Origin of the sequence: uncultured Oribacterium sp. (assembly GCF_902481605.1) — a bacterium.
Taxonomy (GTDB): domain Bacteria; phylum Bacillota; class Clostridia; order Lachnospirales; family Lachnospiraceae; genus Oribacterium; species Oribacterium sinus.
In genome coordinates this window covers 1-57,671 of sequence record NZ_CABSXI010000007.1, presented here as the reverse complement: position 1 = coordinate 57,671, position 57,671 = coordinate 1, and the positions used below count along the sequence as shown (strand labels likewise).

The 57,671-nt window shown below is 44.6% G+C and carries 43 protein-coding genes, 1 pseudogene and 1 riboswitch; of the genes and pseudogenes, 40 read left to right on the top strand and 4 right to left on the bottom strand.

Annotated features, from left to right (window positions below):
* Nucleotides 1–33: 33 nt before the first annotated feature.
* Nucleotides 34–663, bottom strand: a complete 630-nt coding sequence (locus tag RDQ32_RS02555; RefSeq protein WP_308579009.1) for a DUF1836 domain-containing protein — start codon at nucleotides 661–663, stop codon at nucleotides 34–36.
* Between the two features lie 155 nt (nucleotides 664–818).
* Here RDQ32_RS02555 and RDQ32_RS02550 point away from each other — a divergent pair, with 155 nt between their 5' ends.
* On the top strand, nucleotides 819–3,257 hold the full coding sequence (locus RDQ32_RS02550; protein ID WP_308579008.1) for a UvrD-helicase domain-containing protein: 2,439 nt from the start codon (nucleotides 819–821) through the stop codon (nucleotides 3,255–3,257).
* A 164-nt stretch (nucleotides 3,258–3,421) separates the two neighbouring features.
* Here the strand turns inward: RDQ32_RS02550 and RDQ32_RS02545 are convergent, their stop codons facing one another.
* On the bottom strand, nucleotides 3,422–3,931 hold the full coding sequence (locus RDQ32_RS02545; RefSeq protein WP_308579007.1) for a GNAT family N-acetyltransferase: 510 nt from the start codon (nucleotides 3,929–3,931) through the stop codon (nucleotides 3,422–3,424).
* 251 nt (nucleotides 3,932–4,182) lie between these two features.
* On the opposite strand from RDQ32_RS02545, the gene RDQ32_RS02540 reads away from it, so the two are divergent.
* From RDQ32_RS02540 to RDQ32_RS02390, 31 genes and pseudogenes are all read left to right on the top strand, one after another.
* Complete coding sequence (locus tag RDQ32_RS02540) at nucleotides 4,183–5,127, top strand: MurR/RpiR family transcriptional regulator (protein ID WP_007157480.1); 945 nt, start codon at nucleotides 4,183–4,185, stop codon at nucleotides 5,125–5,127.
* A 38-nt stretch (nucleotides 5,128–5,165) separates the two neighbouring features.
* Entirely contained in the window at nucleotides 5,166–6,161 is a 996-nt protein-coding gene (locus tag RDQ32_RS02535) for a dihydroxyacetone kinase subunit DhaK (RefSeq protein ID WP_308579006.1), read from the top strand.
* Nucleotides 6,162–6,238: 77 nt separating this feature from the next.
* On the top strand, nucleotides 6,239–6,883 hold the full coding sequence (gene dhaL / locus RDQ32_RS02530; protein WP_007157478.1) for a dihydroxyacetone kinase subunit DhaL: 645 nt from the start codon (nucleotides 6,239–6,241) through the stop codon (nucleotides 6,881–6,883).
* A complete protein-coding gene (gene pfkB / locus RDQ32_RS02525; RefSeq protein ID WP_308579005.1) occupies nucleotides 6,880–7,815 on the top strand; it encodes a 1-phosphofructokinase in 936 nt (311 codons plus the stop codon). The genes dhaL and pfkB overlap by 4 nt, the downstream gene beginning before the upstream one ends.
* 13 nt (nucleotides 7,816–7,828) lie before the next feature.
* Entirely contained in the window at nucleotides 7,829–8,683 is an 855-nt protein-coding gene (gene fba / locus RDQ32_RS02520; protein WP_183684718.1) for a class II fructose-1,6-bisphosphate aldolase, read from the top strand.
* A gap of 147 nt (nucleotides 8,684–8,830) precedes the next feature.
* Complete coding sequence (locus RDQ32_RS02515; protein WP_183684719.1) at nucleotides 8,831–9,832, top strand: substrate-binding domain-containing protein; 1,002 nt, start codon at nucleotides 8,831–8,833, stop codon at nucleotides 9,830–9,832.
* 68 nt (nucleotides 9,833–9,900) lie between these two features.
* Nucleotides 9,901–11,418 (top strand): sugar ABC transporter ATP-binding protein, encoded by a 1,518-nt coding sequence (locus RDQ32_RS02510; RefSeq protein ID WP_183684720.1) that lies wholly within the window; start codon nucleotides 9,901–9,903, stop codon nucleotides 11,416–11,418.
* A complete protein-coding gene (locus RDQ32_RS02505; protein ID WP_007157473.1) occupies nucleotides 11,411–12,370 on the top strand; it encodes an ABC transporter permease in 960 nt (319 codons plus the stop codon). The genes RDQ32_RS02510 and RDQ32_RS02505 overlap by 8 nt, the downstream gene beginning before the upstream one ends.
* Before the next feature lie 148 nt (nucleotides 12,371–12,518).
* Nucleotides 12,519–13,925 carry a cation:proton antiporter gene (locus RDQ32_RS02500; RefSeq protein ID WP_308579004.1) on the top strand — a complete coding sequence of 469 codons (1,407 nt, stop codon included), beginning with the start codon at nucleotides 12,519–12,521 and terminating at the stop codon, nucleotides 13,923–13,925.
* Between the two features lie 95 nt (nucleotides 13,926–14,020).
* On the top strand, nucleotides 14,021–14,746 hold the full coding sequence (locus RDQ32_RS02495) for an MgtC/SapB family protein (protein ID WP_308579003.1): 726 nt from the start codon (nucleotides 14,021–14,023) through the stop codon (nucleotides 14,744–14,746).
* Between the two features lie 162 nt (nucleotides 14,747–14,908).
* Entirely contained in the window at nucleotides 14,909–16,288 is a 1,380-nt protein-coding gene (locus tag RDQ32_RS02490; protein ID WP_308579002.1) for an ATP-binding protein, read from the top strand.
* 124 nt (nucleotides 16,289–16,412) lie between these two features.
* Nucleotides 16,413–17,063 carry a GntR family transcriptional regulator gene (locus RDQ32_RS02485; protein WP_183684725.1) on the top strand — a complete coding sequence of 217 codons (651 nt, stop codon included), beginning with the start codon at nucleotides 16,413–16,415 and terminating at the stop codon, nucleotides 17,061–17,063.
* Nucleotides 17,064–17,165: 102 nt separating this feature from the next.
* The gene (locus RDQ32_RS02480) at nucleotides 17,166–18,926 is read left to right on the top strand and encodes a glycerophosphodiester phosphodiesterase (protein ID WP_308579001.1); all 1,761 of its coding nucleotides are present in this window, start codon (nucleotides 17,166–17,168) and stop codon (nucleotides 18,924–18,926) included.
* Between the two features lie 823 nt (nucleotides 18,927–19,749).
* Nucleotides 19,750–21,048: a serine dehydratase subunit alpha family protein gene (locus RDQ32_RS02475; protein ID WP_040649180.1), complete on the top strand. Its 1,299-nt coding sequence runs from the start codon at nucleotides 19,750–19,752 to the stop codon at nucleotides 21,046–21,048.
* Between the two features lie 206 nt (nucleotides 21,049–21,254).
* Nucleotides 21,255–22,475: pseudogene (locus tag RDQ32_RS02470) on the top strand (dicarboxylate/amino acid:cation symporter).
* Nucleotides 22,476–23,005: 530 nt separating this feature from the next.
* Entirely contained in the window at nucleotides 23,006–23,695 is a 690-nt protein-coding gene (locus RDQ32_RS02465; protein ID WP_308579000.1) for a phosphoribosylaminoimidazolesuccinocarboxamide synthase, read from the top strand.
* Between the two features lie 135 nt (nucleotides 23,696–23,830).
* Nucleotides 23,831–24,310: a 5-(carboxyamino)imidazole ribonucleotide mutase gene (gene purE, locus RDQ32_RS02460; RefSeq protein ID WP_308578999.1), complete on the top strand. Its 480-nt coding sequence runs from the start codon at nucleotides 23,831–23,833 to the stop codon at nucleotides 24,308–24,310.
* Between the two features lie 10 nt (nucleotides 24,311–24,320).
* The gene (locus RDQ32_RS02455; protein ID WP_308578998.1) at nucleotides 24,321–25,610 is read left to right on the top strand and encodes an amidophosphoribosyltransferase; all 1,290 of its coding nucleotides are present in this window, start codon (nucleotides 24,321–24,323) and stop codon (nucleotides 25,608–25,610) included.
* Between the two features lie 19 nt (nucleotides 25,611–25,629).
* A complete protein-coding gene (purM, locus tag RDQ32_RS02450; RefSeq protein ID WP_308578997.1) occupies nucleotides 25,630–26,646 on the top strand; it encodes a phosphoribosylformylglycinamidine cyclo-ligase in 1,017 nt (338 codons plus the stop codon).
* Between the two features lie 123 nt (nucleotides 26,647–26,769).
* Complete coding sequence (locus tag RDQ32_RS02445) at nucleotides 26,770–30,441, top strand: phosphoribosylformylglycinamidine synthase (protein ID WP_308578996.1); 3,672 nt, start codon at nucleotides 26,770–26,772, stop codon at nucleotides 30,439–30,441.
* Nucleotides 30,438–31,040: a phosphoribosylglycinamide formyltransferase gene (purN, locus tag RDQ32_RS02440; protein WP_308578995.1), complete on the top strand. Its 603-nt coding sequence runs from the start codon at nucleotides 30,438–30,440 to the stop codon at nucleotides 31,038–31,040. The genes RDQ32_RS02445 and purN overlap by 4 nt, the downstream gene beginning before the upstream one ends.
* Nucleotides 31,037–32,554, top strand: coding sequence for a bifunctional phosphoribosylaminoimidazolecarboxamide formyltransferase/IMP cyclohydrolase (gene purH / locus RDQ32_RS02435; protein WP_308578994.1), 1,518 nt, complete (start codon nucleotides 31,037–31,039; stop codon nucleotides 32,552–32,554). Before purN ends, purH begins: the two co-directional genes overlap by 4 nt.
* Before the next feature lie 173 nt (nucleotides 32,555–32,727).
* Entirely contained in the window at nucleotides 32,728–33,972 is a 1,245-nt protein-coding gene (purD, locus tag RDQ32_RS02430; protein ID WP_308578993.1) for a phosphoribosylamine--glycine ligase, read from the top strand.
* A 103-nt stretch (nucleotides 33,973–34,075) separates the two neighbouring features.
* Nucleotides 34,076–35,539 (top strand): IMP dehydrogenase, encoded by a 1,464-nt coding sequence (guaB, locus tag RDQ32_RS02425; RefSeq protein ID WP_308578992.1) that lies wholly within the window; start codon nucleotides 34,076–34,078, stop codon nucleotides 35,537–35,539.
* 322 nt (nucleotides 35,540–35,861) lie between these two features.
* Entirely contained in the window at nucleotides 35,862–36,359 is a 498-nt protein-coding gene (locus tag RDQ32_RS02420) for a QueT transporter family protein (protein ID WP_308578991.1), read from the top strand.
* Nucleotides 36,360–36,483: 124 nt separating this feature from the next.
* A complete protein-coding gene (murC, locus tag RDQ32_RS02415; protein ID WP_308578990.1) occupies nucleotides 36,484–37,884 on the top strand; it encodes a UDP-N-acetylmuramate--L-alanine ligase in 1,401 nt (466 codons plus the stop codon).
* 363 nt (nucleotides 37,885–38,247) lie between these two features.
* A complete protein-coding gene (locus RDQ32_RS02410) occupies nucleotides 38,248–39,093 on the top strand; it encodes a DnaD domain protein (RefSeq protein WP_308578989.1) in 846 nt (281 codons plus the stop codon).
* 14 nt (nucleotides 39,094–39,107) lie between these two features.
* A complete protein-coding gene (locus RDQ32_RS02405) occupies nucleotides 39,108–40,064 on the top strand; it encodes an ATP-binding protein (protein ID WP_308578988.1) in 957 nt (318 codons plus the stop codon).
* A 756-nt stretch (nucleotides 40,065–40,820) separates the two neighbouring features.
* Entirely contained in the window at nucleotides 40,821–42,047 is a 1,227-nt protein-coding gene (locus RDQ32_RS02400) for a ribose-phosphate pyrophosphokinase (RefSeq protein ID WP_183684731.1), read from the top strand.
* Nucleotides 42,037–43,140 (top strand): acyltransferase, encoded by a 1,104-nt coding sequence (locus RDQ32_RS02395; protein WP_308578987.1) that lies wholly within the window; start codon nucleotides 42,037–42,039, stop codon nucleotides 43,138–43,140. Before RDQ32_RS02400 ends, RDQ32_RS02395 begins: the two co-directional genes overlap by 11 nt.
* 154 nt (nucleotides 43,141–43,294) lie before the next feature.
* Nucleotides 43,295–43,389, top strand: a riboswitch (TPP riboswitch).
* Between the two features lie 34 nt (nucleotides 43,390–43,423).
* The gene (locus RDQ32_RS02390) at nucleotides 43,424–43,975 is read left to right on the top strand and encodes an energy-coupled thiamine transporter ThiT (protein WP_183684733.1); all 552 of its coding nucleotides are present in this window, start codon (nucleotides 43,424–43,426) and stop codon (nucleotides 43,973–43,975) included.
* Nucleotides 43,976–44,394: 419 nt separating this feature from the next.
* On the opposite strand, the gene RDQ32_RS02385 is transcribed toward RDQ32_RS02390, so the two are convergent.
* Together RDQ32_RS02385 and RDQ32_RS02380 are read right to left on the bottom strand one after the other, a co-directional pair.
* Nucleotides 44,395–45,612 (bottom strand): cell wall-binding protein, encoded by a 1,218-nt coding sequence (locus RDQ32_RS02385; protein WP_308578986.1) that lies wholly within the window; start codon nucleotides 45,610–45,612, stop codon nucleotides 44,395–44,397.
* 138 nt (nucleotides 45,613–45,750) lie between these two features.
* Nucleotides 45,751–46,674, bottom strand: a complete 924-nt coding sequence (locus tag RDQ32_RS02380) for a class I SAM-dependent methyltransferase (RefSeq protein WP_308578985.1) — start codon at nucleotides 46,672–46,674, stop codon at nucleotides 45,751–45,753.
* A gap of 173 nt (nucleotides 46,675–46,847) precedes the next feature.
* On the opposite strand from RDQ32_RS02380, the gene RDQ32_RS02375 reads away from it, so the two are divergent.
* From RDQ32_RS02375 to RDQ32_RS02340, 8 genes are all read left to right on the top strand, one after another.
* Nucleotides 46,848–47,468 carry an RluA family pseudouridine synthase gene (locus RDQ32_RS02375; protein WP_007157445.1) on the top strand — a complete coding sequence of 207 codons (621 nt, stop codon included), beginning with the start codon at nucleotides 46,848–46,850 and terminating at the stop codon, nucleotides 47,466–47,468.
* A gap of 127 nt (nucleotides 47,469–47,595) precedes the next feature.
* Nucleotides 47,596–48,192, top strand: coding sequence for an RNHCP domain-containing protein (locus RDQ32_RS02370; protein WP_007157444.1), 597 nt, complete (start codon nucleotides 47,596–47,598; stop codon nucleotides 48,190–48,192).
* Nucleotides 48,193–48,366: 174 nt separating this feature from the next.
* The gene (locus tag RDQ32_RS02365; protein WP_308578983.1) at nucleotides 48,367–49,779 is read left to right on the top strand and encodes a 6-phosphofructokinase; all 1,413 of its coding nucleotides are present in this window, start codon (nucleotides 48,367–48,369) and stop codon (nucleotides 49,777–49,779) included.
* A 20-nt stretch (nucleotides 49,780–49,799) separates the two neighbouring features.
* On the top strand, nucleotides 49,800–50,807 hold the full coding sequence (locus RDQ32_RS02360; protein ID WP_308578982.1) for an aldo/keto reductase: 1,008 nt from the start codon (nucleotides 49,800–49,802) through the stop codon (nucleotides 50,805–50,807).
* Nucleotides 50,808–51,001: 194 nt separating this feature from the next.
* Entirely contained in the window at nucleotides 51,002–52,558 is a 1,557-nt protein-coding gene (gene cls / locus RDQ32_RS02355; RefSeq protein WP_308578981.1) for a cardiolipin synthase, read from the top strand.
* 124 nt (nucleotides 52,559–52,682) lie between these two features.
* Nucleotides 52,683–54,404: a zinc ribbon domain-containing protein gene (locus RDQ32_RS02350; protein WP_007157440.1), complete on the top strand. Its 1,722-nt coding sequence runs from the start codon at nucleotides 52,683–52,685 to the stop codon at nucleotides 54,402–54,404.
* Nucleotides 54,401–55,054: an ABC transporter ATP-binding protein gene (locus RDQ32_RS02345; protein WP_007157439.1), complete on the top strand. Its 654-nt coding sequence runs from the start codon at nucleotides 54,401–54,403 to the stop codon at nucleotides 55,052–55,054. Before RDQ32_RS02350 ends, RDQ32_RS02345 begins: the two co-directional genes overlap by 4 nt.
* A 53-nt stretch (nucleotides 55,055–55,107) precedes the next feature.
* Nucleotides 55,108–57,486 (top strand): ABC transporter permease, encoded by a 2,379-nt coding sequence (locus tag RDQ32_RS02340; protein WP_308578978.1) that lies wholly within the window; start codon nucleotides 55,108–55,110, stop codon nucleotides 57,484–57,486.
* Nucleotides 57,487–57,671 lie beyond the last annotated feature (185 nt).

The following is a 57,671-nucleotide window of genomic DNA, read 5'->3' as shown; positions in this document are numbered from 1 at the left end:
GAGTAGCAAAGCGCTTATATAGGCTTGTATCTTTTATTTCTTTTTCCTCTTCCTTTTCTTTTGGCTCTCCTCCATGCGGTCTACTATTTTTTCCATAAGTTGCTTTTTAAGGTAGACATCAAAGGCCAGGAGACTTAGGAAGGAAAAGCTTTGGAGCTGTTCCCGCTCCGATTCCTCCAAGTTGGCAAAGGCGGGGTCCTGTTCCGAAAAGGAGCTGTTGGCGGTTTGAAACTTTTTCCCTAAATCCTCCACTAAGCTTTGCATTTCTCCATTGGCAAAGGAGAAGATTTCTTCGTAAATATCCGTGAGTCTGGGTTTACTGTGAAAAGAAAAATAATTTTCCGCTAAGGGATCCACCACGGTACGGATGTCGGAAAGACTCAACATACTCTTATAATAGTAGATTAAAAGCAGAATCAGCATGTGATTCTTGTTGTAGCGCTTTCCAACAGGAGGAGGCAGAATCTTATTTTTGGCATAATTATTAATCATGGTCTTGGTAAGCGCTTTGTCCTCCGGATGACGCTTCATGGAGGCCAGATGTTCCTCCATAAATCCGGTTACCTGATCCATGTAAAGATCCAGAGAGGGCAGGCTTCCCGCATGCACATGATGTAAACTTTTAAGATATTCGGTTAATTCATTTAAATATTGTTCGTCCATAAAAACAAGTATAGCATAGCGAAGTAGAATTACAAGAATTTAGCAGTGGCTATAAGGGGAAAATGGTACTATCCTTAAGCAAGGTAGCTTAAAGTACGAAGGAAAAAATAAGAGAGTATAGGGTATATATGACCTAAGGAAAAGAAAGGAAAGCCATGGAGCTGAAAAATATATTAAACAAAGAACAGTATGAGGCCGCCACCCATGGAGAGGGGCCTCTCTTGATTTTGGCGGGGGCAGGCTCGGGAAAAACCAGAGTGTTGACCCACAGAATCGCCTACCTGATTTTGGAAAAGGGAGTTTCTCCCTATCAAATTCTGGCGATTACCTTTACCAATAAGGCGGCCCAGGAAATGCGGGACAGGGTGAATCAGCTTCTGCCGGAGCGGCAGGGAGAAATCTGGGTATCCACCTTCCACAGCATGTGTCTTCGGATTTTACGAAGGGAAATCGGAAATCTGGGCTATGACTCCGACTTTTCCATCTATGACACGGATGATCAGAAAACTGTGATGCGGCAGGTCTTTAAGGAATTGCAGATAGATAGCAAGATGCTGAAGGAAAGGTTGGTGCTTTCCGCCCTGTCCCAGGTGAAGAATCAGGGGCGAACCGTTTCCGACTATCTTTTGGAGGATCCGGAGGATTTTCTGGATGGGAAGATTCGTGCCTGCATCCGACTTTACGAAGAAAAGCTAAAGCAAAATAATGCCTTGGACTTTGACGACCTGCTTTTACGCTGTAAGGAGCTTTTTGAGAAGTTTCCGGCAGTTTTAGAGAAGTATCAGGAGCGTTTTCGTTATATTTTGGTGGACGAGTATCAGGATACCAATGATGTGCAGTTCCATTTGGTTTATCTCCTTGCTAAGAAGTATCAAAATATCTGCGTGGTGGGAGACGACGACCAGAGTATTTACCGTTTTCGGGGTGCCAATGTGGAAAATATCCTCTCCTTTGAATCTCATTTTCCAAACTGTAAGGTGGTAAAGCTGGAACAAAACTACCGCTCCACCGCTCCTATTCTGGACTTGGCTAATGTGGTCATTGCTGAAAACCAGCACAGAAAGCAAAAGAAGCTTTGGACTGCGGAGAAGGAGGGCTTGAAGGTCAGCTTTCAGGAATATGAAAGTGCCAAGGAAGAGGCGGCGGCTGTTATCCGAGGCATTCGGGATGCAGGCTGGAGCTATAAGGACCAGGCGGTGCTGTACCGCACCAACGCCCAGTCCCGTCTACTGGAGGAGCAGTGTATTCATTGGAATATTCCCTACCAGATTGTGGGGGGCGTGAACTTCTACCAAAGAAAGGAAATCAAGGATATCCTTTCCTATATGAAGATTTTGGTGAATAAAAAGGATGATGTGGCTCTTCGGAGAATCATCAATGTGCCAAAGAGGGGCATTGGCGAGGCCAGCCTTTTAAAATTGCAGCAGTATGGAGAAAGCCTTGGGGGCTTTTCTTTGGTGGAATCCCTTCCCTTTGCCAAGGCGGCAGGACTTTCCGGAAAAGCTTTAAGCATGGTGGGAAGCTTCCGGGAAATGCTGGAGAGCTGGAAGGATGTGGAATTAAGCGCCCTTATTGACCGCATTTTACAGGACACGGAATACGAAAAGGATCTTCAGGCAGAGGGGGCCATAGAGGCGGAAAGCCGTATGGAAAACATTCAGGAGTTACAGGGAAAGCTCCAATCCTATATCGAGGAAAATGGGGATGAGGGCAGTCTTTCCGCCTTTTTGGAAGAGGTGTCTCTCCTTTCCGACTTGGATAGAAGTGACTTAACGGAAGACAAAATCACCCTGATGACCTTACATGGAGCCAAAGGTCTGGAGTTTCCGGTGGTCTATCTGGTAGGCTTAAATGAAGGCCTCTTCCCCAGTGCCCAGTCCATGTTTACTCCCGAGGAACGGGAGGAAGAGCGAAGACTCTTTTATGTGGGAATCACCAGGGCGGAAAAGGAACTGTATTTAACCGCAGGAAGAGACCGGGTGGTCCATGGGCAGTATCAGTCCATGCTGGTCAGCTCCTTTGTGGATGATGTGCCGGAAGAGCATTTGGAGAAGAAGTATCTCTATCGGAAAAAGCCCAGTGAAGAAGATATTTTCATGGAAAAAACAGGCCGTTCCGGCTATAGCTCTTACTTACAGCAGGCGAATCAGTCTATCAAAGCTTATATGGGACAGTCAGGTTATGGGGATTCTGCTTCAAGTGGCTATGGAAGGGGAAGTTCCTACGGCTCTACTGGTGCCTATGGTTCTTCCGATTCCTACGGCTCCTCCGGTTCCTATGGCTCTACCGGTGCCTATGGTTCATCAGGGCGTTCATCCTCTAATCTATATGGCAGTGACGGATATTCTTCTTCCAAAAAGCCTTTGGATCTTCAAGCCTATCAGCAGGCCGGCATTATCCAAAAGGGCATTTCCGGCATGAGCTCCGGAAGCCTGGATTATCAGGTAGGAGACCGGGTCAGCCATATGAAATTTGGAGAGGGTGAAGTACTGGCCATAGAAGAGGATAAGAAGGACAAGCTGGTGACGGTGCTTTTTGACACCGCAGGACAGAAGAAGATGCTGGCAGGCTTTGCCAAGCTAAAAAAGCTGTAGTTTAGCAAAAAGAGGCTGTAAAAATCAAAATATAAATAGTCTTTTATGTAGTATAGGTCTGAAATAGGAGTAATCTGAGTTTATGCCCCGTTTCAGCCCTATATTGCATAGGAGATCTTTTTGATTTTAACAGCCTCTTTTTTCTTGTCTAAAATTTTATCTTATTATGTAAGGATATAAACCATATCCTCCCAGCTCTCTCCGCCCCAGGTGGAGGGGGATTTACCCAAGTGCTCATAGCCGAAACCGCTGTAGAAAGGAACAAAATGGGTATGGCAGGTGAGAAAAATCTTCTCCGTACCCCGCTCTTCCTCCATGTCGATATAGCGGTTCATAATCTGGCTGGCGAGCCCTTTTCCTTGATATTCCGGTCGAACCTCCAGACCTAAAAGAAAGCAATGCTTTGCTCCTTTTTCCTGTAAGGAGGCATTTTGAAAAAATTCATCTAAAAAGACTTCAGAACCGGAGTGAATACCGCTCATATAACCGGCAATCTTTTTATTCACTTGATCAAAGGCAATCAAAAAATCTTCCGGAGCTTGTTCTACCCTATCCTTTACTTCCTCATAGCTACAAGCTTCATTTTCCGAAAAACATATCTTTTCTATCGCTGCTAATTCTCGGATATCCTCTTCAGTAGCCGCCCGAAAAATATACCGCTCCTGCTTATACATAGGTCTCCTTTCTAAAATGATAAATTTTATTATTTTATATCATAGCAGAGATTCATAGGAAAGGCAAATAAGAGGGGAACTATTTCAAAGGATTCAAACACAGGCTTTGTAATTACTGTTTATGCTATAAGAGAATTTTATAATTGCTTTTATATTAGTTGATTATGTATAAGTTTTTGCTAAAAAATTGTCTGAATTCCTGAAAAATATATGTAAGATTGACATTCTTTGTGGAGTAGAATAAAGTTACTGTGAAACAAAAAATTAGTTTATTACAGATATATGAAACAAAAGTACATACGAAAGGAAGTGAGCGCTTCGTGCAACAATCTGTTATTCCGGAGATTAAATCATTATATCCTCAGATGAATGAAGCAATGCAAAAAATAGCAGATTATCTCATTGATACAGAAGATAAGAAGTGTGTGGAGAGAGCTAGTGAATTAGCTCGTAGGAGTGGAGTCAGTACAGCTTCTGTCAGTAGATTTGTAAAAATGATGGGGTACAAAGAATTCCGTGACTTTCGTCTAAAGATTGTGATGGAAAAGCAAGAGGAGAATAGGCAGGAGGAAAATGAACTAAATTATAATGGTGAGCCTATTACTGGGGATGCTCATTCTATCTGTAAAACTATTTTCTCAAAAAGTGTTAGAGAACTGGAAGAGACTTGGGGAATTCTGGACTTTGATACTATGCAGACAGTGGCAGATTTGATTCATGAGGCAAGAAGAATTGTAGTCATCGGCGTGGGTCGATCAAAAGTCACTATGGAGGCACTGTACTCTAGGCTTTATCGCATTGGATACCCGATTATGATGTTTAGTGATGCCCACGAGATTGTTAATATTACATCCATTATGGAAAAAAAAGATATTTTGATATGCGTGAGTAATTTTGGACAGAGTAAATCAGTGGTTGAGGGAGCAAGAAGAGCGAAAAAAAGAGGTATTCAAGTAGTGGGAATCAGTAGTATTAAAGAGTCTCCACTAGCTAAAATTTCGGATTACACCTTATTTAGTGCATATGATTATAATAATGCGCAGGATGGGAACCTATTTGATCCGTCCAGTGAGAATTTGGCACAGCTTGTTATTGTGGATTGTCTTTATATGCTCGTTGCTCATAAGAATAAAAGAAAAAATATCACTTACTTTAAGACATTTTCGAATGAGATTCATACAGAGCATATTAAATAATTAGTAAAATGTTTAGAGGAAAAAGAGTAGGAGGAAAAATGAATCGTTTACATAATACGCTGGAAAAAGCGGTAGAAGAAATGATTGATGGATATGTAGAAACCTACCCCAATCTTTTTGAACGGATAGAAGGACAAAAGGTTCTATTGTATAAAGATAGAAAGAATGGTGTATCTATTTTAATTGGAGCAGGGGCAGGTAATGAGCCTTGGCCGATTGGATATGTGGGAAAAGGACTGGCTGATGCTTGCGTTTTAGGGGATATTTTTACTGCACCGGCAGCAGGCAGTATTCTTAAAACGATTCGTGCGCTTTCTCATGATGAAGGAGTACTGTGCATTGCAACGAATCATGCTGGGGATGTTCTAAACTTTGAGTTGGTAAGTGAGCTTGCAGAACTTGAGGGAATTAAGACACGACAGATTTATGTTTCGGATGATGTGGATTCATCAGAAGAAAGAGAGGAGAGAAGGGGTATTGCCGGTGTTACATTGGTATTAAAAATACTCTCTGCAGCCAGAAATGCGGGACTTAGTTTAGAAGAACTAGTGTCTTTGGGAGAGAGAATAAATGATAATCTTTCCACGGCAAGCGTAACTACTTCTCCGGCTTTTGTTTTCGAAAATGGAAAACAAGCTTATGATTTACCGGATGGTTTTGTAGAGTACGGTATGGGATTTAACGGAGAATTAGGAAAAGAAAGAACAAATTTGCCAAGTGCGGATTCTTTAATAGAGAAGCTCATTGAACCTTTACTGATTGATTTGCAGCTAAAAGAAGGAGATGAGATTGCTGTTTTTCTGAATGTATTTCAGGCAACAACTACCTTGGAAGAATGCATCCTCTTATATAGCCTTCAGAATGCTTTGAAGAGGAAGAAAATAAAAGTATTTGATACTTTTGCGCAATCACTTTTCCCCACACAAGGAGCAGGGGGACTCTCTCTTAGCTTTTTGAAAATGCAAGAGGAATATAGAGGATTTTATAAAAAAGAAGCGTATTCGCCGTTGTTTTACAAAAGAGAAATGGAATGAACTTGGTGAGCATCATATACAGAGTTCAGGGTGTTCAAACTTAATGTGGAAGAAAAGATGTAGAAGGTGAAGACAGTATGAAGGAAGTTAGTGCTGATCAAGTAAAAAGAATGATGGAGAGGGTTGCTCAGAAAGTGGTGGAGTCAGAGCCGTACCTTACAGAGATTGACTTGAAAATAGGTGATGGAGACCATGGAACAGGTATGAAAAGAGGCTTTTTGGCTGTTCAGAAAATGTTGCTTGATTTGAAAGTTGATTCCTGTGAAGGGGTTTTTCGAGCAGTGGGTACTTGCCTTTTAGACACTATGGGCGGAGCTTCAGGCGTTTTATTTGGAACGGTTTTTATATCGGGAATTGTAAAAAGAGAGGAACGAAACAGTTTCAAATTAAGTGATTTTGCAGAGATTTTTTCTACTTCATTAACTTCACTAAAAAAGAGAGGGAAGGCTAAAGTAGGAGATAAGACAATGGTGGATGCTTTGGAACCGGCAGTTCTTGCTCTGGAAGAGGGGGCAAAGGAAGGATTGGATCTTATAGAGGGCTTTCAAAGAGCTGCTTTAGCTGCAGAAAAAGGGATGGAGTACACGAAAACGATAAAAGCACGTTTTGGAAGAGCAAAGTATTTTGGAGATAAGGCCATCGGGCTGCAGGATGCAGGAGCTACATCAGTGTACATTATTTTCCAAGCTATGTCTGATTTTTTAAAGGGGGAGAAAAATTGATTCTTACAGTTAGTTTAAACCCTTGTATTGATAGAACAATAGAGATTGAGAAGTTCCTTTATGGAGGAACAAATAAGGTTTTGAAAACAAGGGAAGATATTTCGGGAAAAGGAATTAATGTCAGTATAGCGTTACAAAATCTTGGTGTTAGCAATAAAGCGACCGGTTTTTCTTTTTCGGAAGATGAGGCCAGATTGAGACGCTTTTTTGAACGTATTCATTGTCCTTATCACTTTCACACAGTTCAAGGAAGTCTTCGTGTAAATGTAAAGATTTTCGACACAGAAAAGCGTGTAATGAGTGAGTTTAATGATAAGGGACAAGAAGTTACTGAAGCCGATGTGTCTGCTTTCTTCTCTTTGATGGAAAAAGAGTGGGAAGGGACGGATATCTTAGTTGTGGATGGCTCCGTACCACCAGGGGTTCCAAGGAGTATTTATAAGGAATTAATACTTTTAGCAAAGGAAAAAGGGATAAAAACAGTCTTAGATGCTACTGGAGATTTACTAGTTTTGGCATTAGAGGCACAGCCGTATTTTGTGAAACCGAATCGGGAAGAGTTGGAAGCTTTTTATGGAAAGGCATTTAAAGATACCAAAGAAATGATTAGCTTTGGCAAGAGCTTACTACAGAAAGGCATACATTATCTTTGTATTTCATTGGGAGAGGAGGGAGCTTTATTTCTCACAGCAGAAAAGTGCTATCAGGCAAAACCGGTAAAGATTCTTGTACAGGGAGTGCAGGGGGCTGGGGATTCCATGGTGGCAGGAGCTTGTTTGGCGATGAAGAAAGGCCTTTCGGATGAAGATATTTTTAGATATGCGGTAGCTTGTGCAACAGGATCTTTACTACATCCGGGTACTCAGTTGTGCGAAAAAGAAGATTTGGAAGCAATGTTACAAAAGGTTGAAATTATCAATTTAGAAGAATAGAAAGGGGAAAAATATGGCTTTGGTAAGTTCTAAGGAAATTTTGATGAAAGCGCAGCAAGAGGGCTATGCAGTCGGTGCTTTTAATGCGGAGAACATGGAGATGGTTCAGGCAATTGTAGCAGCGGCAGAGGAATTATCTTCTCCGGTAATTATTCAGACAACTCCGGGAAGCTTGCAATATGCAGATACAGATATGTTTTTTGGAATGGTAAACGCAGAAGCAAAAAAGGCGAAAGTGCCGGTGGCTTTACATCTGGATCATGGAAACAGTGCAGAGCTTTGTGCGAAAGCGATTTTATCCGGTTACACCTCTATCATGATTGATGGTTCTAAGCTGGCTTTTTCTGAAAATGTAGCTCTTACGAAGAAAGTGGTTGAGTTTGCACATGCTATGGGAGTGCCGGTTGAAGGAGAATTAGGAACGGTAGGAGGAAAAGAAGACACACATGAAGTAAAAGACAGTGAAAAGTCCTATACCGATCCTGAAGAAGCAAAGGAATTTGCAGAGCAAACAGGTGTGGATTTCCTTGCAGTTGGTATTGGAAATGCTCATGGATTTTATAAAGGAGTACCAAAGTTACGATTTGATATTTTGGAAAAAACCAAAAGTCTGGTAAGTATTCCTATTGTTCTACATGGTGCGTCAGGAATTCCTGATGAAGATGTAAAGAAATCAACAGGCCTTGGTATTTGCAAAGTGAACTTTGCAACCGAATTAAGAGATGCCTTTACCAAGGGGGTAAAAGAGTACCTTGAGAAGAATCCGGAAGTATTTGATCCAAAGAAATATAATGGAGCAGGTAGAGAAAAAGTTAAGGAACTTATTAAGCATAAGATGCATGTATTGAATAGTGTCCATAAGGCATAAAAACTTAGATAAGAATTTGGAATACGTGAAACAATGTTTTATTTTTCTCAATAATGGACAAATTTTAACTCGAATCAAAACGGGTAAGCAATCACGCAGACCTCGTTCTGAATATTTACTTACTTATCTTTAAAGGAGGAAAAAGTGATGAAAAAAGGTATTTCATTGGTACTCGCAGCTTTAATGGCTGTATCTCTTGTGGCTTGTGGAGGTGGCAGTGCTGCAAAGAGCACAACTGCTGCAGCATCAGAGCAAACAGAAAAACAGACAGAGAAAGCCGGAGAGACGGAGGCTAAGAAGGAAGAGACTAAAGGAGAAGCAAAGACCATCGGTGTAAGCTTACTGAACAGTACCCACGTGTTCTATAATAGTATCCAGACTGCTATGGAAGAGCAAGCAAAGGAATATGGATGGACTTTAGATGTACAAGATGCTGCAGGAGATGCAAATAAGCAGCTTGGTCAGGTACAGGATTTTATTACCAAGAAAGTAGATGCTATTGTTATTGCACCAACTAACTCTGCAGGATCCAAGTCTATGATTGAGCTTGCTGAAAAGGCTGGAATTCCGGTATTTACTATGGATATCGCTTCTGATGGAAAGCCGGTTACTCACGTTGCTACAGATAACAAGAAGGGTGGACAGCTTGCTGCTGAGTATGTGGTAAATAATATCCTTACCGAAAAAAAGGGTAATGCAGCAGTAATTACTTATTCTGAAATCGAAAGCTGTGTAGATAGAGAGACCGGATTTACAGATTATTTAAAGGAGAATGCTCCGGATATCAAAGTAGTTGATGTGCAGAACTATTCCGGTGACCAGCAGAAGGCTGCAGATGTAATGCAGAACATGCTTTTAAAGAATGATAATATCGATGTTGTTTTCTGTGTAGGAGATCCTGCAGCTATTGGTGCTCTTTCCTCTATCACAGCAGCCAATGCAGCAACCAAGATTATCGGTTATGACGGAAATCCAGAAGGTGTTGCAGAAATCAAGAAGGGTGGAAACTGGGTTGCAGATGTTGCACAGGACCCTGCAGGAATTGGTAAGACCACTCTTGAGGCTATTAAGAAGCATTTAGAGGGTGAGAAGGTAGATTCCGAGATTTTGATTGCGCCTTATATTATTGATGCAAAGAATGCAAAGTAATAAAAAGATAGGTTAAGAGGAAGGCGTCCCACTTTTTGGACGCCTTTTTCTATAATATGGAGCATATTATGATGGAAGAAAGAAAAGAGACTTTAGTAGAATTAAAGCATATTCATAAGGAATTTCCCGGCGTGAAAGTCTTAGAGGATATTTCTGTTGCTTTTTATCCTGGGGAAGTACATGTTCTTTTGGGAGAAAATGGTGCAGGAAAATCCACAATTATTAAAATCATTTCCGGTATTTATCAACCTGATAAAGGGGAAGTTTTGATAGAGGGACAGCCCGGGGCAAAAAATATTCGAGAAGCGCAGCAGAGAGGAATCAGTGTTATTCATCAAGAGCTTAGCGTTATTGAGGATTTAAAAGTTTATGAAAATGTTTTTCTGGGAAGAGAAGAGAAAAAATCCGGATTTTTAAACAAAGAAAAAATGATTGCGGAATGTAAAAGGATTTTGGATGAAATGGATGTGGCGATTGATCCACGCTCACCGGTATATAAGCTTAGTAATGGAGAAAAGCAAATGGTAGAGATTGCCAGAGCTGTTTCTCAGAATAGTAAGTTAGTAATTATGGATGAGCCTACCAGTTCGCTTTCTGACCACGAGGTACAGTCTCTTTTTCGAGTTATACGTCAATTAAAGAAAGATAATGTTGCAGTAATTTATATTTCTCATCGTCTAAAGGAAATTCTGGAGATGGGAGATATGCTTACCGTACTTCGAGATGGTATGAAGATTGCTACAGTACCGGTTTCAACAGTAACTGAACAGAAGATGGTAGAAATGATGGTGGGAAGAGAAATTTCCCAATTTTATTACAAAGCCAAAGCTCCGGAAAATAAAGAATTGGTTTTGGAGGTGAAGAACCTATGCTCTAAAAATCATTTTAAAAATGTTTCATTTCAACTATATAAAGGAGAAGTTCTTGGGGTAGCCGGACTTATCGGTGCAGGAAGAACTGAATTAATGAGGGCGATTTTTGGAGCTGATTCCTATGATAGTGGAGAGGTATTTTTGTATGGAGAAAGTTTAAAGGGATTACAGCCTAAGGAAATTATTAAAAAAGGTATGGGATTAATTCCCGAAGATAGAAGAGGCCAGGGACTTTTACTGGAAAAGACAGTTCGGGAAAATACCAGTTTGGCATCTTTAAAAGAGAATAGTCATAGTGGTTTTATTGATTTTTCGTGGGAAAAGCGAGAAGCAATTTCCTACATAGACAAGTTACGGATTAAGACTCCTTCAGATTCAGCAATCATTAAAAATCTTTCAGGAGGAAATCAACAGAAGGTAGTAATAGCAAAGTGGCTTTTAGCAAAGTCTAAGATTCTTATTATGGATGAGCCTACCAGGGGAATAGACGTTAATGCTAAAGCGGAAATATATGAGCTTATGAAGAATTTTGTCGAGGAAGGTGGCAGCATTATCCTCGTTTCTTCAGAATTACCAGAGGTATTAGGATGTTCTAATCGCATTATGGTAATGCGAGAGGGATATGTAACCGGTTTTCTGGATAGTGCAGAAGCGACAGAAGAAAATGTCATGCTTTTTGCCAGCAAAGGAAATGAGGAGGTTGTTTATGAATAAGAAAAATGGTGGTATATCAAAAGTCCTAAAAGGAGAAAATACCATGCTCCTTTTTGCGGTAGCGCTGTTTGCAGTGTGTCTTCTTTTTGTCCCTCGATTTGCGACAGGGGGAAATATCAAGAATATCTTGATTCAGATTTCAATCAATGCACTTATTGCCTGTGGCATGACCTTTACTATACTTTCAGATGGTATTGACCTTTCTGTTGGTTCGGTAGCGGCTATAGCAGGGGTAGCAGGAGCGTCTTTAATCAAAACTATGCCAAATGCATCTGTTCCGATGTCCATTCTGATTATATTACTAACTTCCTTAGTAATAGGTACTGTGTGTGGTGCTCTTAATGGATTTTGTATTGCAAAGTTGAATGTTCCTCCCTTTATTGCAACTATGGCGATGATGAATGTAGCAAGAGGTTTAGCCTATGTTTTTACAGATGCAAAGCCGGTTTTTGGCTTGCCGGAAAGTTTTGGATTTATCGGTTTAAGAGAACTTGGTATTATTCCTGTATCAGTTATTTTAATGGTTTTTATTATTTTTCTAAGTTATATTATTTTAACAAAGACTTGCTATGGAAGATATATTTATGCTGTAGGTAGTAATAAAGAGGTAGCTAAGCTGACGGGAATTAATGTAGATCAAGTCCGTTTTTCGGTCTATGTGATTTCCGGAATTCTTTCAGCATTAGCAGGGCTGGTGTTAGCCTCCAAGTTACAGAATGGACAGGCCACGGCAGCAGTAGGCTATGAGTTAAATGCCATTGCAGCAGTAGCAATGGGTGGTACTAGCATGTCCGGTGGACGAGGAGGAATTCCTCAGACAGTTATTGGTCTTATCGTTATCGGAATTATTAATAATGCGTTAAGTTTACTTGGGGTTTCGGCATATTGGCAGACGGTGGCAATGGGCGTTATTATTCTGATTGCAGTAGTCATTGATCAGGCTAGAAAATAATTCACTAAAGCGGCGGAATGAGTTTTAGAAGAATAAAAAAATAGGGGAAGTACTAAACGATGTGTTTTGGGCAAGTTTAGCACTTCCCTTTTTCATGTCGATTATTTACTATAGATTTAGAATATTTTCCAGGAAGGAGGACAATCCCATGGAAGGACAATCCATTATGCAAATATTTCAGGGGGGCTCCTCTGTGTCTGGGGTGATTATCCCCATAGCTTTAATGCTATTTTCCGGCTTTGCCTTAACCAGAGTAACTAAGAGGCTAAAGCTTCCCAACGTAACCGCCTATATTCTGGCGGGAATCCTGATTGGACCGTATTGTTTGAATCTTGTGAATCCGGATATTATTGAAGGCACAAGCTTTATTGCGGATATCGCCCTTGCCTTTATTGCTTTTGGAACCGGGGAATTTTTTACCTTTTCTACTTTAAAGAAAAATGGTCTGAAGGTATGTATCATTACCCTTTTTGAAGCCGCACTGGCTTCCCTCTTTGTTTTTGTGCTTTGTCTTTTTATTTTAAAATTGAATTTAAGTCTGTCTTTGGTTTTGGGAGCCCTAGCGGCAACCACCGCCTCCGCCTCCACGATTATGACCATCCGACAGTTCAATGCCAAGGGGGATTTTGTGAATACCCTTTTGCAGGTGGTAGCCTTGGACAATGTCTTTGGACTTGTGGCTTACAGCATGGCGATTTCCGTGGCGGTGGCGTTGCAATCCGGCGCCTTTAAGCTGAGCAGTATTCTCATGCCCATTGCTTTAAATCTGGCGGTGCTTCTTTTGGGAGCGCTTTTTGGGCTCTTTTTAAAGCTTTTAATGCCGAAGCAGCGTTCTACAGACAACCGTTTGATTATTACCATAGCCGTACTTTTCAGCTTTTGCGGTATCTGTGCCCTTTTGGATGTGTCTCCTCTTCTGGGCTGTATGTCCATGGGCATGATTTACATCAATATCACGGGAGACGACAAGCTTTTCAAACAGTTAAATTACTTTAATCCTCCCATTTTACTGCTGTTTTTCGTGCGTTCCGGCATGAACTTCAAGCTGGATGTGCTCTTACATTCGGGGGGAATAGGGGAAAATGTTCCTCTTCTTCTGGTGGGTATCAGCTATTTTTTGGTACGTATTTTGGGAAAATATCTGGGTGCCATTCTGGGTCCAACTTTGGTGGGAGAAAAGAAGGAAGTTCGTAAATATTTAGGACTGGCATTGGTGCCTCAGGCCGGGGTAGCCATCGGTCTTTCCGCATTGGGTGCCAGAATTTTGGGTGGAGAGCTGGGAAGAGCCTTGGAAACGGTAATTCTTGCTTCCAGCATTCTCTATGAACTCGTAGGCCCCGGTTGTGCTAAGCTGGCCTTGTATCTTTCCCATTCCTATGCGGTAAGTTTGGAGGATTTAACGGAATCCGTCGCTATAGAACCGGAGAAGAAGAAAAATGAGGTGGAGCTTTTGATCGAGCGAATCCAGGCCATTCAGAAGGAACTTCCTTCTCATGCTAAGAGACTGGCAGAAGAGGAAGAAGCCTTTACCGAGGCGGCGGAGGAGCAGTATTAGCTTGAAGCTTCTACTTAAGGGTTTATATAAGATAAAATGGATGAGTTTTACGCGCATTGATTACGGAATATTTCAATAGAACAGGAGGAAAAGCCATGTCAGAATGGATACTACAGGAAGCTTTTCAAAGTCTTAGGATAGAGCATGATATCAGTCTTTCTTCCGCCTTGCTTAGAATCTTACTTGCGGTTCTTCTCTCCTCCATCATTGGCTGTGAGCGAGCCAACAAAAGGCATTCCGCAGGTCTTCGTACCTTTATTTTGGCCTCTTTATCCAGCTGTTTGGCCATGATTTTGGATCTGCTATTTATGAACGAGGGAAATCTTCGTTTTCCTATGCTCTCTGCCTTTGCCATGATCAGCATTGCAAGCATCAGCCGAAAGGCGATTCTTTACAGCTCCCGAAATCAGGTGAAGGGATTAACCACATCCATCGCCCTTTGGTCCTGTATTCTCATCGGCCTCAGTGCTGGAGCGGGACTATACTTGATCAGTGTAGTAGCCTGCTTTATGCTTTATTGGATTCTGTCTTCTTTACCGGGCTTGGAAATGTATCTGAAAAATCGCTCCAACCACTTTGAAATTCATTTGGAGTTAAAGAGTCGGCAGTATTTACAGGACTTTGTCACCACCATCCGGAGGCTGGGACTTCGGATTGATGATATTGAATTAAATACTGCCTACCACGGCTCCGGCCTTAGCGTGTATTCCGTAACCTTTACCATAGACAGCAAGGAGCTGAAGAAGTTCAAAACCCACAAGGAGATTATCGAAGCCCTGTCCACCATTGACTACATTTATCATATTGAGGAAATGCGGTAGAACGTTGTAATTACTTCTTTATTTTACCTTTTATATAGTTGCTTTATTCCTATTTTTGCTGTTTTGCTCTTTATTCTGTTGTTTTCTTCTTAGCCTTTACATCTTAGAAAAGATATGATAATTTTTATTCGGACAAAACCGAATCGGAGGTGACCGAATAAAATGAAATTTATCGGAAGAGAGGAAGAAGTACGGAAAATCAAAGGCTTGTATCAGTCTCCCGGCATGGAAGTGCTTCTATTATACGGAAGAAGGCGTATTGGAAAAAGTGAGCTGATGAAACATTCCATGCAGTTCTTTGAGGGGAAGAGGATTTATTACGAGTGTAAACAGACTTCTGAAATGAACAATGTAGAAAGCCTGGCGACTTTACTTTCGGAAGAGTTTGGCTACCCGAAGATTTCCTTTTCCGGTCTGGAGGAAGTGCTGGATTTTCTTTTTAAAAAGGCGACGGAGGAGAATATTCTCTTGATTTTGGATGAATATTCTTATCTTAGTGATGTGCTGAAGGGCATGGACAGTGTTTTGCAGGCACTGATTGATAAATATCGAAACCGGAGCAAATTGAAATTGGCCTTGTGCGGTTCCTTTGTGGATACCATGCAGAAACTGATAGAAAAAGAGAATCCCTTATTTGGCCGTTTTGATTTGGTTTTAAAGCTGAAGCCCATGGATTACTATGATTCGGCACAGTTTTATCCCCATTTTTCCGATGAGGATAAGGTGAGGCTTTACAGTGTTTTTGGCGGAATTCCCTATTATAATCGTTTGATTCGGGAAGACAGGTCCGTAAAGGAAAATATTATAGAACTGATCGCATCCCCCGGTGCAAGACTGGAAAATGAGGTACTGATGTACCTTAAGTCGGAAATTGCGAAAATTGTGAATGCCAATGAAGTCTTTGAGGCTATGGCAAAGGGATTTTCCCGCTTTAACGATATCCTGTCTCAGTCCCATGTTTCCAGTGGCCCCAGCTTAGTGGATGTGTTGGACAAGCTGATTCGTATGGAGCTGGTGGAGAAGGCGGCGCCTATTAATGATGAAAATAACCGAAAGAAGTCCGGATATTATATCAGTGACCCCATGTCTTTGTTTTATTACCGATATATTTTCCGCTACAGCTCCCAGCTAAACGTGATGAATTCGGATATTTTCTATCAGCGATATATTCAGGAGGACTTTGAAAATGCCTATGTGCCGAAGCGTTTTGAGACGATAGGAAAACAATATTTGATTCGGCAGAATCGGGCAGGACTTATGGAGGAGCCCTTTGAGAAAATAGGCAGGTACTACTACGACATTCCGAAAGAAAGGCGAAACGGAGAGTTCGACATTGTCACCTACGATCCCAAGGGCTATATATTTTATGAAGTAAAGTTTCAAGATAAGCCTCTTAGCAAGGCGGAAATAGAAAAGGAGATAGCGCAGGTAAAGGAATGTGGCCTGCAATGCTATCGTTACGGCTTCCTTTCCAAAAGCGGATTTGAAGCAATTTCTCGGGATGATTTGGTTTTGATTTCCTTAGAAAGTCTGTATGTATAGTTTTCTATGGCAAGTTTTAAGATAAAAAATATTTTCTTCTCATCAGAGAAAATCACTTCGGAGGCTTTTTTAGCCTCCTTTTTTACGCTATACTAGGACAGTTCAAAGAAATGAAGGGAGAACTATGGAAAAAAGTCTGAAAGACCAAGTATATGAATCTATTCTGGAGGATATCTTCCAGGGCAATGTTTCTCCGGGAGATATTTTGAATGAGAAGGCACTACTGGAAAAATACCACTGTAGCAAGTCTCCGGTTCGAGAGGCGCTGATGGCACTTTGTGCGGACGGTATTTTAAAAAATATCCCCCGCTACGGCTATGAGGTGGTGCGCCTCAGTAAGGAAGATATCTACGATATGCTGGCTTTCCGCTTTGTCTTGGAGCGGGGAGTGCTTTTGGAGTGCGGAGCGGAGCTTAGGGAGGAAGATTTTCGGGACTTGGAGCAGATCAACAGTCAGTGCAGTGAAAATAATACGGACGCCATGACTCACTGGAAGCATAACATGGAATTTCACCTTCGTTTGATTGCCTGTGCCCACAATGACTATATTACGGAGCAGCTGGAAAAATGCATGACCAGACTAAAACGGGCCTACTCCCAGTACTATTGGAAGAAGGACAAGGAAATTCTTTTTTCCATGGATACGGAGCACCATGTGGACATTGTGTCGGCGCTACGAAATAAGGATGTAGAGAAGGCCATTCGCTATTTGGAGGAGGATATTCAGGACTTCGGAGAGTACTCCGCCTATCGTTTAAAGCTTCATTTTTCTTAAATCGATATCGGAAAGAAATTTGCGGTTTCTTTAACGAAAAGGAGATATATTGTAAAAATATTCATTTAAAGCATTTACCAAGCAAATTTTAGAAAGGAACTTATGGAAAAAAAAGAGGGCATGTGGAAACAGGTTTTTGGGACTTTGACATTTTGCAATCGCCATAAGTTCCTCTTTTTGTCTACCGCCATTTTTTTGCAGATTGCGACCTTTGTAGGGAAGGAGCTTTTGCAAATGCTTTTCCGTCTGGCTTTGGTGCTGGTGGACTTGCCCAATGTGGATCAGTACAATATTCGCTATTTCTTTACCAGCCCCAGAAGCCTCTTTATGGTTTTGCTTTTTGCTTTTCTTCTGGCCTTCTTTTTTTATGTGGAGGTCTTTACCCTGGTACAGGTGATTTTGGCGGCCAAGGAAGGGGTTAGGATTTCTTATCGAAAAATTCTTCGCACCTCTCTAATCCGACTGCGGGATTTCAGCTATGGCAATGTGCTGCTGTTCCTTCTTTATATTCTCTGCACCGTGCCGGTGGCGGGCTTTATTCTAAGCTCTTCCCTGACAGATTCCTTCCACATTCCGGATTTTATAACGGAAGAAGTGGGCAAAACAGTGGGAGGGCATATTGCTCTTTTCCTTCTGTTTTTCTTTTTCATGTACTTAAATATGCGTCTGGTTTATACTGTGCCTTTAATGGGCTTAAAGGCGCAGAAGTTTAACAAATCTGTGCGGGAAAGCTTTGCCTATACGAAAAAAGGCGGAATCAAATTGTTTCTGACTCTCTTTTTATATGAGTTTTTGCTGAGTTTGTTGGCCGCTCTTTTGCTCTATCTGGCGGCTTTTCTCTTTACCAGCCTGGATCCAAAGGGAGAACTGGGAATCTTTCATTTTCTTTTCTTCCTGCTCTTTCGTTTTACCCGATTTTTCTTTGGAATTTTATCAAAAATAGGCTTTCTTTCCCTCTTAGTAAATACTCTTCCGGTGGAAGGCTCCGAGGGGGAAAATGCTTTTCTTGCCGAGGAACAAAAGTATAGCAAAACCACCGTTTTCCTCCTACTGGCTTTATTTGTTTTTCACAGCACCATAGCGCTTATGGATTATATGGGACGGGAGGTTAATACGGATGCGAAAATCATTGCCCATAGAGGGCTGGTTTCTACCGGAGTAGAAAATACTATAGAGTCTTTAGAGGGGGCAAAGGAAGCAGGGGCGGATATGGTGGAGCTGGATATTCAGCTGACTAAGGACCGGGAATTTGTGGTAATGCATGATTTGGAACTTTCTCGGCTTACCGGAATAGAAAAAAAGGTCTACGACTGTACCCTTTCGGAGCTCACCGCTATGACGGTGCATCAGGGGGAGTTTAGCGGAAAAATTCCAAGCCTTCGGGAATTTGTACAGCGGTCAAAGGCGCTGAATATGCCCCTTCTGATAGAGATTAAGCCTCATGGAAAGGAACCGGAGAATTTTTCGGAAATTCTTCTGGAGAAGCTGGAAGAATACGGGGTGGAGAAGACGAACCCCCTGATGTCTTTAGACATTTCCCTGATGGAGGGGATAGAAGAGACTGCTCCGGAATGGAAGACCGGGGTGGTGATTCCGGTGCAATTCGGAGATTTTGCCACGGAAAATGTGGACTTTTATGCGATTGAAGATTCCTCCTATAACGGCTACCTGATGGGAGAGGTGCAGGATATGGGGAAGGAAATGTATGTTTGGACCATCAATGAAGAAGACAAAATCATCAAATACCTGCAAAGTCCGGTGGACGGCATGATTACGGACGATCCTGAGGATGTGTTTAAGCTTCGAAAGGATATGCTGGAGGATAGAAGCTATTACGGTATGTATGAGCGCATGGCGGGGTAGGGGGCTTTGATGCAGTATAGGCATGAAAACGAGCACGCTTCCGCTATACTTGCCCCTGCGGAGGGAAGCAATTTAAAAATATATACGCTCCGATGCAGTATAGGCATGAAAACGAGCACGCTCCCGCTATGCTAGCCCCTGCAAAGTGAAGCAATTTAAAAATATATACGCTCCGATGCAGTATAGGCACGAAAACGAGCACGCTCCCGCTAACCTCGCCCTGCAGCGGTACTAAGCGAAAAACTACAGTACCTTTGTTTTTCGCAAGTACCGGCGGGCTCAGATTGCTCTCTTTCATGCCTATACTGCATCATTCGCTTCAGCTATTTGATTTCTATAGTCCTTCGCTTCGCAGGGGCTCTGTAGGTACCAGCGGGCTCAGATTGCTCTCTTTCATGCCCATACTGCATCATTCGCTTCAGCTATTTGAGTTCTACAGTCCTTCGCTTTGCCGGGGCTCAGTAAGTACCGGCGGGCTCAGATTGCCCCTATTACAGGCCTATGTTGCATCAGAGCGGCTTTCTCATATTGAATATGGTTCTCACTGGTGATGTTTGTGAGGTCGACTTCTATGCACCTATATATTGCATAAAAATCTTGCAATATTCATAGATTCACTATATAAATCATACAAAAATTATGTTAAAAAATCGTCAAAATCCGCCTAGTGCTTTTTAATCGCATTACTGATATGATTAGAGTAAATCTAAATAAGAATAGGAAGATTTCGGGGTTTTACTTTGAAAGACAATCTTCGCGCTTACTATGGGAGGGGATGTTTAGTTAAAAAGTCCTGTCAGACATATTTTAGGAGGTGCTATTGGTGGAAGAGAGCTTGATGAACAATTATACGGAGATTTTACAGAATGAGCTGGTGCCGGCCATGGGCTGTACGGAACCCATTGCCATTGCCTATGCCGCAGCGGCAGCAAGAAAGCTTCTGGGAGAAGAGGTCAAGGAGATAAAGCTTTGCTGCTCCGGGAACATTATTAAGAATGTAAAGGCGGTTACCGTCCCCAATTCCGGCGGCCAGAAGGGTATGCAGGTAGCGGCCATCTTAGGCGTACTTGGCGGTGACTCCGATTTAAAGCTGGAGGTTCTGTCTACCGTTACGGATGAGGATCGGGAACAGTGCAGAAAGCTGGTGGATACCGGTTTTTGCAAGGTCAGCTTTCAGGAGGAAGGTCCAAAGCTTTACATTGCGGTAGAGCTTCTGTCCGAAAACCATAAGGTAAAACTGGAGATTGCAAACCAGCACAGTAACATCATTTACATGGAAAAGGACGGAGAAGTTCTTTACAAAGAGGGAGAAGAGGATAAGCAGGATGTGATTTCCACAGGAGGAGACCGGAGTCTGATGTCTCTTCAGGGTATTTTGGACTATGCCAATGCAGTGGATTTATCCTTGGTAAGACCGTCTTTACAGAGACAGGTGGAGATGAACCTGGCGATTTCCCAAGAGGGCTTGGACAATCCCTGGGGGGCCAGTGTGGGAAAGACGATTTTGGAGACCTGGGGCTCCGATGTACGGGCTTGTGCATGCGCCAGAGCGGCAGCAGGATCTGATGCCAGAATGAGCGGCTGTCCCCTTCCGGTGGTGATTAACTCCGGCTCCGGCAATCAGGGCATTACCGTAAGTATGCCGGTGGTGGAATATGCGAAAGCCCTTTCCATTTCCGAAGAGAAGATGTACAGAGCCTTGATTGTCAGCAATCTGGTGTCCGTTTACATCAAGCACTACATCGGTGCTCTTTCCGCCTTCTGCGGAGCGGTTAGTGCCTCCTGCGGTGCAGGTGCCGGTATTACCTACCTTTGCGGAGGAAATTATCAGAAGATCGGCCGTACCATCAGCAACACCTTAGGCAATGTGGGGGGCATTGTCTGTGACGGTGCCAAGCCCAGTTGTGCGGCGAAGATTGCATCTTCCGTTCATGCTGCTATTTTGGCTCACCACATGAGTATGAAGGATCAGGGCTTCCATGGGGGAGAAGGCATTGTGGAAGAGGATGTGGAGAAGACCATCAGAAATATGGGCTATATCGGAAAGGTAGGTATGCAATCCACCGACAGAGAGATTTTGAAGGTAATGACCGATCAGGTGGATGTGAATTCCTGTGTGTAGGAATTTTTGGCGTCCTGACCGGGGGGACGGAACTGCGTAAACCGGCAAAGCTTAAGAAATAGATTGAAATATGTCTCGAGACAGGGCTTAAGAAATAGACCGAAATATGCTTGAGGCATGGCTTAAGAAATAGCCGAAGAAAAAGACTGAGAAATGTCTTGAGATTGGGCTTGAAAATTTACAACAAAATAAGAAGGAGAAAAAGTATGGAAAAACAAGGATTTATTCATAGTCTGCCCTTTAAGCTTTTGGTGGCATTGGCTGTGGGCATTTGCTTAGGACTGGCTTTAAGCGGAATGGATAACGGTGTATCCCATGCCATTTTGAACATTGTGGTAACTGTAAAGTATATTGCGGCACAGTTTATCAGCTTCTGTGTACCACTGATTATCATCGGATTTATTGCTCCCTCCATCACAAGACTGGGAAACAATGCTTCTCGTATGCTGATAGTCGCTTTATTCATTGCCTATGTATCCTCTATCGGAGCGGCATTTTTTGCTACATTTTCCGGATACACCATCTTACCCCACTTAAACATCAACCCGGATGTGGATGGTTTAAAGGAGCTTCCTGAGGTAGTCTTCCAGCTGTCCATTCCTCAGATTATGCCGGTAATGTCTGCTCTTTTCTTCTCCGTATTGGTGGGACTTGCGGCAGCTTGGAACAATTCCAAGATTATTACCTAGGCATTGGAAGAGTTCCAGAACATCGTTTTATCCATCGTAACCAAGTTCGTTATTCCGGTACTGCCTCTTTTAATCGGTACTACCTTCTGCACCTTGGCTTACGAAGGAACCATTACCAAGCAGTTACCCATCTTCTTAATCATCATCATTATCGTAATGATCGGACATTACATTTGGCTGACTCTTCTTTACTCCATTGCAGGAGCGTATTCCAAGAAGAATCCCATGAACATTGTAAAGCACTATGGTCCTGCTTACATGACAGCAGTAGGAACCATGTCCTCCGCAGCAACCCTTTCCGTAGCTTTGGAGTGTGCAAAAAAGTCCGAGCCTACTATCCGGGAAGATATGGTGGACTTCGGAATCCCTCTTTTTGCCAACATTCACCTTTGCGGCTCCGTTATGACCGAGACCTTCTTCGTTATGGCGGTATCCAAGATGCTCTACAATGAGTTCCCTTCCGTAGAGAAAATGATTCTCTTCTGCCTCTTACTGGGCGTATTCGCAATCGGCGCTCCCGGTGTTCCCGGTGGAACCGTTATGGCCTCCTTGGGACTGATCACCGGTGTCCTTGGCTTTGATGAGACAGGAACCGCTTTGATGCTGACCATTTTCGCATTACAGGATTCCTTCGGAACCGCTTGTAACGTAACCGGAGACGGTGCATTGGCATTGATTCTTACCGGATATGCGGAGAAGCACGGAATTCACCCACAGAAGTTAGAGTCTGTACTGTAATATTGAAATAGACCGATTGAAAAACTACATCCTGCGCTGGATCTTGTAAGGAAAAGGGTTTGACGGAAATAAACACTTGTCTAAAATCATACAGTAGATATATTCCTGCAGTACGGGTTCGGAATGGGGGGCAATCTGAGCCCGCGGGTACTTGCGAAAAACAAAGTGTAACTGCAATTTTTCGCTTAGTACCCTTGCAGGGCGAAGTTAGCGAGAGCGTGCCCTAATTCCGGATCCGTACTGCAGGAAAATCTATATTTACTATGCTGACAAAAAATTTTCTCAAAAACCCTTGACAGAATGAGGCAGATGGTGTTTGATGATGGCGTAATTCGAACTAATTCCCAAGAATAAATCACGAGAGAAAGTGTATCTAGGGTTCCGGTCAAGCTGGTCCGAGCGATACACATACTGCGAAGCGGTATGACACCTTAGGGATAAAAGCCCCGGAGGCAGGTTTCACTTGAAGCCTGCTTCCGAGGCTTCATTTATTTCTGGAGAACCATTTCAGTGAGTTTAAGGAGGAATTTATGCAGAAGATTTACACCGGAAAAACAAAGGATGTTTTTAAACTGGAGGACGGCAATCTGGTCTTAAAGTTTAAAGACGATGTCACCGGAGAGAATGGCGTATTTGATCCGGGGGCAAATGCCGTTGCCCTGACCATTGAGGGCGTTGGAAAAGAGGATTTGAAGTGCAGTAAGTATTTCTTTGAGCTCTTAAGAAAGAACGGCGTGAAGACACATTATGTGGATGCAAACGTAGTGGAAAACACTATGACTGTACTGCCCTGTGAGGTCTTTGGAAAGGGGCTGGAGGTGATTGCCCGCTTTATTGCAACAGGGTCTTTTATCCGCAGGTACGGGGCGTATATCCAGGACAAAACCGTGCTTCCCGAGACTTTCGTAGAAGTCACCTTAAAGGATGATCAGAGAAATGACCCGCCGATTTCGAAGGATGCTTTGGCTATGCTGGGGATTCTTACGAAAGAAGAGTACAAAGAGCTGAAGGAAAAGACTAAGGAGATTTCCGGAATCATCAAAGAGGATCTGGCGAAGAAAGGTCTGACCCTCTATGACATTAAGCTGGAATTTGGACGCTGTAATGGCGAAGTGATTTTAATCGATGAGCTGTCCGGCGGAAATATGCGTGTTTTTGACGGAGACAGCTATGTAGAACCCTTAAAGATATATTCGTATTTGGAAAAAGGAACTGTATAAAAGAGGAAATGAAGGAACAGTTTTCCCCTGTACAGGTCAATATCGGGAGTCCTTCCCGAGAAGGCCTGTACAAAGGACTGTCCCGGCCCTCTTTTTACGGTTCTTTTCTTGTTATGGCCTTTTGAAAGGAGAAATATGAAAGTCGCTTTGATTATGGGAAGTATTTCCGATGAAGAAATTGTAAAAAAGTCTGCTGCTGTTTTGAAGGATTTTTCCGTGGAATATGACTGCCGTGTGATTTCAGCCCATCGTTCTTTGAATCTTATTTTGGATTATGTGGAGAGTATGGAGCAGGATAAGATTGATATTATCATTGCCTTTGCCGGAAAGGCAGCTCATCTTGCCGGGGTACTGGCCGGACTGTCTATCAAACCGGTAATCGGGGTACCGGTGCAGTCCTCTTGCCTGGATGGCATGGATGCGTTGCTTAGCACGGTACAGATGCCAAAAGGGGTTCCGGTTGCCACCGTTGCCATCAACGGTGCGGAAAATGCAGCCATTCTTGCGGTAGAGATGCTGGCGCTGTCCAACCCGGATTTAAAAGAGAAGCTTAGACAATACAAGGAAAAAATGAAGCAGTCCGTTCAGGAGATGAATGAGCGGATCTCTCTCTAGGAGGTGCTGTGTGAGCGGACTGTGCGGCATTTTTTCTTTTGATAAAAAGAACGATATTACGGACCTCCTGGAGGTGGGACTCTATGCATTGCAGCACAGAGGACAGGAGGGATTCGGTATCACCACCATGGAAGGGCAAAGAGTCTGTGAATTAAAGCGAAAGGGTCTGCTTTCGGAAGTACTGAATCAACAGATTATCGAAGATATCTGCGGATCGGCCGGCATCGGTTTTGTGAAATATCTCTTTTCCCACAATACCAAATATGAGCCGATGATGCCCTTTGTGTATCAGACAGACCATGGAAATTCCATGATTGCTCTGGACGGTACCATCTTAAATCGGAATTTTAATTTCTGCGAGCTTGTGAATAAAATCAACGGCCCCTTGGAAAGCTTTCAGGACTATATGGAAAGCCTAAAGGGGACCTATAACCTCATTTACATTGATGAGGGGAAAATGCTGATTGCCAGAGACCCTTACGGCATAAAACCGATGTGTTTCGGGAAGCTGAAGGATACCTTTATTGCCGTTTCCGAAAGCTGTGCCTTGGATGCGATGAATGGGGAGTTTTTGCAGGATGTAGAACCGGGAACAATCATTCTTGTAGAAAATGGGGATTATTCCGTTCATCATTTTTCTAAAAAGCCCCATCATCTTTGCCTCTTTGAGATGATTTATATTGCCCGACATGACTCTGTAATTGATGGTGTGAGCGTTTATCAGGCGCGCTATAAGACGGGAGAGAGACTTTATGAGGAGTGTCCGACAGATGGGGATATTGTTATCGGCTCTCCGGATTCCGGTTTGATTGCGGCAAAGGGCTATGCCAAGGCATCGGGAATTCCCTTTGTGGATGGAATTTTGAAAAATCGTTACATTCAAAGAACCTTCATCAAACCTACACAGGAAGAAAGAGTCAGCAGTGTCAATATCAAGTTAAATGCGATTAAAGAAAACCTGCAGGATAAACGGGTCATTTTGGTGGATGATTCTATTGTTCGGGGAACCACCATAAAGAGAATTATTAAAATCCTAAAAGAGGCAGGGGCGAAGGAGGTTCATATCCGCATTGCCAGTCCCAAGGTGCTTTCCAATGATTTCTATGCCATTGATATTCCGAAGAGGGAGCAGCTTATCGGTTACAACAATACGGTGGAAGAGATTCGGGATTATATCGGATGTGACAGTCTCTATTATCTGAGTCTGGAGGGGCTGGAAGATTGCTGTGGCAATAAGGGCTATTATGAAAAATATTTTACCGGAGTGGATATTTTCCAGGAGGAGGCGGTATGTCACTAAGCGATAAGGAGGAGGCAGTATGTCACTAAGCTATAAGGAGGCGGGAGTAGACAAGGAGCAGGGCTATAAAGAGGTAGGACTGATTAAGAAGTTCATAAAAGAGACCTATACCCCCGGTGTTTTATCGGATTTAGGGGGCTTTTCAGGATTATTTTCCCTGGAACAGGAAAAGATCTCCCATCCTGTCCTGGTATCCGGTACAGACGGTGTGGGGACGAAAGTTGTACTTGCCCAGAAGCTGGGAAGACACAAGACCATCGGGATTGACTGTGTGGCAATGTGCGTGAACGATATCCTTTGTCAGGGAGCAAAACCCTTATTTTTCTTAGATTATATTGCCTGCGGAAAACTCCATGCAGAGAAGATGGCAGGGATTGTAGAAGGGGTTGCGGAAGGCTGTAAAAGAGCCGGTGCGGCTTTAATCGGAGGAGAGACCGCGGAGATGCCCGGAGTTTACCGGGAGGAGGACTATGACCTTGCCGGATTTGCTGTGGGAATTGTAGACCGGGAGAAGATTATTGACGGCAAGCAGAAAGTGAAGGAAGGGGATAGCATTCTGGCACTGCCCTCTTCCGGAATCCACAGCAACGGCTTTTCTTTGGTTCGAAAAATTATTTTTGACAAGATGCATTTTGACTTGGAAAAGGAGCAGCTTTCCGGCGAGTCTTTGGCCGATATTTTACTCACTCCCACTCGTATCTATGTTCGTGAAGTGCTTTCGGTTCTGAAAGAAGTGGATGTGCATGCTATGGCCCACATTACCGGAGGAGGACTTCCGGAGAATCTGCCCCGAGTTTTACCGGAGGGACTTTCTGTGGTAATCGAAGAAAGCACTTTGCCCCGTCTTCCTATTTTTAGCAAATTACAGGAGTGGGGAGAATTAAGTCGGGAGGAAATGTTCGGCACCTTCAATATGGGGGTAGGCTTTACCCTCTTTGTAAGGAAAGAGGAGGAGAAGAAAGTTTTATCCATGCTTCCGGAGGCACGGCGAATCGGAGAAGTGGTGAGAGGAAAGGGAGAAGTGACCATTCGGTAGGCACCGAAGAAGTGAGCATTTAGTAGACGCAGGAAAAGTGAACATTCGGTAGGCACCGAAGAAGTGACAATTGAATAGACGCCGGAGGACTTCCGGCACTTAACATGTGGGAAAAGGTGGACTATGGATAAACGTATTTTTGTACGAAAGAGAGAGCAGTACCGACAGGAAGAGGAAAAACTGGTAGAGGAATTGTTCCGCAGCCTTTCTATCCCTGTAAAAAGCGCGGCCATTTACCAGATCTATGATGTGTATTCTATTGAAGAAGAAGTATTGAAACGGGCGGAGCAGTCCGTGTTTTCCGAGGTAATGGTGAACGAAGTTTTCGAAGAGCTGCCCCTTCAGGAAGGCTTTTATTTTGCCTATGAAACCTTGCCGGCACAATTTGACCAGCGGGCAGACAGTGCGATGCAGTGTATTCGACTCCTGGATGCGGAAAGTAAGGCATTTGTGCGCTCAGGAACCTTGATCGTTTTTGACCGTGCTCTTAGTCCTTCGGAATTGGAGAAGATTTCCCGGTATCTGGTGAATCCCATTGAGTCCCAAGAGAAGGACATGTCCATTCTTTCTTTCTCACCGGATGCAGAGAGAAAAGAAATGCGGGATATGAGCGGTTTCCGGAGGCTCAGCATAGAGGCGCTTGCTGCTTTAAAGACGGAGATGAATCTTTCCCTTCTGATGGAAGATCTCCTCTTTATTCAGGAATTTTACAGGGGAGAAGAAAGAGACCCAAGCGAAACGGAGCTTTACGTTCTGGATTGCTACTGGAGCGACCATTGTCGGCACACCACCTTTGAAACGGTGCTGGATAAGATTTCCGTGGAGTCTAAGCATTTTCAGAAGGAAATGGAAGAGGCCCTGCAGGAATATCTAAGTCTTCGAAAAGAACTGGGGACAGAGAAGCCCGTTACCCTTATGGATATGGCGACCATTGTGGGAAAGTATCATCGAATCATTCTAAAGGATCAGACCGTGGAAGTCAGTTCCGAGAACAATGCCTGTTCTTTCTTTACGACCGTCCGGCACGATGGAAAGGATGAGCAGTGGCTCATTCAGTTTAAAAATGAAACCCATAATCATCCGACGGAAATCGAGCCCTTTGGCGGGGCCAGTACCTGTATCGGCGGAGCGATTAGAGATCCCTTATCCGGACGGAGCTTTGTTTATCAGGCGATGCGGATCAGCGGTGCGGGAAATGTACTGGAAGGGCGGGATAAAACTCTTCCCAACAAGCTTCCTCAGGCGGAGATTTCGAAGAAAGCCATGCAGGGCTATTCCTCTTACGGAAATCAAATCGGCCTGGCCACGAGCTTTGTACGGGAATTGTACGATGATTCCTATGTGGCTAAGCACATGGAGGTGGGTGCGGTAGTTGGGGCAAGTCCGGTTGAAAATGTGCGAAGAGAGCTTCCTGCGCCGGGAGATATTGTGGTTTTAATCGGCGGTCGAACCGGCCGGGATGGCATTCAGGGCGCATCCGGCTCCAGTGTGGTGCATACCAGTGCCTCTCTTCACACCATGGCTTCTCAGGTACAGAAGGGAAATGCGCCGGAAGAGCGGAAGATTCAAAGACTTTTCCGTCGCCCGGAAGTCTCCCGTCTAATTAAAAAATGTAATGATTTCGGTGCCGGCGGGGTGGCCGTTGCCATCGGAGAAATCAGTCCCGGAATGGAGATTCATCTGGACAAGGTGCTTCTCAAGTATCAGGGCTTAAATGCCACGGAAATTGCCATTAGTGAATCTCAGGAAAGAATGGCGGTGGTGGTTTCGGAAAAGGACTACGCTTCATTCGTCAAAGCTTGCGAAGAGGAAAATATCGAATATGCCCATGTGGCGACGGTAACCGATCGAAATCGACTGGAAATGTTTATGGGAAAGGAAAAGGTGGTGGATTTAAAGGCCTCTTTCCTGGAGACCTCCGGGGTACGGCAGCATAGAGAGGCTGTTTTAACGGATCACCCTGAGGAGAATCCATTCCTCCATCATGGCTTTCATAAAGACGACGCTGTAAAAGAACTTTCAGAGAAAAATGTGGCGTCTCAGAAGGGACTTGCTTCGAACTTTGACAGCAGTATCGGGGCAACAACGGTGCTGATGCCCTTTACGGGAAAGGAAGAATTAACGCCGGTGCAGGCTTCCGTCCATGCGCTTCCCACTCTTGGATTTGATAGTGATGTGGCGACCGTTTTAACTTACGGCTTTATTCCGAAGATTTCCCACTATTCTCCCTTTTTATCTGCGCTTTATTCGGTTCTTCTCTCCGTGGCAAAGGTCTATGCGGTAGGAGGCGACAGAAAGACCCTCTATCTTTCCTGTCAGGAGTACTTCGAGAAGCTGGGAACAGATAGTAAGAAGTGGGGCATGGCGACAGAAGCGTTGCTGGGCGCATTGCACGCCGAGAGAGCTTTGGGGATCTCCGCCATCGGGGGAAAGGACAGTATGTCCGGTACCTTTAATGATCTCCATGTGGTAGAAACCCTGATTTCCTTTGCTTGCAGTACGGTGAAGGTGGATCAGGTGCTTACACCGGAGCTAAAAAATTGCGGAAATACCCTTTATTTCCTGCCGGTCGTTAAGGACGAGAGAGGATTTCCGAATATAGCGGAGACGGTAGCGCAGTATGACCTCCTTCACCGCTATATTTCGGAGAAAAAGGTTTGTTCCGTCTATGTTTTAGAGGAAGGCTCCGCCTTTTCCGCCCTTTACAAGATGGCAGTAGGAAATGATTTAGGTTTTTACGTTACGATGGAAGACCTTTCAGACTTTCAGCCGGGCTCCATGGTTATTGAAGCCAGTGTCACCGACCTGCCTTTCCGTAAGATTGGAACGGTGGAAGAGGATATTCTTGCGAATGGTGAGCCATTGGATAAAGAGACTTTGCGGAGAGCCTATACCGGCACCTTTGAAAAGCTTTATCCGGAGTACGTGAATTTGGAGAAGGGAAATTGTGAGAACCTGTCCAAAGAGACGGAAAGAGCGTTTGTCTCTCCGGAAAAGGTGGATCAGGTGAAAGTCCTGATTCCTGTCTTCCCGGGAACGAATTGCGAGTATGACAGTACCCGTGCCTTCCAAAAGGAGGGAGCAGAGGTGGAAACGGTTATTATCCGAAATAAAAGAGAACATGATTTAAAGGAAAGCATGGAAGAGTTCGTGGAGAAGTTAAAGGACGCCCATATCCTGATGTTTGTGGGGGGCTTTTCCAGTGGAGATGAGCCGGACGGCTCTGCCAAGTTTATTGTGAATTTCCTGAGAAATGAGAAGGTGAAAGAGGCGGTTCATAGCCATTTAAAGAAAAAGCGTCTCATCCTTGGAATCTGTAACGGCTTCCAGGCTCTCTTAAAATCCGGCTTGCTTCCCTATGGAGAGATTCGGGCTTTAACCGAGGAGGATTTAACGCTGTATCACAATGACTGTATGCACCATGTATCCACCACCGCCTTTACCAGGGTGGCTAATACGAACAGTCCGTGGACACGGCATTTCCGCTTAGGGGAAATGCATGACGTGGTCTTTTCCCATGGAGAAGGGAAGCTCGTAGGAAAATCCATTGAGAAGTGGAAGCACCTTGCGGCCTTCCAGTATGCGGACTTTGACGGAAATGCAAGCCTGAACGGAAAGTTTAACCCCAACGGCTCTTTGTACGGTATCGAGGGCATGGTTTCGGAAGACGGCTTGATTCTCGGGAAAATGGGACACAGCGAACGCTATGGCGAGGGACTGTATCGGAATCGTCGAATTCCGAATCCCCAGAATCTGTTTTACAGCGGGGTACAGTATTTTAAGGGAGCAAAATGAAGAAAATAGCAGTATTTATTTCGGGAGGAGGAACGGATTTACAGTCGCTTATTGACAATGTGCATGAACAAAGCGGCGTAATCCGCCTTGTGGTTTCCAGTCGGGGGGATGCCTATGGACTGGAAAGAGCGAAGAGGAAGGGAATAGAGACTATGGTGCTTCCGAAAGGGGAATATGACAGCGCGCTTTTGGAAGAGCTGAAAAAGAGAGAAGTGGAGTGGATTGTGCTCGCCGGCTTTTTAAAGATTCTCTCTCCGGAGCTTATCCGGCATTTTCCCCGGCATATTGTAAATATTCATCCCTCGTTGATTCCGGCCTTCTCCGGTCCCGGGTTTTACGGGATGCGGGTGCATGAGGCGGTGTATCGTGCCGGAGTGAAATGGAGCGGGGCAACAGTGCATTTTGTAAGCGATGTGGTGGACGGCGGTGCAATCCTACTGCAGGATGTGGTTCCCGTTTTAGAAGAAGACGGTCCGGAAGAGATTGCAAGAAGGGTTTTAGAACTGGAGCATCGCATTCTACCGGTTGCGGTGAAAGCCTGTTTGGAAGATCGGGTGTTTTGGCAGGGAGACCGTGCCTTTATTCGGGAGGAAGTATGAAGACAGCATTAATCAGCGTTTTTGACAAGAACGGCATTGTAGACTTTTGTAAAGGATTAAAGGATCTAGGCTATCAGCTGATTTCCACAGGGGGAACCTATCAATTATTGAAAAAAGAAGTGGAAGTAAAGGAAGTTTCCGAGCTGACCGGATTTCCGGAAATTTTGGACGGGAGGGTGAAGACTCTGCATCCCCGCATTCATGCCGGAATCCTGTATCGAAGAGAGAGTGCATTGCATCAAAAAACCGTGGAAGAACTGGGAATCGACTCCATTGAGCTTGTAGTTAATAACCTCTATCCCTTTGAGAAGATACTTAAGAAGGAAGGGGCGAGCGAGGAAGAGCAGGTGGAAAATATCGATATCGGCGGTCCCTCCATGATTCGCGCCGGGGCAAAGAATTTTCGGGACGTCCTCGTGGTAACGGATCCGGGAGATTATGAAGAGGTTCTCCATCGTCTTCAGGAGGGAAGAAATGACCTTCCTTATAGGGAAAGCATGGCGGCGAAGGCCTTCCGCTATACCGCCTATTATGATGCGTTAATTGCAGAGTATTTTAACAACAGACTTTCCCTATCCGCTCCTGAGTATCTGACCCTGAGCTATCGCCTCGGGACAAGTCTTCGCTATGGGGAGAATCCCCACCAGAATGCCGCTTTCTATGAGAAGGTATACGAGGAGAATCCGGCAGAGTGGAAGCAGCTTCACGGAAAGGAGCTGTCCTACAATAATTATACGGATATGTTCAATGCGGTTCGATTCGTAAAGGAATTTTCCGAGCCGGCGGTGGTGGGAACAAAGCATAACAATCCTGCCGGAATCGGCATCGGGGAAAATATTGATGAAGCCTTTGATAAGGCCTATGCCTGTGATGAAACTTCTCTCTTTGGAGGGATTTTTGCCTTAAATCGACCGGTGACTAAGCATATCGCAGAGGTTTTACACTCCTTCTTTATGGAAATAGTGATTGCACCGGCTTATGAAGAAGAGGCTCTTGCCATTTTGGAAGAAAAGAAAAATCTTCGCGTTATCGTGATGCCGAATTTATCCAGCTTCTCCCTTCCGAAGAAGACGGTGAAAGAAGTTCTGGGAGGCATTCTGGTACAGGACTATGATGATGCGGATATTACGGAAGAAATGGAAGTGGTCAGCCAACGGAAGCCTACAGAAGAGGAAATGCGAGACCTGCGCTTTGGCTTTAAGGCGGTCAAAATGGTGTCTTCCAATGGAGCGGTTTTAGTAAAAGACGGCGCAACGCTGGGTATAGGACAGGGGCAGGTACGGCGTACCTGGGCAGTAGAGGATGCCCTTTCCCATGGGGAAGGCAAACACTCCGGGGCTGTGCTGGCTTCCGACGGCTTCTTCTTTGCCGATACGGTGGAGCTTTTGCAGAAACACGGCATTCGTGCGGCAATCCAGCCGGGAGGCTCTGTGAAGGATCCGGAGGTGATTGCCCTCTGCGATCAGTATGGTATCGCTTTGGTAATGACCCATATTCGACATTTTAGACATTAAGAGAAAAGAAGAGTTGGGGGAATGTGGATTCCATGGAATTCTGATTTCAAGGAACTAAGTTTTTGAGGTACTAAGATTTCGTGGAATGAAGAGTTTGAGAAATGAAGGTTCCTTGTAACCCGGATTTCAAAAAACGAAAATCTCATAGTATGTTAATGGAAGGGAGCTGCACTATGCGTGTATTGGTTGTGGGAAATGGCGGTCGGGAGGATGCACTCTGCAAAAAATTACAGGAAAGTCCGCTTTGTGAAAAGCTGTATTGCTGTCCGGGAAATGGGGGAACAGCCCGCTATGCAGAAAATCTTTCCCTTGGGAATAATGAGGAAATCGTAAAATTTGCAAAGGAGCACGTGGACTTTGTTGTTGTGGGCCCGGAAAAGCCCTTATGCGAAGGCATAGTGGATGCACTGGAAGAAGCAGGTATAAAAGCCTTTGGCCCGAAAAAGAAGGCGGCCCAATTAGAGGGAAGCAAAGATTTTACAAAGCGCTTCTTGGAAAAATATGCGCTGCCCACCGCCCGATACAAGACGGTTTATTCTTTTGAAGAGGCAGTGGAGGCCTTGCAGGGCTTTTCCTATCCCCTTGTGATTAAGGCGGATGGGCTATGCGCCGGAAAGGGAGTCGGGATTTTTCAGGAGCTAGCGCAAGCAAAGCAGTATTTAGAGGAGCTCTTTGTGAAAAAGATTTTCGGAGAAGAGGCTAAGAAGGTAGTCATCGAAGAGTTTCTGGATGGAAAAGAGGCTTCCCTTCTCTGCGTGGTTTCCGGAAATCAGCTTTTTCCTTTGGAATCGGCGAGAGACTATAAACGGATTTATGACGGAGACCTGGGAGACAATACCGGCGGGGTGGGCTGTTATTCTCCCAACGAGCTTTTCACTGCGGAAATAAAGGAAAAGATTGGAAAGGTTCTTAAGAAGATATCCTATGGACTGGAGCAGGAAGGTCTGGAGTACAGCGGCATTCTTTTTATCGGATTTATGATTATACGAGGAGAGCCGAAGATTCTGGAATTTAATGTACGCTTTGGAGATCCGGAGACAGAGGTGATTTTGCCTCGTCTTGAGAGCGATTTGCTGTGTATTATGGATAAGGCGATTTCTCATAGTCTTCGGGAGGAAGATTATCAGTGGTCGGAAAAAACCTGTATGACGGTGGTCATGACCTCGAAGGGCTATCCCCATGCCTATGAAAAGCATAAGCGGATTACAGGAGAAATTACCGATCCGTCTGTCTTTGTCTACCATAACAATACAGTTCTGGAAGATGGCGTAGCTTATTCCGACGGAGGAAGGGTTCTCTCCGTTACGACCATGGCAGACAGCCTTTCTGCCTGTAGGGAGAAGATTTATGCCCATATCGGAGAAATCCATTTTGAGGGAGCCTGCTATCGGAAGGATATCGGAATTCCGGTGGAATAGAAAAGAGGAGTTAAAAATAGTTTTCTCTTATGCATAAGTAAAAACTATTGGATAGAAAAAAGTTTTTTACTACATCAGTTTGATTTAAAGAAAAGAGGGAAATATGGCGAAAATTATAGGAGAAGGAATTACCTTTGACGATGTTTTACTGGTTCCGCATTATTCAGACCTTGTGCCGAATGAGGTGGATTTAAGCACGTATTTGACGAAGACGATTCGTTTAAACATTCCTTTTATTTCTGCGGGAATGGATACCGTTACAGAGCATCAGATGGCCATCGGCATGGCAAGATGCGGAGGAATCGGCATTATCCATAAAAATATGTCGATTTCTGCCCAGGCGGAAGAGGTAGATATGGTGAAGCGTTCGGAAAATGGCGTTATCACCGATCCCTTTTCCCTTACCAAGGATCACAGCCTGAAGGATGCCAATGATTTAATGGCGAAGTTTAAGATTTCCGGTGTGCCGATTACGGAAGGAAAGAAGCTTATCGGCATCATTACCAACCGTGATCTTGTTTTTGAAGAGGACTTTGATCGTCCGATTTCCGCCTGCATGACCTCTGAAAATCTGGTTACCGCAAAGGAAGGGACAACTTTGGAGGAGGCCAAGTCCATTTTGGCTCGGGCAAAGGTGGAAAAGCTCCCCATTGTGGATGATGAGGGGAATTTAAAGGGCTTAATTACCATCAAAGATATTGAGAAACAAATCAAATATCCCAATGCGGCAAAGGATAAGCAGGGCAGACTGCTATGCGGTGCGGCTCTGGGCATTACCACGGATGTATTGGACCGAGCGGCAGAACTTTTAAAGGCCCATGTGGATGTTATTGTTTTGGATTCCGCCCATGGACATTCTCAAAATGTTATTTCCTGTATTCGTTTGCTGAAGGACAAGTATCCCGACCTTCCCCTTATTGCCGGAAATGTTGCTACCAAAGAGGCTACGAAAGCGCTGATTGAGGCGGGAGCGGACTGTGTGAAGATTGGTATCGGCCCCGGCTCCATCTGTACCACAAGAGTAGTTGCCGGAATCGGTGTACCCCAGATTTCCGCCATTATGGATGCCTATTCCGTAGCCAGGGAATACGGCATTCCGATTATTGCAGACGGCGGAATTCAGTATTCCGGAGACGTGGCGAAGGCGCTGGCTGCCGGCGGCTCCACCGTAATGATGGGCTCCGTATTTGCGGGCTGTGATGAAGCTCCCGGTGAGTTTGAGCTTTATCAGGGAAGAAAATATAAGGTTTATCGCGGCATGGGCTCTATTGGTGCCATGAAGGAGAAGAACGGTTCCTCAGACCGTTACTTCCAGGCAGGGGCCAAGAAGCTGGTGCCTGAGGGGGTGGAAGGAAGAGTGGCTTACAAAGGTAAGGTGGAAGATACCATCTTCCAGTTTATCGGCGGCCTTCGTGCCGGCATGGGCTACTGCGGAGCAAAGGACATTCCCACCTTGCAGGAAACCTCCGAGTTTGTGAAGATTTCTCCTGCATCCTTAAAGGAATCTCATCCCCACGATATTCATATCACAAAAGAAGCGCCGAACTATTCTTCGGATTCTATATAGGTGAAATTTTTTGAAAAAGAGTTCTGTATAAAGTGAGATTCTTTGGAAAGTGAACTCTATTTCAGCAGAATTCATTTGAGCCGAATTCTATTGGAGAGAGATTTTCTTTAAGAGAGTCTATTTAAATAGGGGCTGTAAAAAAACAAAATAAGAAATAGAAAACTATTTTGATTTTTTACAGCTCCTATTTTTGTACTTTTTTCCTATCACGAAAATAAAAACTATGAAGAACGTCGATTTTATGCTAAAATCTCACGGATTGTAACTATTCACCCGTGTGTTCGAGACCTTCCACACGCTAAAAAAAACTAAAGGAGAATTTATGCATTTTCAAGATCAAAAAACCAAGATGATAACCCAGGCGGCGCTGATTGCCGCTGTGTATGTGGCTTTAGTGCTGATTTTTAAGCCCATCAGCTTCGGGGCGATTCAGTTCCGTATTGCGGAAGCCCTTTGTATTTTGCCATTTTTCAGCTTTGCGGCTGTTCCGGGTTTGGCAGTGGGCTGTCTTTTAGGAAACTTCTTTTCCGGAGCGGCCATGCCGGATGTTATCTTCGGAACCTTGGCTACCCTGATTGCTGCAATCTTAAGCTATCAGCTTCGGAACAAGAATAAGTTCCTGGTATGCGTTCCGCCCATCCTGGCCAATGCCATCATTGTGCCCTTCGTTTTACAGTATGCTTACGGGGTACCGGACAGCTATCCCTTCCTCTTTGCTACCGTGGGACTGGGAGAGGTCATTGCGGTAGGTGTTTTGGGAAATGCATTGCTTTTGGCTTTGGAAGGTCGGAAGGAAGTACTTTTCGGTGCAGGAGTTTAACAGAAAAGCCGGTATTTTGCCGGAGGAAAAGCTTCTCCTTGGCAGGATAGAGAAGTAACGGTATAGGACGGAAGTAGAGAGCTCAACAACTAAGCAGTAGTAAGGAAATGCTTTAGGAGGAAATATGTACGATATTCATTTTGACAAACCACTTTGGGTGCACTTTATCGGAATAGGGGGTATCTCCATGAGCGGCCTAGCGGAAATTCTGCTGGATCGTCATTTTACCGTAACCGGATCGGATGCCAAAACTTCTCCTCTGACAGAGCACCTGGAAAGCTTGGGAATAAAGGTCTTTGTTCCCCAAAGCCGTCAAAATATTCAGGATGGGGTGGAGCTTTGTGTGTATACCGCCGCCATCTCCGAGGACAATGAGGAGTTTCAGGAGGTAAAGCGCAGAGGCATCCCCATGATGAGTCGTGCAGATCTTCTGGGACGCATCATGCAAAATTATGCTACAGCCATCAATGTGGCAGGTACCCATGGAAAAACCACCACTACTTCCATGATTGGAGAAATTCTGATGGAGGCGGCAAAGGATCCTACTATTACGGTGGGGGGGATGATGAAGGATATCGGGGGAAATCTTCGGGTGGGACAATCCGACATTTTCCTGGCAGAGGCCTGCGAGTATACCAACTCCTTCCACTCCTTCTTCCCCAGCATTGCGGTGATTTTAAATGTGGAAGCGGACCATCTGGACTTTTTCAAGGATATTAATGAGATTCGGGATTCCTTCAAGACCTTTATCGAAAGATTGCCGGAGGATGGACTGGTGGTCATCAACAAGGATATTCCTCATTATGAGTATTTTTTAGAGGATTTGGGCGGACGGAAGATAATTACCTTCGGTCATGGGGACGCGGATTATACGGCGAATTTTATTTCTTATGACCATTATGCAAGACCCAGCTTTACCCTCTTTGAGCACGGAGAGGATAGAGGCAAGGTGACACTTTCCGTTACCGGAGAGCACAATATCTACAATTCCCTGTCTGCCATTGCGGTGGCAAGATATTTGGGGATTTCCTTTGAGGATATCAAGGAGGCTCTGCATCGTTTTTCCGGAACGGATCGTCGTTTCCAGCGAAAGGGAAAGATTAACGGCTTTACCATTATTGATGACTATGCCCACCATCCCCAGGAGATTGCGGCAACCATTGCGGCGGCACAGAAGTATCCTCATAGAAAGCTGTGGATTGTTTTTCAGCCCCATACCTATTCCAGAACGAAGGCCTTAATGGAGGACTTTGCGGGAGCTTTGGCCCAGGCGGATGAGATTATTCTGGCAGACATTTACGCCGCCAGGGAGAAAAATACCGTAGGCATCAGTTCGGATGATTTGCGGAAGCTAATGCTTTCTCAAAACACCAATGTGTACTATATTCCGGATTTTCCTTCCATTGAGAAGTTTATTTTGGAGCATGTGAAGGAGGGAGACCTTTTGATTACCATGGGTGCGGGAAATATTGTAGACGTGGGAGAGGATTTACTTTCTTTGGAAGGTGCGGAGAGAGAAGAATAGAATTTTTTGAAGAAGGTTTTTCATCGTGGAAGAAAAGGAATTTTTTCTTTTCCCAAATGGTGGAAACCTTCTTTTTTATCTTTTTCAAGCCGGGGGAGTTTGGGGAAAGAAAATTATTTTCTTCTTTCCTGATTTTCCGGAAATCCACCTAAGAATTGTGGATAACCGGAGGGAAAATCCTTCAAAAAAGGATAGATAAACCCAGTAAAATCAAGCTTTTAAAGAAAATAAAAAAAGAAACCCACATTATCCACATTGCTGTGGATAAGTCCTGTGGATAAACTTGTGGAGTAGTCTTCTTGAACTGAAAAAGCTCCTATGTTATGATTTGCTCACCGACGACTTAGGGGAGAAAGGGAAGAGATGGAGATACAGTTTCAAGAGGGAATCCAGGCGGAGATTACTTGTGTTCCGAATGCATTTATAGACGAATATGTAGCCGAAGCCAATGGAGATTATGTGAAGGTGTATCTGTATTTGCTTCGCCATCAAAAAGAAAAGCTAAAGGGCAAGGAAATCGGTGAGGCCCTTTGCTTAACTGACCAGGACGTGAAAAGAGCCATCCTTTTTTGGGAGAAAAAGGGGGTATTAAAAGAGGGAACGGCCAGAGCTTTGGAGCGGGAATTGCAGTCGGAAGAGGCGGCTCTTCTTTCCGAGGAAAAGCTGTCTCAGAAAGAGAGGCTGAGCCGTATGGAAAGGACTTCTTTTTTTGATGAGCAAAAACAGGAAATGGACGGAAAAAAGCGGGAAATCGATGAGGAAGAATTTGGCGGCATTTTGTTTGTAGCCAAGCATTTGATGCCTGTGGTAACGCCTTCCCATGTGCAGCTTTTTGAATATATGTATCAATCTCTGGAAATGGATGCGGAGCTGATTGAATTTTTCTTAGACTACTGTTGCAGCCTTCAAAAGACCAACTGTCGCTATATGCAGAAGGTGGCGGTGGACTGGCATGAGTTGGGCATTCGAGATGTTCGGGCAGCCAGAGAGCATGTGAAGAATTTTGATATGGCTAAGGGCATGAAGGCAGGAAACGGAGACGGAAAGACCGGCGGAAATACATTTTCTTCGAAAGGAAAGGGCGGAAGCTCCTCCGGAGAAAAGAAGGGCAATCGTTTCCTGAATTTCAGTCAGGAAGAGGTAGACTATGATTCTTTGGCTAAGCAGAAGGACTTAGAACGACTTGGACAGTTTCATACCGCTAAGTAGAGAAGAGGCAAAGCATGGCACTGAATAACGGACAGGTTCAGGAGATACAGAGGATACTTTCAGAAAGACAGCTGGAAGCCCATAGAAGATATTTAGAGAAAAGGGAAGAGATATTCCGTAAGCTTCCGGAACTGGAAGAGCTGGAGGAGAAGGTTAGAGCCTTCTCTTTATCCGTTGCCGGAGAAATGCAGCAGGGAAATCGTGAGGGACTTCTTCGACTAAAGGAAGAAATCGGAAAGCTGCATAAAGAAAAGAAAGCTCTTTTGGAAGGGGCGGGTTATAAGATACAGGATTTAGAGGAAGAAGAGCATTTTTGTCCCCTTTGTCAGGATACCGGATATGTGGACGGGAAGAAATGCCAATGCTTTTTAAAGCTACAGGGAGAGCTTCTGTACCGACAGTCCCGTATGGGAGCGGTGCTGGAACGGGAAAACTTCTCCAAGTTCCAGTTGGAGCGCTTCGACAATATAGAGAAGCTGGGCCAGTGCGGAAACAAAACCCTGCGGGAATATATTAAGGAGATTCGGGACTATCTGACAAACTACTGCGAAGAATACCCGAAAAATAACCGCAGCATTTTATTTACCGGAAGTACCGGAACCGGAAAAACCTATTTTCTTCACTCCATAGCCAAGGCCCTGTTGGATAGAGGCGTAAGTGTATTGTACTTTACCGCCACAGGACTCTTTGAGTATTTTTCCAAAAGGATGCGAGAAGAAGATACGGAAGACTACATCGAAGAGGTGGATGTGATTCTGATAGATGACTTGGGAACGGAGTTTTCCAACAGCTTCACCACCTCCCGCTTTTTCGCCCTGCTGAATCAACGGATATTGGACCGAAAAACCATGCTGATATCTACAAATTTGAATTTTAAAGAATTGCGAGAGACTTACTCCGACAGAGTGGTGTCCCGCTTCATGTCCGACTACGAGATCATCCCCTTATATGGGAAAGACCAGAGACTGTAAGGAAAGCAGAAGGGGCTGTAAAAAATTAAAAAAATTTTCTAAGCAATATAGGTTTAAACTTGGGGCACGCTCTTGCTAGCTTAATCCTGTGTATTGAAAGACTGTATTTATCATAAAGATGCGCTCAAATGTAGTATGGGTCTACAATCGGGGCACGCTCCCGCTAAGCTCGCCCAACGGGTACAGTACTAACTTCAAGCTTCGCTTTGCTTGCTTTCAGTAAGTACTGACGGGCTCAGATTGCCCCTATTATAGACCCATACTCCATTATTCGCTTCACTTATTGATTTTTACAGTTCTTCACTTCGCCGGATTTCGCAAGTATCGGGTTCAGACTACCCCAAGTTCAGACCTATATTGCCGAAAATCTCTTTAGTACTTTGATTTTTACAGCCCCTTCTTTCCATCACACCCTTAACTTTCCATCGAAGAGATATTTTGTGGAGAGGCGAAGTAAAAGTAGCAGTAGCTTTTGCCTTATGGCTTCGAATAAGGGGCAATCTGAGCCCGCCGGTACTTGCGAAAAACAAGGGAACTGCAGTTTTTCGCTTAGTATCCGTTGCGAGGCGAGGTTAGCGGGAGCGTGCCCCTGTTCCGAAGCCATAAGAGCAAAAGCGTTAACCCTTTTACGAAGAACACTCCAAAAATCTCTTCGACAAAAGTTTTTTCCTAAAAGCAAAAAAGAGCATAGACTTTTTCTTTGCTTTCCTGTATTTTTAATCCGTAAGTGTCTATATGTTTGGAAGGAGAATAGTCATGGCTGATTCCAGAACTTCACAGTTCATTGAGCGTATTCCGGTAGGACCTTTGGCTTTGATGCCGCTAAAGTCCATTGAGCCCTTGGGAAAGAAGGTAAACGATTACTTGGTTACCTGGAGAACCAAGAGAGAAAGTGAGCATAAGGAAACTCTTGCCTTTTCAGGGTATCAGAAATCGGATTATATTGTTCCTACAAGAATTTCCCGATTCGGAACAGGAGAGGCAAAGGGAGAAATCCTGGAGTCCGTACGAGGAGTGGACATTTACTTGATGGTGGATGTGATGAACTACTCCATGACTTATTCCATTTTCGGCCACGTGAACCACATGTCTCCGGACGACCACTATGCGGATTTAAAGAGACTGATTGCGGCAACCACAGGAAAGGCTAAGCGAATCAACGTTATTATGCCTTTTATGTATGAGTCCAGACAGCATAAGAGATCCGGAAGAGAGTCTTTAGACTGTGCAATGATGCTGCAGGAGCTTCATGAAATGGGTGTGGAGAATTTCTTAACCTTCGATGCTCACGATCCCAGAGTCATGAATGCCATTCCCAGAGACTCCTTTGACAATGTTTCCTGCACCTACCAGTTCGTTAAGGCACTTCTGATGAATGTAAATGATTTGGACATTGATAAGGATCATATGATGATTATTTCTCCGGATGAGGGCGGAATGAATCGTGCCATTTATTATGCCAATGTCTTAGGCTTAGATATGGGTATGTTCTATAAGAGAAGAGACTATACCCAGGTGGTGAACGGACGGAACCCTATCGTGGCTCATGAATTCTTGGGAACGGATGTGGAAGGAAAGGACGTTATCATCATCGATGATATGATTTCCTCCGGAGAGTCTTTAATCGATACAGCCAAGGCATTAAAGGACAGAAAGGCAAAGCGAGTTTATGCTTGCTGTACCTTCGGCTTATTTACCAACGGTCTTAACAAGTTCGATGAAGCCTATGCAGCCGGAATTCTGGCGGGAGTTTTGACCACAGACCTGATTTATCAGCCGGAAGAGCTGCTAAAGAGAGAATGGTATATCAATGTAAGCATGGCGAAGTACATTGCCCTGCTCATTGATAATATGAACCATGATATTTCCATTTCCTCTATTTTGGATCCGGTGGGCAGAATCAATAAGAGAGTTTCTGAATATAAGGAAGCCAGAGCTTCCCAGACAGAGCAGTTTAGCTTAGAGTTGGAAGATGATATGTAAAGAAAAGAGAGGCTTGGAAACAAGCCTTCTTTCTATATTTCCCCAATATAGTTTTTTATTATCCCTTTTGGTGGTTTTTGTTCATAGCACCCATTTTTCCGTGGAAGAGTTGCAGAGCGTAGCAAGGCTACCCTTTTTTGAGAGCTCTTTTTTGGAAAAATGGGAGTTTTTCTTTTCGGAATTCTTAGGCCAGGTAGCGGTTCCCGGATTTTTCTTTGTCAGTGGCTACCTGTTTTTCCGGAATTTGCAGAGCCTTTCCCAATGGAGAGAGAAGCTTGGAAAACGCTTTTTTTCCTATGTCCTTCCCTATCTTTTCTGGAATACCGGAATGACTGTCCTTTATCTTTTGTTTCAAAAGGCAGACTTTAGTATTCACGGGATTTTTGAGGGGATATTTCTTTATCGCTATCAGCCGGTATTTTGGTATTTTTTTCAGCTGATTCTTCTGACCTACGCCTGTCCATTCTTTGCCTTAGGTCTTTCTCTGTTCCGAAAATGTTTTTCTTCGAAGGTGGGGAACCTGCTTTTTGGCGTTTTTCCCCTCTTCTTTCTTGGCTTGGTGTATTTTCGTCTGGATATACCCTATCTCAATGAGGATGCGGCTTTTTACTATAGCTTTGGCGCTTATTTGGCATTGCTTGGCTTTGGCATTTCCGAGGAGGGGAAGAGTGTATCTTATGAAAATACGAAGAAGAAATCTGCATTTTCCCCCTTTCTCCTCCCGCTCCCAGCCCTTCTTTGCTATGGCTATACAATCTTGGGAAAGACCATCGGGCTTTTGCTTTTGGCTACGGTTTTCTACCGTATCAGTACGGCAGTTTTCCTGCTTCTTCTTTGCCAAAGGGGCTTTTTTGCCTTTGGAAAAAAGTATGCGGACCATAATTTTTATCTTTATGCAGTACATTATCTTTTTTTGCGACTCTGGTTTATGCTGCAAAAGCATTTTTTTCCGGAAGCGGGAGAGGCTTTGCTCTTTTGCTTTTATAGTTTGAGCCCAATTTACTGTCTGCTTTTATCCCAAGCTACAGCTTATCTTCTTCAAAAGTATGCGAATCCTTTATGGAGAATTTTAAATGGAGGAAGAGCTTCGTAGTATTTCGAGAGCCGAAATATATAAAGAATAGAGCTGTTTTGGCTCTATAGGAAAGGGATGCTTTGGCTCTATAGGAAAAAGAAGTTTTTAGAATTTTTTATGAAATAGCAAAAATCCTTTAACTTGACGAAGTATCCTATTCGGACTAAACTGGTACTGTTGCTAGGGGCGCTGTATGCTGAGAGGTGAAAACCAACCCTTTAACCTGACCTGGATAATGCCAGCGTAGGGAAGCTATAGTGAGCCCTCCATTGTCCTTTGGACAGCATAGGAGGATTTTTTTATGCATAATAACACCAAAAAGATTGCTTTGTCCGGAGTTTGTGTAGCCATGTCTTTGGTACTGGGAATGATTAATCTATTTTCCCTGCCGATGGGGGGATCGGTTACCGCCTGCTCCATGCTTTTTGCCACTTTACCGGGATTTTTCTTCGGCGGAACTTACGGATTCCTGTCCGGTTTGGCCTATGGAGCTCTGAGCTTCATTTTGAAGCCCTATTTTTATAGCCCTGCCCAGTTTATTACGGATTATGTTTTAGCCTTTACCGCCCTAGGTTTATCCGGCTTATTTTCCCAAAAGAAGCACGGCCTCTTTATCGGCTATATTGTGGCTTGTCTAGGACGCTTTTTCTTCGCCTTCTTATCCGGCGTACTGTTTTTCGCTTCCTATGCCCCGGAAGGCATGAATCCCATTTGGTATTCCTTCAGCTACAATATCAGCTATATTTCCGTGGAAATGGTTCTTACCCTTGGGGTACTTTTGGTTCCGGCGGTACACAAAGGACTGTACCGGATGAAGGGACAGCTTCTTTCCGAAGGAGCTTATGCCCGATAGATTACGAGTCTGAATTAAAACTTATAAAAGGAACTGTAAAATCAAAATAAAAGAGATTTTCGGCGATATAGGTCTGAATAAGGGGTAGTCTGAGCTTGATACTTGCGAAAGACCGGCGAAGTGAAGGACTGAAAAAAATCAATAATTGAAGCGATTGATACAGTGTGGGTCTATAATAGGGGCAATCTGAGCCCGTCAGTACTTACTGAAAGCAAGCAAAGCGAAGCTTGAAGTTAGTACTGTACCCGTTGGGCGAGCTTAGCGAGAGCGTGCCCCGATTATAGACCCACACTGTATCAGAGCGCCTTCTAATAATGAGTGCAGTCCTTCACTGCGCAGGGCGAAGCTAGCGGGAGCGTGCCCCAATTTCAGACCTATATTGCTTAGAAATCTATTTTGATTTTACAGTCCTTTTTCGTTTAATCCAGATCGGTAACCTTCGGAGATTGAAGCTCTACGCTGTCCAGTCCCTCATCCAAGGTAATCACACCGCTGGCATTGACAGACCACTTATTGCCGTTTCCGTCACGGTATTTGGTCTTATTCTTCATGACTTTGCCGGATTCGTTCACCACGTAGCTTCTGTTTTGTCCGGGAAGGGTAACCTTCTGATAACGGGAGCCCTGATCCGCCTTTTGGAGACGTCCGTTAAAGTACAGGTAATCCTGTTTGATGCCGGTGACTCCTCGACCGTTTTGATCAAAGAAACAGGTGATGTTGTCTCCGTCTCCGTCCACCAGATTCATTCTTCCGGTTTTTACGGAACAGTCCGCCTTGTTGGCTCCGCAATAGTAGTAGCCTTCAGGAGCATTAGAAGCAGTGCGTCCCTTCTGGATGCCGTAAACGGGATTGCCCTTTTCATTGAAAAGATAGCGCTTATCGTTGATTCTCTGGACTTCGTACACCCCTTCGTTTCCGGCTGCGGGATGGCCGTTATTTTTAAAATAGAACCATTCCACATCTCCTGTGGAAAGCTTACTGCTGTTTCCCTCAGGGCCTACGGTGGAGTACCAGGTGCCGCTTAAACGCTGTCCCATCTTGAATTTATTATCGTTTTTCTCTGCGAAAAATACATAGCCGGCAATTTCCGGATTGGCATCATTTACCTCTGCCCAACCGGTAACCATGATACCGTTTTCATCAAATCCGTAGGAGGCATTGTCCAAGGTCTTTACCGCAACATGACCGTCCTTGGAGCGAAGCTTTTCTCCGGTACTTTGATTAAAATAGAACCAGTAGTTTCCGTTATTTCCCTTTCGATTTTCGTCGGCGGTAACGCCGGAGGGAAGGGGAAGCTGTTTCCAGCCGGTAATCATCTTTCCGGTACTCGGGTCGCAGTAATAATTATCATCATTTACCCAACCGGTCTGCATAATGCCGTTTCCGTCAAAATAGTAGAAGGAATCCTGTAATTTCAGCCAGCCGTCCTGCTTAAGGCTTCCGTCTTCTGTGGCATAATACCAAATGGTCTGGCCGTTCTGATTGATTTTAATCCAGGAGTTTTGCACCACAGAACCGTTATCATTTTGATAAACCTGCTGTCCTCTGCTGTTTACATTCCAGCCGGCTGCGAAAGCGGTGCCGGAAAAAAGGCCGATTCCTGCAAGAAGCAGGAAGGGTAGGGTTCTCTTCTTCATTTTGTCCTCCAAATCTCTATAGGCAATCCTTAAAGGATGGTAAAAATATATTATTTCAGCTTCTCTTTATAATACTATCCTTTTCTCATAGGAAAAACAACGAATTTTTCCTAACGAAAAGGACAAAAAGCTTACGGTTTAAGAACGTTCTTCCCCTTGAAACCATCTGGCGGAACAACCGCAGGGCAGTACCTGATTGCTTTCTGCAATGGGCAAGCCCACTTCCTGGGAATCCACGATGCCTCCACGGCTTTTTTGAATCAAATCCTTCAGCATATAGGCCATAACCCCCGGCTGTAATCCGGTGGTGTAGGAATTTAAGAGGAAAAAGAGGGCGTCCTTTTTCAAAATCTTTTCGCTCAGCTGTAAAAAGGGATAGATGCTGTCTTCGATTTTCCAGATTTCTCCCTTGGGACCTCTGCCGTAGGAAGGGGGATCCATGATGATGCCGTCGTACTGATTGCCTCTTCGAATTTCCCGCTCCACAAATTTCACACAGTCATCCACCAGATAGCGGATGGGGGCGGAAGCAAGACCGGAAAGCTCGGCATTTTCCTTGGCCCATTGCACCATGCCTTTGGAGGCATCCACATGGGTCAGCTCCGCACCGGCCTTTGCTGCGGCCAAGGTGGCTCCTCCCGTATAGGCAAAAAGGTTTAAAACTTTGATGGGGGTTTTATCGCCTCTTTCCAGTCTTCTCTTCTTTTCTTCTGCAATCTTTTCGGAAAACCAATCCCAGTTGGCTGCCTGCTCCGGAAACAGTCCGGTATGCTTAAAGGCAAAGGGCTTTAAATGAAAAGCAAGGCTCTGCTCCGGATTTCCATTTAAGGCATAGGAAATCTTCCACTGCTTGGGCAGGTCGAAGAATTCCCAGTCTCCTCCCCCGGCTTTGGAACGGTGGTAGTGGCCGTTACATTTTTTCCACAGAGGATTTTTCTTCGGATTTTGCCAAATGACCTGGGGGTCCGGTCTACGCAAAATATACTTTCCCCAACGCTCTAATTTTTCACCGGAAGAGCTGTCCAAAACGGCATAATCCACCCAATTCTTTGCTAGAAACATTTTTCCTCCTTAAAAGCCCGACAAACTGGCATTTATCCTAGCATTCTTTTAGGAAAATGACAAGAAATGCCGGAAAAAGAAAAGAATCCCAAGGCCGCCCTTTTCGGATAGAAAATTTATGTTAAAATAGGGGACGGTACAGACCGGATAGGGAAAATTCCCGAGGAGGAAGCTTGATTATCGAAGAAACAAAAGACTACCTGGTGTTTTATAAGGAAGCAGGGCTGGATAGCGAAAAGGATGCTCCTAAGGACTGCCTTCCCATCCACCGCCTGGATAAGGTGGCTTCCGGTCTTTTATTGTACGGAAAAAATAAGGAGGCTGCGGCGGCTTTGTCCAGGCAGCTTACAGAGAAAAAAATCAAAAAACGTTATCATATCGTGGTACCCAAGGGAGAAGAGGGAAAAGCTCTTCCGGAGGAGGGATGTTTTCAGGACTATCTCTATAAGGACAGCAAAAAGCAGAAGTGTTTTCCGGTGAAAAGCCTTCGAAAGGGCGTAAAGGAAGCTATTCTCCGCTATAAGATTTTGGAGGAAAATGGGGAATGGATGCTTCTGGATGTGGAGCTGGAAACCGGACGCTTTCATCAAATCCGTGCCCAGTTTGCAAGCCGGGGCTTTCCTCTTTACGGAGACGGAAAATACGGCTCCCGGCAGAAGGGGACAGTGGGATTACACTGCTATCAACTCTCTTTTTTGGATGTGAAAACGGGAGAGGAAAGAGGGTTTGAGATAAAAAATCCTGAGGGAGAGCCCTGGAGTATTTTTGAAAATGTTATGGCGTCTAAAAGCTAATACTATAAGAAAAACCAACACAGAGACATTCCCTGAAATACAAAAGCTATGAAGGGGAAAAACGAAAAGAAGAGAAAATAGCTAAGAAGAGAAAAATAGAAAAGAAGAGAAAAAGAAAGTAGGAGTCATGCAGAACGGAGATATGCCTTTAAAGAAGAAAAAGAAGCCTGTAGCTTCCCGAAGAAATCCGGGGGAAGAACAGAGGAAGGAGGCCGTAGAGCAGAGGGGTGTCGAGGCACGGAAGAAGCTCGGAGGCCGTAAGGATACGGAAGAGCAGAGGGATGGCGGAGCACGGAAGGAAATCGTCTTAGGGAAGGATGGGAAGTCAAGCTCCATCGATTATCGCTTTAGGCCTTGTCTTGAAAGCTTTCATTGTGCCCACTGTGGAAAAGAAATTCATCCTGAGGGAGCAGGTTCTCAGCATAGAAATCATTGTCCCCACTGCCTGTATAGCCTCCATGTGGATGAGGAGCCGGGAGACCGGAAAGCTACTTGTCATGGACAAATGGAGCCCATCGGGGTAATCTCCAAGGGAGATGGGGATTGGAGCATTCTACACCTTTGTAAGTCCTGCGGAAAGCTCTCTTTAAACCGGGCTTTGGCGGATGATAATCCTCTGCTTTTAATGCAGCTTGCGGTGAAGCCCTTGTCTTCCCCCCCCTTTCCCATGTCCTTCCTGTCTCACTTTTTGGAAGAAAAGGGAAAGCAGGGCAAATGCCCATAAAGCTTAACATAGAGCAGTGAAGTAAAGAGAAGCAGAATAAAGAATAGCGTAGTAAAGATAATTGTAGTAAAGAGTAGTGTAGTAAAGAGTAGTGTAGTAAAGCAAAGAGAAGTAAAGCGTGGTATAGCCAAGAGCGGTATAGTGAGATGAGGCTTAAAGTAGAATAGGAGTACTATGAAAAAGAATCTTTTGGTGGCTCAGTCCGGCGGACCTACTGCGGTAATCAATGCCAGTCTTTCCGGGGTAATCTGGAAGGCTATGCAGGAGGAAAAGATCGATAAAATCTATGGGGCACAGCATGGCATTGCCGGCGTGTTTTCAGAGGAATTTGTGGAGCTGAAGGCCTGCGCCAAAAAGCAGATGGAAGAGCATTTTCCGAAAAAAGAGGAAGAGAGCATTCTTCTTTCTCCCTTTGGAGACTTTCTCTTGGTAAAAGGAAGTACAAGGCAGGAGGCGGCGTATTTTTCCAGACTGGCTCAGACCCCTGCGGCGGCACTGGGCTCCTGCCGCTTAAAACTGAAAAATCCACAGGAAGATCCAAGAGAGTTTCAGGAGCTCTTATCCGTTTTTAAGGCGTGGAATATAGGCTATTTTCTCTATATCGGAGGAAATGATTCCATGGATACCGCCTGGAAGCTGTCCGCCTACTGCAAGGAACAGGGGGAGGACATCGTGGTGGTGGGGGTACCCAAAACCATAGATAACGACTTGGAAGGAATCGACCATTGTCCCGGCTTCGGTTCCTCCGCCAAGTATATTGCAGCCTCTCTTTTGGAGCTGGAGCGGGAGTGTCTGGTTTATGACACCAAATATGTAATGATTGTGGAAATGATGGGAAGAAATGCAGGCTGGCTTACCGCCGCCGCAGCTCTTTCCGCAGAAAAAGGAAGTATTCCTTATCTTATTTATCTGGAGGAGCAGAGCTTTTCCAAGGAGCAGTTCCAAAAGGACGTAGAGAAAGCTCTTCAGCAGTCCGACCAGGTGATGGTAGCAGTTTCGGAGGGCATTAAGGACAGTAACGGAAAATTCCTTTATACTTACGGTCGAGAGGAAGGGAACAAAGATGCCTTTGGACACAGCATTGCCGGAGGAGCGGGAGGGGTACTGGAGCAGATGATTTTAGAGAAAATGTCGGTGAAAACCAGAAGCATCGAGTTTAATCTTTTACAGCGCTGTGCCGGACATTTGCTTTCTAAAACCGATGTGGAAGAGTCCTTTTTATTGGGAGCACAGGCAGTGGAACTGGCAGTATTGGGAGAAAACGGGAAAATGTCTTCTCTTCGGAGAAAGCTATCCGGAGAGAACTCTTTTGAAAAGTCTTTCGGAAAGAAGGATTCGGAGAATTCCAATGCCGGGAAATCCTGCAAAGCGGGAAGCGGGTATGCTGTAGAATATTCCGCGGTTCCTCTTTCCGAGGTGGCCAATAGGGAGAAGAAGATTCCCCTTTCTTGGATTAGAAAGGACGGACACAGTTTGGAAGAGGAGGCCTTAGACTATCTTCGCCCCTTGATTTTAGGGGAATACAGCTGTGATTTTGTGGATGGCCTTCCTCAATATATTTCTTTTTTTGAGAAGTCCGGAAAATAACTTGCCTCGGGAGGTATGAGATGGATATTAGAAAAACTTATGTAGCCAATAAAAATCGTTATGATGGCATGGAATATCGAAAGGCGGGGGAATCCGGACTGTATCTTCCGGCTATTTCTCTGGGGCTTTGGCATAACTTCGGAGAACGGAATTCTCAGGAGCAGATGCAGGATATTCTTAGGGAGGCCTTCGACTTAGGCATCACCCATTTTGATTTAGCCAACAATTACGGTCCCCCCTATGGAGAGGCGGAGCGAAATTTCGGTATTCTGTACCAAAGAGATTTTCGCCCTTATCGGGAGGAACTCTTAATCAGTACCAAGGCGGGCTATGATATGTGGGAGGGGCCCTATGGAAACGGCGGTTCCCGAAAGTATTTGCTTACCAGCTGTGACGCTTCCTTGAAACGGATGCGGTTGGATTACGTGGATATTTTCTATCACCATCGTATGGATCCGGATACCCCTTTGATGGAGACTATGTTGGCATTGCTGCAGATTGTGCAGTCCGGCAAGGCGATTTATGCGGGAATTTCCAACTATGACGGAGAAACCATGAAGAAGGCTGTGGAGATTGCGAAGGAAATACGGCTTCCCTTGGTAATTAACCAAAACCGTTATTCCATCTTGGATAGAAAGGTGGAGGGAAATGGCTTAAAGGCTGCCGCTAAAGAAGAAGGCATGGGGCTTATTTGCTTTAGTCCTTTAGCGCAGGGGCTCCTTTCCAACCGCTATGTGGAGGGGATTCCTGAAGATTCTCGTATGATAAAGGACGGAAGGTATTTGCATAAAGAGGACTTTACCGAGGAAAAACGGCAGATGCTTGCAAAGCTTTTAAAGATTGCCGGGGAAAGAGGACAGAGTCTTTCGGAAATGGCTTTATCCTGGGTGCTGCGGGACAAGTCCACTACCTCTGTTTTGGTGGGGGTAAGCAAGAAGGAACAGCTTTGGGAAAATGTGAAAGCGCTGGAAAACACCTGCTTTACGGCGGAAGAGGAAGAAGCTATTCGGGTGGCTACAGCCCTGTAATCGGAGAAAATCGGGAGAAAAAGGGCACGAAAAACGAAAAAATTGTGCAGTTCGAAGAAGAAAAGAGAGAAAGCTGGACTTTCCTCTTTTTTTTTATTAGAATTTAAAGTTCAGGAGAAGAAACGAAGGAACGGCGAAAAACTCAGGGTTGTTTTGAAAAAATATTGATTTTTCTGGAAATAAGGAGAATAAAAATGCCCAAACGGGGAAAGGTCCTTCACAAAGAGGACAGAAAAAATAGTGTCGGTCGCCTGCTTTTCGTAATACTGGCAGTGATTTTACAAATTATATGGTTTTGGTTCTTTCTGTACTATTTGACGGAAAGTTACCTTTGGGCGTCCATTTTTGCCAGAGTCGTTTCTATTGTCATGGTTTTGGGGGTATTTGCCAAGCGAACCAATGCCTCTATTAAGATGACCTGGATTTTTATGATTATGGCTTTTCCGATTTTGGGAATGCTCTTGTATTTTTTGGTATACGGCTCAGGATTTACAAAAACCATGCGGAAGAGAATCGAAGCGGCGGATGCCATGCTCTTCCCCTATCTGGATCAGTCTCATTTGATTTCAGATCAGCTGAAAAAAGAAAATAAATCAGTGGGAAATCAGTTTGCTTATCTGGAGCGGGGCGGGAAATTCCCGGTGTATCGAAACACGGAGGTTGTATTTTATAAGGAAGCTTCTTTGGGCTTGGAGGCACAGTTGGAAGCCCTTTCCCAGGCAAAGAAGTTTATTTTCATGGAATACCATGCCATAGAGGATCGACAGTCCTTTGGAGAAATCAAGGAGATTCTCCGCAAAAAGGCGGAGGAAGGAGTGGAGGTTCGCCTCTTCTATGATGATGTAGGTTCCATCGGCTTCATTGATCCGAAGTTTGTGCAGGAACTGGAAGAGTGGGGCATTCAGTGTCGTATCTTTAACCCCATTGTCCCCATGGTGAATCTTTTCATGAATAACCGAGACCATAGAAAGATTACCGTTGTGGACGGCCAGATAGGTTTTACCGGAGGCTATAATCTGGCGGATGAATATTTTAATATTCATTCTCCCTACGGCTATTGGAAGGATACGGGCATTCGACTGCGGGGAGAGGCGGTAGGTACTTTAACCCTGCTTTTCCTGGAGATGTGGCATGCCATGGACGATAGTCCTGTGCGGGGGCTTTACAATTATTTGCCGAGACACTGGGATCGTTATACCGGTCAGGGCTATTGCGCGCCCTATGCCTATGCGCCCACTGACGGCCTTCCCTTGGGTGAGGACGTCTATCTGAATATGATTCAGTCCGCCACGGAAAGCATTTACATAACAACTCCCTATCTGATTATTACCGATGAGATGAGCAGGGCTTTGTGTCTTGCGGCAAAGCGAGGGGTAGATGTGCGGATTGTCCTTCCGGGAATCCCGGACAAGGCCTTTGTTTATGCCATCAGCCGGTCTTACTATCCTCGGCTCCTGCGGGCAGGAGTCAGAATTTATGAATATACTCCGGGCTTTATGCATTCCAAGCAGATTTTGGTAGACCATGTTATGGCGGCGGTGGGAACCTTTAATTTGGATTATCGTTCCTTCTACCATCATTTTGAAAATGGAGTTCTACTGTATGAAAGTCCCTGTATCTTTGATATTGCGGACGATTTCCATGAGCTTTTCCGTACTTCTACGGAAGTCAGCCCGGATAAGGGGCATAATCGAAGCCTTTTCACCAGAATGAAACAGGGCGCTTTGAGACTGATTGCACCCTTACTATGATTTTAGAATGCAAACTTTCAGACTACCCCCTTAAAAATTTAATATATTTTAAAAGATTTATTTCTATGAATATGTTAAAATAAGCCTGTTCAATCGACAATTGAAGACAAAGGGAGGAAACAGAATGAAAAATTGTCCGAATTGTGGACAGGAAGTCCAAGACGAGGAGAAGTTTTGTGAGCACTGCGGAGAAAAGCTGGAAGGCGCAGAAACTGTAAGCGCTGAGGCAGGTGCTACCGGTGCTGAAACAAGCGCTGCAGCAGAAAGTAGTGAGCTTGGAGCGAATGCTGATCATGCAGTAAGTGCTGCAACAGCTACAGAAGCTGCTCCTGTAGAGCCCCAGGCAAGCTATTCCTATGCACAGACTTTAGAGGAGGCTCCTGCGGGAAAGAAGGGCATGAAGCTTTTAATCCCTGTCGTTGCCGTAATTATTCTTCTTTGCGCAGGCTTTTTTGCCTTTGGAAAGAAGTTACTTTCCGGTGGCGTGGCTTTAAGCACAGAGCAGAAGTTCCTTCATTATCAGGAGAAGTATCTCCAGGATAAGATGGATGCCATGGTGGCCTTAGGCTTTATTAACGAGGATTTAAAGCAGTCTTCCGATATGACCCTTACCGGAGAAATCGAAGGCAGTGACGAAATGAATAAGTATCTGAAGGATTCTCAGATTCAGTTAAAGTATGACATGGATGCGGAGAAGAATTCCTTTATCGTGAATTTAAGTGCCAAGATCATGGGTACAGACGTAGTGGAAGGCTTTGCGGATTATCGTGACGGAAAGATCGGTTTTGCGATTCCTGTAGCGGATGAGCACTACTATCGGGGAGATTTAAAGACCATTATGAAGAATCTCACTGAGCAGGATATTGTGGCTCCGGATTTAAAGAAGTCTGCAGAGAACAGAAAGCGTCTGGTAGAGATTTCCAAGAAGTACGGAGATCTCCTTGTCGGCAGCATGAATAAGGATAACTTAACGGTAGAAAAGAAGGAGTTCACCTTAGAGAATCTGAAGGAGAAGTATACCGGAGAGGTTTACGTATTTAAGCCCACAGAGGAAGATTTAAAGAATTTCTACGAGAAGCTGGCAGATACGGTAGAAAAGGACAGCGATTTAGAGTCTCTTTTAGAGGATGTTTATGCGACCAGCACCTGGGACAGCGCTTTAGGCATGGGAGATGCAGAAACTCCAAAGGATCAGCTTAGTGAGTTGGCAAAGGAGATTCGTGATAATGCTGCGGATACCGCTAAGGAGATGGCGGACAATGAATTCCAGTGGCAGATTGCGGTTGTTGACGGAGATTTAAGACAGGTTCTGCTTTCCACAAAGGACGATTCCTTCTCTCTGGAGATTGCCAAGAAGGGCAAGACGGTTACCGAGCAGATCAATGTTGTAAGCTCCAGCTCCGAGAATATGTACTTAAAGAACAGCTATAGTGTAAAGGATAAGATGCTGGAAGGAAGTATTTCCGGCGGAAACGGTGTTCTGGATGTGAAGGCTTTGGAGTATAAGATTGATACCACCAAGCATTCCGCTTTAATGCCTTACGGAACCTATATCGTACATGATCCTATGGGAATGGGAGCGAAGTTTACCCTTACAGTTTCTGACGGAGAGAAGGACAGCAGCAATCACGAGATTGTGGTAGAAGGCTTAGAGAAATACCAAATGCCCTTTAGCAGTGCGAAGATTAATCTGAACACCACCAAAACCGGTACAGCTACCCTTCCGAAGGAAGAGGAAGTGGATATTTCCAACTACAGCCAGGAGGATTTTGAAAAGCTGAGCGAGACCATTGGAAATGGTTTGGTGAAGGTTGCAGCTACTTTACAGGGAGAACTTGCAGGATGATGAAGGAGAGCCTTTGTGAGGTAAACAACTTAGGCCTTAGGTATCATAGAGGAGAGAGCGCCATATTACAGGGGCTCTCTCTTTCCCTATTCAAAGGAGAAATCGTAGGGATTCGCGGAGAAAACGGCGCCGGAAAAAGCAGCCTTTTAAAGGCTATTGCCGGTCTGCTTCCTTATCAGGAGGGAGAAATCCGGATGCCTAAGGAGGTTCGAAAGGGCCTTTCCTATCTGCCCCAGGACCTGTCCCTCTATGACAGTCTAACGGCTTTGGAAAATTTGATTTTTTACGGAAAAATTCAGGGAATACCGGGGAGGCTTTTAAAAACCAGAGGGAACTGGCTTCTGGAGGAGTTGGGACTTTCTCAAAAAAGCCGGGAAAAGCTGTCCGCCCTGTCCGGGGGAATGAAGCGCCGGGTGCATTTGGCATCGGCTCTCATGCTTCGTCCAAGCATTTTGCTTTTGGATGAGCCCACCGTAGGCTGTGATGAGGAATCCTATCACAGGATTCGAGACCTGCTTTTGAAAATGAAGCAGCAGGGCACGGGGATGCTGCTCATCAGCCACGGAAGAGGAGAGCTGGAGGATCTGGCGGATAGAATTTTGACCTTGGAACAGGGAAAACTAAGGGAGAAGTGTATATCATCGGATTGAAGTCATCCCAAGACTAAGGGGTGAAGATAGAAAAGGACTAAGGGGAGAAGAGAATGAAGGGATTTTTTGCGGCCATTTGGAAGGACGGAAGGTTATTTCTCCGAAAAGGAGGACTGTTTATTTTGCTCTTTCCCCTGCTCCTTTTTCCCCTTTTTGCCTTTTTCTTTCAAGGACAAAGCAGTCAAATGCAGGCCTTTCCGGTGATGGTGATTGATGAAGATCAAACCATTATGTCCAAAACCCTGATTCGGGAAATGGAGAAGGTGGAGCTGTTTTCTACCGTTATCAAGGAAGAGGGGGAAATCGGACAGGAAGGCAGGGAAAAGGCCTTCCAAGAGGGAGTAGTAGGCATTTTACGAATCCCCAAGGATTTCTTTTATACCGCCTATCGCTTTGAGGGGGAGCCGGTAGACTTAAGCTTAAATGCCAATCGGCCTACGGAAAGTCTCCTGTTCCAAAGCATTTTCACCTCCATTATGGAAATTATGGAGAAGGAACAGGAAATCAGTAAAGGGGTTTTTCATGCCCTATATGGAGAAAGTCTTTCCAAACAAGAGGAAGAAAGCCTCTATGAGCATGCTTCGGAAAGATTGCTTACGGCTGTTTTAAAGCGACAGCTTGTCTTTGATGAGGAGGGGCAGAGTAGCCAAGTGGAGAAGGCACTTTCCCTTCGCATCTTTTCCTTTATTTTTTTCTTCCTATTGGCCTTTTGTGCTCTGTCTTCCGTTTTTTCGGTGCCGGAAGAAGAAAAGAAGGGCATTCCCCAGCGATTTGCTCTGCTGGGAGGAAGAGGCTTTTTCCTTTCTAAGCTCTTCTTTTTATTTCTTTCCGCCCTGCCCCTTTTGCTTCTATGCTTATTTGCTCTGCAAAAGTCTTTAGACCTTCCTCCGGAACAACTGATACCGATAGCTTTCATCCTCTGTGTTGAGCTCTTGAGCTTCTTCTTTTTCTTCTATCAATTGTTTCGAATTATGGGAGAGGAAAGCACGGCAAAATTACTATCCTTTTCCCTGCTCTTTTTGGGAATTCTCTATACCGGAAAGCTGTTCGGAGAGAGCAATGCACCGGAGCTTGTGAAGCGTCTTTCTCCTATTACCGTGAATCGAATGGTCTTGGAGGGAGTCCGGAGAGGGCTTTCCTTCTCTACTTTACTGTCTACTGCTCTTCCCCTGCTTTTATGGGATGCCTTGGCCCTTGCCTTAGGAATACTTTCAGGAATATATTTTAAGCTTAAAACATTTTTTAAGCAAAAAGCATTTTCCCGAAAGCTCCAGAGAGAATCCAAGAGACAAGATGGACAATACAAATCATACGAAAAGTCTGCCCTGCCTTTTCCCTGCTCTTTACTTTCCCTTCGCTTTTCCCTCCTCTTAGGTGGCGGCAGGGGTTTCCTTTTGCTTGTTCTTTTCCTTCTTTCTCTTTTTGCCTATTCTCGGGTTGGGGGAAAGGAAAAGCTTTCGCTTATGCTGGTACGGGAAGATCAGGGCGCCTGGAGTGAAGAATTAATTCAGGAGCTGCAGCAGGAAAAGGGACTTCAAGTGGAAGTCGTGGAAAATCAGGAAGCGAAAAAGGCTCTTTTGGAGGGCAGTGTAGAGGGGGTACTTTGGATTAAAGAGGGATTTACCGGAGATACGGAGGGAAGAGGAAGCCTACATTACGAAAGCAGTGCGGACTCTCTGGCAGAAATGGGAATTCGGGAAATTGTAGCTGCTCTCAGCAGTACCCTTCGTATGGAGAAGAGTGCTCTTGCCTATGGGGAAAGTCTTTTAGGAAGAAGCCTTAACGAAACGGAAAAAGAAGCTATAGAAGAGTCCATTGTAAAGAGTAAGAGAACAGAACCCCTGTATCAGATTCAAGAGCTGAAGGGAGAAAGGGGCAGAAGCCTGTTCCAACCCAAGAGGGAAGCCGTATTAGGCTTTGTGCTGTACTTCTTCCTTTTTTCCTTAGGAACGGCATTGGGAAGAGAAGAAGAAAAAAGGGTCTTCCAAAGAAGCAGAACCTATCCCGCCGGAAGAATACGATACCATCTCAGCGGCATTCTGCTCTTCGGCCTTTTGAGCTTGGGATTTTTCCTTGTGCTGGAAGGCAGAACTATTTTGGGAATAGAAAAAGAAGGAGGTCTCCGCCTTGCAGTACTCTACAAGAATTTGCTCCTTCCGCTACTATGTACTCTGGGATTTTCCTTCTTCCTTTACAGCTTTGCCAGAAGGCTATCCTACTCCGTATTTGGAGCGGAAATGGCAGGAGGTCTGTCCTTAAGCCTTGGCCTTCTATTCAGCTTCCTGGGTGGAAGCTTTATAGACTTTTCCTCCTTAAGCAATATCCCAAGCTTTATTCCCTACCTCTCCCCCATAGGAATTTATCAAATGGGAATGGAAGGACAGCCCCTCCCGATGGGAATGCTGGTACTATTCAGTGTCTTACTCTTATAAAAGGGTCGGTACAAAAATCAAAAAATTTTCTAAGCAATATAGGTCTGAATTCGGGGTGCGCTCTCGCTAAGCCTCGCCCTGCGCAGTGAAGGACTGTATTATTTGTAACGATGCGCTCTGATGCAGTATGGGTCTGTAATCGGGGCACGCTCCCGCTAACCTCGCCTTCGTAACAGTACTAACTT

Coding starts and splice junctions, on each gene's coding strand:
- RDQ32_RS02555 (WP_308579009.1), bottom strand. CDS start 663: ATGGACGAACAATATTTAAATGAATTAACCGAATATCTTAAAAGTTTA.
- RDQ32_RS02550 (WP_308579008.1), top strand. CDS start 819: ATGGAGCTGAAAAATATATTAAACAAAGAACAGTATGAGGCCGCCACC.
- RDQ32_RS02545 (WP_308579007.1), bottom strand. CDS start 3,931: ATGTATAAGCAGGAGCGGTATATTTTTCGGGCGGCTACTGAAGAGGAT.
- RDQ32_RS02535 (WP_308579006.1), top strand. CDS start 5,166: ATGAATCGTTTACATAATACGCTGGAAAAAGCGGTAGAAGAAATGATT.
- dhaL (WP_007157478.1), top strand. CDS start 6,239: ATGAAGGAAGTTAGTGCTGATCAAGTAAAAAGAATGATGGAGAGGGTT.
- fba (WP_183684718.1), top strand. CDS start 7,829: ATGGCTTTGGTAAGTTCTAAGGAAATTTTGATGAAAGCGCAGCAAGAG.
- RDQ32_RS02515 (WP_183684719.1), top strand. CDS start 8,831: ATGAAAAAAGGTATTTCATTGGTACTCGCAGCTTTAATGGCTGTATCT.
- RDQ32_RS02510 (WP_183684720.1), top strand. CDS start 9,901: ATGATGGAAGAAAGAAAAGAGACTTTAGTAGAATTAAAGCATATTCAT.
- RDQ32_RS02505 (WP_007157473.1), top strand. CDS start 11,411: ATGAATAAGAAAAATGGTGGTATATCAAAAGTCCTAAAAGGAGAAAAT.
- RDQ32_RS02500 (WP_308579004.1), top strand. CDS start 12,519: ATGGAAGGACAATCCATTATGCAAATATTTCAGGGGGGCTCCTCTGTG.
- RDQ32_RS02495 (WP_308579003.1), top strand. CDS start 14,021: ATGTCAGAATGGATACTACAGGAAGCTTTTCAAAGTCTTAGGATAGAG.
- RDQ32_RS02490 (WP_308579002.1), top strand. CDS start 14,909: ATGAAATTTATCGGAAGAGAGGAAGAAGTACGGAAAATCAAAGGCTTG.
- RDQ32_RS02485 (WP_183684725.1), top strand. CDS start 16,413: ATGGAAAAAAGTCTGAAAGACCAAGTATATGAATCTATTCTGGAGGAT.
- RDQ32_RS02480 (WP_308579001.1), top strand. CDS start 17,166: ATGGAAAAAAAAGAGGGCATGTGGAAACAGGTTTTTGGGACTTTGACA.
- RDQ32_RS02465 (WP_308579000.1), top strand. CDS start 23,006: ATGCAGAAGATTTACACCGGAAAAACAAAGGATGTTTTTAAACTGGAG.
- purE (WP_308578999.1), top strand. CDS start 23,831: ATGAAAGTCGCTTTGATTATGGGAAGTATTTCCGATGAAGAAATTGTA.
- purM (WP_308578997.1), top strand. CDS start 25,630: ATGTCACTAAGCTATAAGGAGGCGGGAGTAGACAAGGAGCAGGGCTAT.
- RDQ32_RS02445 (WP_308578996.1), top strand. CDS start 26,770: ATGGATAAACGTATTTTTGTACGAAAGAGAGAGCAGTACCGACAGGAA.
- purN (WP_308578995.1), top strand. CDS start 30,438: ATGAAGAAAATAGCAGTATTTATTTCGGGAGGAGGAACGGATTTACAG.
- purH (WP_308578994.1), top strand. CDS start 31,037: ATGAAGACAGCATTAATCAGCGTTTTTGACAAGAACGGCATTGTAGAC.
- purD (WP_308578993.1), top strand. CDS start 32,728: ATGCGTGTATTGGTTGTGGGAAATGGCGGTCGGGAGGATGCACTCTGC.
- guaB (WP_308578992.1), top strand. CDS start 34,076: ATGGCGAAAATTATAGGAGAAGGAATTACCTTTGACGATGTTTTACTG.
- RDQ32_RS02420 (WP_308578991.1), top strand. CDS start 35,862: ATGCATTTTCAAGATCAAAAAACCAAGATGATAACCCAGGCGGCGCTG.
- murC (WP_308578990.1), top strand. CDS start 36,484: ATGTACGATATTCATTTTGACAAACCACTTTGGGTGCACTTTATCGGA.
- RDQ32_RS02410 (WP_308578989.1), top strand. CDS start 38,248: ATGGAGATACAGTTTCAAGAGGGAATCCAGGCGGAGATTACTTGTGTT.
- RDQ32_RS02405 (WP_308578988.1), top strand. CDS start 39,108: ATGGCACTGAATAACGGACAGGTTCAGGAGATACAGAGGATACTTTCA.
- RDQ32_RS02400 (WP_183684731.1), top strand. CDS start 40,821: ATGGCTGATTCCAGAACTTCACAGTTCATTGAGCGTATTCCGGTAGGA.
- RDQ32_RS02395 (WP_308578987.1), top strand. CDS start 42,037: ATGATATGTAAAGAAAAGAGAGGCTTGGAAACAAGCCTTCTTTCTATA.
- RDQ32_RS02390 (WP_183684733.1), top strand. CDS start 43,424: ATGCATAATAACACCAAAAAGATTGCTTTGTCCGGAGTTTGTGTAGCC.
- RDQ32_RS02385 (WP_308578986.1), bottom strand. CDS start 45,612: ATGAAGAAGAGAACCCTACCCTTCCTGCTTCTTGCAGGAATCGGCCTT.
- RDQ32_RS02380 (WP_308578985.1), bottom strand. CDS start 46,674: ATGTTTCTAGCAAAGAATTGGGTGGATTATGCCGTTTTGGACAGCTCT.
- RDQ32_RS02370 (WP_007157444.1), top strand. CDS start 47,596: ATGCAGAACGGAGATATGCCTTTAAAGAAGAAAAAGAAGCCTGTAGCT.
- RDQ32_RS02365 (WP_308578983.1), top strand. CDS start 48,367: ATGAAAAAGAATCTTTTGGTGGCTCAGTCCGGCGGACCTACTGCGGTA.
- RDQ32_RS02360 (WP_308578982.1), top strand. CDS start 49,800: ATGGATATTAGAAAAACTTATGTAGCCAATAAAAATCGTTATGATGGC.
- cls (WP_308578981.1), top strand. CDS start 51,002: ATGCCCAAACGGGGAAAGGTCCTTCACAAAGAGGACAGAAAAAATAGT.
- RDQ32_RS02350 (WP_007157440.1), top strand. CDS start 52,683: ATGAAAAATTGTCCGAATTGTGGACAGGAAGTCCAAGACGAGGAGAAG.
- RDQ32_RS02345 (WP_007157439.1), top strand. CDS start 54,401: ATGATGAAGGAGAGCCTTTGTGAGGTAAACAACTTAGGCCTTAGGTAT.
- RDQ32_RS02340 (WP_308578978.1), top strand. CDS start 55,108: ATGAAGGGATTTTTTGCGGCCATTTGGAAGGACGGAAGGTTATTTCTC.